Genomic DNA, 57,671 nt, shown 5'->3' with positions numbered 1-57,671 from the left:
CAGTGCATCAGTGGTCAAGAGCAGGATCTGCGGCAGCGACTCGACGAGATGCCGGACGCCGCGGCCCCCTTGATCGCGTGATCGCCGATGAGGGTCACCGCTCCCGTCGATATGGGTCCCTGTACGGCTCCATGGACTGGCGGACCTCGTCCCGGACTGGGTCCATGAGGGGTCCGGGGGCGTAGTAGCGGGCGCGTGCCTGTCCATGGGGGACGAGCCAGCCGCGGGCCACGAGCTCCCGGATATCGCGGATGGCTTGCTGGTCGCTGAGGTCGGCGTCCTGCTGGTAGACGGTGCGGCGGACCTTCGCGTCCGAGAACGCGGGCAGCAGGGCGTAGACGACCCGCTCGTCCATGCCAGCGGCCTCGACACCTTCGACCAGGCGGGTCCAGGCCCGCGACATGACATCGAAGCGGCGCTGGGCCTGCTGGGCCTGGCGGTGGTGGGCGGTCAGGCAGAACCGGATCCAGGGGCGGGTATCCCGCTCGGGGCTCCAGTGCGGTCCGCCGACCTCCTCCAGGATCTGGTAGTAGGCGTAGGTGTTCTGTCCCCGGCCGAGCCATTCCTCGATGGAGGAGAATTCGGGCGGCATCAGAGCCTCGCGGGAGAACACCAGAGTGGACAGGGCGCGAGACATGCGCCCGTTGCCGTCTTTCCACGGATGGATCTTGACGAGGTTGAGGTGGGCCATGGAGGCGCGGACGTGGACGGGTGCGTCGAGGTCGCCCCCGTTGAGCCAATCGATGAACTCCGTCATCAGGGCGGGGACGTCTGTCTGGTCCGGTGCGGTGTAGGCGGGGACCAAGGGGTCGTCGGGGCTGGTGACGTAGACGGGTCCGTCGCGCCAGCGGCCGGGGCGTTTGTCGAGGTGGTGGCCCTGGAGCATGAAGTGCAGGCCGTTGAGCAGGCCGGCGTCGTAGCGGAAGTCGTCTCCGGCATCGGCGAGGGCTTGGATGTAGGTCATGCCGCGCTGGTAGCCCTCCAATTCGGCACGAGTCTTCTCCCCGGTCTCCAGGGGTTCTTCACCCGACATGAGGGCTTCCACGTCATCGACCGTCGCCGCGTACCCCTCGATGGTGTTCGATCCGGCGATTGCACGGGCGGTGAGGTTGCGGCGCAGCTGACGGGTCCAGCGAGGGGTGGCGCGGAGCATGTGGCGCAGGGAGCGGCGCATGCTCTCGATCTCGTCGAGGGCTCGGCGGTCGTCGGCGTTCAGGGAGGGCGTTACGTACAGCATGACTTCATGACATGATAATTGTGTCACGGAGTCAACCTGGCGCTGATGTGAGTCTTTGCCCTGGCCTGCAGCTCCGTCGCTGCTGTGGCTTCTGGTTGTGGCGTGCAGCCTCCCCTTCTCCTGCGGTGCAGGTGGTGGATGCAGGTATTAGTCCGGCCGCCCCGGTCGTGAAGGTCTTGCCCATGAGCGGACCGGACGTGCATCCGGCCCCATCGGGTGCCGGAAGGGGCGCAGTGGGTCGACCTCGGTCCAGGGGGTGAGTGCAGCTGCCGGGTCGCCGCGTTCGGGGAGCCAGGCGGCGAGCCGCCGCCAGACCTCGCCGGCGTGGGCCGGGCGGTCGTTCGGTGCCTTTGAGAGGAGTTCGAGCACGAGGGTTTCCAGGTCCGAGGGGGTATCGGGACGCAGGTCGCGCAGAGGGATCGGCGGGTGGTCGAGGATCAGGCCGGGGATCATCAGTTCCGAGCGATGCTCGAAGACGGGTTCGCCGGTGAGCATCTTATGGAGCAGGCAGCCGAGCGCGTACAGGTCCGTGCGGTGGTCGACGGGTTTGCCCAGGATCTGTTCGGGTGCCATGCATTCCAGGCTGCCCGGCCGTTCGCCCGTAGTGGTCAGCTTGGCGGTGCCGGGTTCCAGGAAAGCGGCGACGCCGAAGTCGAGGACCTTGACCACGCCGTCGGTGCGGATGATGACGTTGCGGCCCTTGAGGTCGCGGTGGACCACGTCGCGAGCGTGTACGGAGCCGAGGACGGAGGCGATCTGCACCCCAACTGAAGCGGCTTCCTCGATGCTCAGTCGCTCCTGCTCGGCGATCCGGTCCTCAAGGTCGATGCCGGTCACGTACTGCATGACCAGAAAACGTGTGTCGCGTTCCTCGCCGAGGTCGTAGACGGTCGCGATACCCGTGTGGTCGAGGCGCGCGGCGGCGCGGGCCTCGCGTCGGAAGCGTTCGGCGTCCCGGGCGCGCTGGTCCTGAGTCAGGCCAGGGAGAGTGTTCATGGTCTTGAGTGCGACGTCGCGGCCGAGGTGTTCATCGTGGGCGAGCCAGACGACCCCCATCCCGCCGGAGCCGATCTCCCGCTTGATCCGGTAGCGCTTGGCGATCACAGGTCCGATGTCCATGTGCGGGGCGACTCCGTCCGCGTCCGTCTTCGAGGCTCGACGTGCCTGCGCAGGCGGGCGCGTCGGACAGAGTGTGGCATGGGTGCATCGTTTCGTGAGCCGACATCTTCGTGATAAATATTCATTGACTAAGTTCACAGTTGCATGTTGTGATGTGCGACGTACGATTCAGGGGAGTGTGGCGCACTGCGGCTGGCGGGTGGCTACCGTTGCTCCGTACCGCCTCGGGAACAAGTGGGGAATACGTGGACGTCTTCAAGGTGCACCAGCGGCTCATCCGGGACTACAAGGAGTACACATCCGGATCGGTGGTGATCGACGACGCCCGCATCGACGCCCAGGTGGCGAAGTCGCTCGCCGACGGAGACCAGTGGCCCGACCCTTATCTCTCCCTCAACCCGAGCTTCGCATCTGGTGGTTCGGTCGAGGATCTCGCGCGGCCGGGGGGGCTGCTGCACCCCGCGTGCGCGGACATCTTCCGTACGGGCAAGGACGAGCGGGGCGCCTCTGTCCGTCCGATCCGCTTCCACCAGCACCAGCTCGAGGCGATCAAGGCGGCCGGCTCCAGGGAGTCGTACGTCCTGACCACCGGTACCGGCTCCGGTAAGAGCCTCGGCTACATCGTGCCGATCGTCGATCGGGTGCTGCGCGAGAAGGAGGCCGGCGCCGCGCCCGGCATCAAGGCGATCATCGTCTACCCGATGAACGCCCTCGCCAATAGCCAGGAGCGTGAGCTGGCGAAGTTCCTCACCGCCGGATACGGCGAGGGTAACGAGCCGGTCACCTATGCCCGCTACACCGGTCAGGAGAGGGAGGACGAGAAGGAGGCCATCCGCGAGTCCAAGCCGGACATTCTGCTCACCAACTACGTGATGCTGGAGCTGATGCTCACCCGGCCCAAGGAGCGCGAGAAGCTCATCGGGGCTGCCAAGGGCCTGCGCTTCCTCGTCCTCGACGAGCTGCACACCTACCGGGGGCGGCAGGGCGCCGACGTCGCCGTGCTGGTGCGGCGCGTACGCGAGGCATGCGAGTCACCCAGCATGCAGTGCGTGGGCACGTCCGCGACGATGGCCACCGAGGGCACCCCCACCGCGCGCCGCAGCGAGGCGGCCCGTGTCGCCTCCAGTCTCTTCGACACGGAGATCTCCCCGAATAGGGTGATCGGTGAGACCCTAGTGCGGGCGACTGGCGACGCCGTGCCCACGCCATCCGAACTCTCCGCCCGGGTGAGGGAGAACAACCCTCCGGCTGAGTACGGGCGGCTGGCCGCCGATCCGCTGGCCCGCTGGATCGAGACCGCCTTTGGCCTGGTTGAGACAGAGGACGAGGACGGCAGCACGCTTCTGGTCCGTGCCGAACCGCTCACCGTGGAGGCCGCTGCGGTGCGTCTGCGCTCCGAGGCGTTCGGTATCGAGGAGGCCGACCCAGAGGAACGTTGGTACGCGGCGTGCGCTGAGGCCATTCGGGCCACCCTCCAGGCGGGAGTGGCCGCCCGCGGAGCTGAGGATAACCGCCCCCTGTTCGCCTTCAGGCTGCACCAGTTCCTGTCCAAGGGCGGGTCGGTCTACGTCTCCCTGGAGGGAGAGGCCGACCGCCACATCACCCGTACCTATCAGCAGCGCGTCCCGAACGCTCCTGAGAAGCTCCTGCTGCCGCTGTCCTTCTGCCGTGAATGTGGGCAGGAGTACCTGATGGTCGCCCGCGACGAGCGGGACGACGGTTCTGTCGCCTTTCGCACGCGCGAGGACGAGGACGAGGAGCAGGGGTATCTGTACATCTCGGCCGTCAACCCGTGGCCGGAGCAGGTCGGCGACGCCATCGAGCAGCGGCGCTTCCCCGACAGCTGGCTCACCTTCGACGAGCGCAAGGGCGCCCCGGTGCTCACCGCGAGCCGTAGGAAGCGGGCGCCGCAGCCAGTGTGGGTGCGCCCGGACGGCACCGGGGGGGGAAGGGCGAACGGTGGCATCTACGCGGCTTACCTGCCTGCTCCGTTCCTCTTCTGCCTGGAGTGCGGCGTCGGCTATGAGCAGGTCAAGGAGCGGGACTTCGCCAAGCTGATGACCCTCGACCAGGAGGGTCGCTCGACCGCAACCTCCGTCATCAGTGCCTCGATCGTGCGTCACCTCAAGAGTATTCCCGAGGGTGAACTCGGTAAGGATGCACGGAAGTTGCTGACCTTCGTCGACAACCGGCAGGACGCGAGTCTGCAGTCGGGCCACTTCAACGACTTCGTCATGGTCACGCAGCTGCGCGGTGCCCTGTACCGGGCGATGGTCGCCGCCGGTGACAAGGGTCTGCGCTGGAAGCGGCTCGGCGAGGACGTGGTGGCGGTGATGGGGCTCTCCCCGCACGAGTATGCGGCCAAGCCCACCGAGATCGAGGAGCTGGCCGAGAGCACGCTGGAGGCACTGTCTGCGGTCGCCGAGTACCGTCTCTTCCTCGACCTGGAACGCGGCTGGCGCGTCACCATGCCCAACCTGGAACAGACCGGGCTGCTTGGTCTGGAGTACGGGGGGCTCGACGCCATTGCCGGCGACGAGGACCGGTGGCGGGACACTGTAGGTCCGCTGTGCACGGCCACTCCCGAGGCACGCCACCGGCTGTCCAAGGTCCTCATGGACGAGCTGCGGCGCCAACGGGCCGTGGACACGCCCTACTTCACCGAGGCCAAGTTCGCCGAACTCCGCAAGGAGTCGGCGCGGCTCAACGACGCGTGGGGGATCGCCGACACGGAGGCAGCGCCGCCGCCGGCTAAGTTCGCCGTGGCCCGGCCCGGCCGTCCCGGCCGCACCGGGCGGGGCCGCAGCGAGCTGAACCTGACCGGCCGCACCGCGTTCGGCCGCCATGTCCGCAAGGACACCACCTTCCCCGACTGGGGACAGGGGCTCTCCCTCGACGAGGCCCAGGACGTCATCCGCGACCTGCTCCGTGTGCTGGCCGACGGCGGAGTCCTGACCGAGGTCTCCCAGGGGCGGGGCGAGGAGCCCGGCTACCGGATCAACCACACCGTCATCCGCTGGCACGCCCGCGACGACGACCACGGCGCCGTGGACCGCCTGCGCCGTACCTACCGTGACGAGCGCGGCCCCCGGGTCAACGCCTTCTTCAAGCGGCTCTACCAGGACATCGCCGCTACCTTCGCCGGTCTGCACGCCGCAGAGCACACTGCCCAGGTCCACCCCGACGTCCGCCAGGAGCGCGAGGACCTCTTCGGCGAGGGCACTCGGCTTCCACTCCTGTACTGCTCGCCGACGATGGAACTCGGCGTCGATATCAAGAACCTCAACGCCGTCAACCTGCGTAACGTGCCGCCGACCCCCGCCAACTACGCGCAGCGCTCCGGCCGCGCGGGCCGCAGCGGCCAGCCCGCGCTCGTGACCACGTACTGCGCGACCGGCAACAGCCACGACCAGTACTACTTCACCCGGCGCGAGCAGATGGTGGCCGGCCGGGTCGCCCCGCCCCGGCTGGACCTGGCCAACGAGGATCTGCTCGCCTCCCACGTGCACGCGATCTGGCTCGCCGAGACCCGGCTCGATCTCGGCACCAGTATGGCCCGGCTGATCGATGCCGACGGCGACCACCCCTCGCTGAGACTTGCGTCGTCGGTGGCCACGGCCATCGAGGAGCCCGCTGCCCGCCGCCGCGCCCTGGCACGCGCCCGTACCGTCCTGGACGGCTGTGGCGATCTGCTGCGCGCCACGTCCTGGTGGCACGCGCGGTGGCTTGAGCAGACGGTCGAGGCCGCGCCGGGCAGTTTCCGCAAGGCGTGCGGGCGCTGGAAGAACCTCTTCAGGCAAGCCCTCGAAGAGCGCGAGATCCAGCACCGCAACATTCTCAACCGCACTGCCACGGGCCGCTCCAAGGACCAGGCCAAGCGCCGCCGTGCGCAGGCCGAGAGTCAGCTCGCGCTGCTGCGCAACGATCAGGGCGGCGAGCGGACCGTGATGTCCGACTTCTTCCCGTACCGCTACTTCGCCTCTGAGGGCTTCCTGCCGGGCTACTCCTTCCCCAGGCTGCCGCTCGCCGCGTACATCCCGGGTACCGGCCGCACCAGCCGTGGCGGCTACGACGGCGACTACCTGCAGCGCTCCCGGTTCATCGCGATCCGCGAGTTCGGGCCCGGAGCACTCATCTACCACGAGGGCAGCCGCTACAAGGTGGACCGTGTGCAGCTGCCGCCGGACAGCGCGGGTGAGCTGACCACCGAGAGCGCGAAGGTGTGCGGGGCCTGCGGCTATCTGTCCCCGGAGGAGCAGCACGAGGACGTCTGCACGGGCTGCGGCAGCGGCCTCGGTGACGCGCGGACCGGTCTGCTGCATTTGCACACCGTCTTCACCCACCGCCGAGACCGGATCTCCTCCGACGAGGAGGAGCGCCAGCGCACCGGTTACAAGGTGGAGATTTCCTACCGCTTCAAGAAGCACGAGGACGGCCGCGACGGATCACTGCGTGCCATGGCACAGACCGCCTCCGGCCGCGCCCTCGCCGAGCTGGCCTACGGAGACAGCGCCACCATCCGGCTCACCAACCTCGGCTACCGTCGTTCCGTCGCCAAGGGCGAGATCGGCTTCTGGATGGACCCGGTGACGGGGGAGTGGCTCGCGGGCGGCGCGGCCAAGAAGGGTGGCAGGGAGACTCCCCAGGAGCAGGAAGGACTCGCGGACGCTGAGAAGGCCCACCGCAAGATGCCGGTGATCCCGTACGTGCAGGACACCCGGAACATTCTCGTCCTCCACTTGGCCGAGCCGGTCGACCGGGACACCGCCGTCACCCTTCAGTACGCCCTTGAGCGGGGCATCGAGGCCGAGTTCCAGTTGGAGGACTCCGAACTTGACACCGAGGAGCTGCCGCCGCACGACGGGCCGCGTGAACGCCTCCTGCTCATCGAGAGCGCGGAGGGCGGCGCGGGTGTGCTGCGGCGTCTGCAGGCCGAGCCCGGAGCTCTGGCCCACGCCGCGCGCAAGGCGCTGGAGATCGCCCACTTCGATCAACTGGGGCGTGACCGTGGCGACGAGAAGACCAACGGCGACCCATGTGAGAAGGGTTGCTACGACTGTCTGCTTTCCTTCGCCAACCAGCGTCACCACCGTGTTATCGACCGGCAGCTCGTGCGCGATCTGCTCCAGGCGTTCGCGGACGGCAGCGTCGGTGAGTCCACCCCGGGCCGTTCGCGCGACGAGCACGCCGACGTGCTGCGGCAGGGCGCCGACTCCACCCTGGAGGAGCGTTTCGTCGAGTACCTGAGGTCGCACGGCCACCGACTCCCGGACCACCAGCAGATCAAGGTGCGCGAGGCGCTGTCCAAGCCGGACTTCGTGTACGACACCGGGTTCGGCCCGATCGCGGTGTTCGTCGACGGCCCGCACCACGACCACGACGACATCGTGCTGCGCGACGAGGAGGCGGAGGAACGGCTGAAGGACTTCGGCTGGGAAGTGGTCCGCATCCGCTACGACGACGACTGGTCCAAGAAGGTTGCCGAGTACCCTCAGGTGTTCGGCGAACCCCGCCGCTGACCTGCGACCGGACGCCTCGCCCAGCAGCGTCGGCCGATGGCCGCTTCCTCCCCGTCCTGTACGTACGTCAAGCACGCCCGCACCCACCCGGAAGGCCCGTATGACCACCGCCGCCGCGCCGGCCCCGAAGTACGCCGTCGGCTCTCTCGTCCATGCCCGGGGCCGTGAATGGGTGGTGCTGCCGAACTCCACCGAGGAGCTCCTAGTGCTGCGCCCGCTGGGCGGCGCCGATGTCGACATCGCAGGGGTGCTGCCGGGCCTGGAGACCGTGGTGCCTGCCACGTTCGCCCCGCCCACGCCCGGTGACCTCGGCGACCAGCACACCGCCGGTCTGCTGCGCACCGCCCTCCGGATCGGGTTCCGGGCAGGGGCGGGCCCCTTCCGGTCGCTCGCCTCGATCGCCGTGGACCCACGCCCGTACCAGCTGGTGCCGCTGATGATGGCGCTGCGCCAGGACACGGTGCGGCTGCTGATCGCCGACGACGTGGGCATCGGCAAGACCGTCGAGGCTGGCCTCATTGCAGCAGAACTGCTTGCCCAGGGCGATGCCCGCGGCCTGGTCGTGCTGTGCTCCCCGGCACTTGCCGAACAGTGGCGGGCCGAGCTGCGCGGCAAGTTCGGTATCGACGCGCGGCTAGTACTGCCCGCAACGATTGGCCGCCTTGAGCGCGAGACGCCGTACGGGCATTCGGTGTTCCGCCCCGACGGCGCCTACGTGGTCTCCACAGACTTCATTAAGTCGCCCCGCTACCGCGAGGACTTCTTGAACAACTGCCCCGACTTGGTGATCGTCGACGAGGCGCACACCTGCGTCGCGGACTCCACGGCGCAGGTCTCGGCACGCACGTCGCAGCAGCGCTACGGACTGTTGCGTGCGCTCGCCGACGTCCCCGATCGCCACCTCCTGCTGGTCACCGCGACCCCGCACAGCGGCAAGGAGGAGCCCTTCCGAAGGCTGCTCGGGCTGCTTGATGCCCGCCTCGCCACCGTTGGCTTCGAATCCCGCGCGGGCCGTGAGCTGCTCGCCCAGTTCTTCGTGCAGCGCCGCCGCGCCGACATTCGTGAGGACTTCCAGGACGGCGCACACTTCCCCTCCAGCCGGGACACCGCCGAGGTCTCTTACACCCTGCACCGCGACTACCGCGCCCTGCTCGCCGAGGTCCTCGCATACGCCCGGGAGACGGTGCGCTCCGCCGACGGCGCGTTGCAGCAGCGGCAGCGCTGGTGGTCGACCCTGGCGCTGCTGCGCACCCTTTCCTCCTCGCCCGCCGCCGCTGTACGGTCGCTGAACACCAGGGCCGGTGTCCAGGAGGCGGACAGCCCTGACGAGGTGGACCGTACCGGGCAGGTGACCGTCTCGGACCCGGCGGACACCGACAGCGTCCAGTCCGCGGACGAGGTACCGGGCAGTCTGCTGCCCACCGCCACGTCCACGACCGAAGAGACCGGCTCCGACGATCTCGACGCCGAGGAGAAGGCCCGTCTAGTCGCCATGGCCGATGCCGCGGGCAAACTCGCCGGTCCCACCCGCGACACCAAGCTGAAGAAGCTGGTGGCGACGGTGACCGACCTCCTCGATTCCGGATACCGACCGATCGTGTTCTGCCGATACATCGCCACGTCCGACTACGTCGCCGACCACCTGAAGAAGGTGCTCAACAAGAGAGGCACCCAACACCCGGTAGCGGTGGCCTCCGTCACTGGCGAACTCTCGCCCGACATGCGCCTGAACCGCATCGCCGAACTCACCGGCGCGGACGAGCACGGAGAGCCTGCCCCCGAGCGGCGGGTCCTGGTGGCCACCGACTGCCTGTCCGAGGGCGTCAACCTCCAGGAGTCTTTCGACGCTGTCATCCACTATGACCTGGCCTGGAACCCGACCCGCCACGAGCAGCGCGAGGGTCGCGTCGACCGCTTCGGGCAGCGTACCGACACAGTGAAGGCGCTGACCCTGTACGGGGCGGATAACCCGGTCGACGACATCGTCCTGAAGGTGCTGCTGCGCAAGCATGAGCGCATTCGCCGCGCCATCGGCATCTCCGTCCCCGTGCCGCAGCAGGCGGAGAGCGCCATGCAAGCGGTATTCGAAGAGCTGATCCTGCGCAGCGACACCCCTTCCTTCGAGCAGGAGGGACTGTTTGAGCGAGAACAGCTGCCCGCCGCTGAGCAGTTGGAGCTCGCCTGGGAGTCCTCCGCTGAGCGCGAGAAGGCTTCCCGGTCCCTCTACGCCCAGAACCGGATCAAGAAGGAGGACGTGGCCACCGAGGTCGCCGAGATCCGTGCCGCACTCGGCACCGGCGAGGAGGTCAGGGAGTTCACCCGCCGCGCGCTCGGCGCACTGCGCGGGGTGCCCGCAGACCGTAAGCAGGGCGGATTCACCGCCCACACCGACGCGCTTCCACAGGGCCTGCGCGATGCCGTGACCGCGGCGCTCGGCCCCCGCCATCCGCGCCCGGTCGTCTTCCACGACGCGCCGAGCGCTCCGCGCGGCGAGGTGGCGCTGACCCGCACCGACCCGGTGGTGGCCGCGACGGCCCGCTTCGTTCTGGACACCGCCCTGGACGAGAAGTTCCCGGCCTGGCAGCGTCCGGCCCGCCGCTGCGGCGTGATCCGTACGAACGCCGTGGGACGGCCCACCACCATGCTTCTCGTACGCCACCGCTTCCAGCTCAGTTTGCCCACCCGCGACGGCGAAATCCGCCCCCAACTCGCCGAGGAGGCACGGGTGGTGGCCTTTCAGGGCAGGCCCGAAGCCCCGCAGTGGCTGCCGGACGAGGAGGCGCTGGCCCTCCTGGACGCCCGTGCCACCGGAAACTCCGACCCGGGCTTCGCCACCGACCACATCGCGTCGATCCTTGCCGCCTTGGACACCGGTCTCATGGACGAACTGCGACTGCGCTCCGAGGCGGCCGCGACGGAGCTGGAAGCCTCGCACCACCGGGTCCGCACCGCGGCTCGGGCCCGTCTCGCCGGCCTGAAGGCCGTCCCGCAGGGCGATCCGGACGTCCTCGGTGTCTTCCTCTACCGGCCAGCCGCCACGATCCAGCTGGGAGCCGACGCGTGAGCACCGCGAGAACCCTGGTCACCGACACCGTCGCCACCGTCGGCGGGCTGCTGCCCTACGACCTTCTCGTCCGTATCAAGGAGGGCAAGGAGCAGTCCGGCTCGAAGCCCGCCGACTACCGGCTGTTCGCCAAGGGCGAGTCCGTACGGGACGCCGCCGAGCGCTCCTGGGGATATCTCTGCGGCGTCTGGGCCGCCTACCAGGACGCTCTCGCCCGCGACGGAGCGGACGACGACACCGGTGTGCACGCGGTGGGGCTCACCACCGAACGCTGGCTGCTGCCCCTGTTCGAGCAGCTCGGCTTCGGCGCACTGTCCGCTGTGCCGGAGCCCGGCCTGCCCGCCCACGACGACACCAAGGACTTCCCGGTCAGTCACGCGTGGGCGCACGTGCCCGTGCACCTCACCGGCTGGAACGTCCCGCTGGACGTCCGCACCCCGCACGTGGCGCCGCAGGCCCCGCAGTCCATGGTGCAGGAGTACCTGAACCGCTCAGGTGACAAGGCTCTGTGGGGTGTCCTGTCCAACGGCCGCCAGCTGCGGCTGCTGCGCGAGTCCGCATCACTGACCGGTGCTGCGTTCATCGAGTTCGACCTCCAGGCGATTTTCGAGGGCAAGCGGTCCGACGACTTCGTCCTCCTGTGGCGCCTGCTGCACCGCACCCGCTTCGAGGGTGCCCCCGCCGCCTCCTGCCTGCTGGAGAAGTGGCGCACCGAGGCCATCGACTCCGGCACCCGCGCTCTCAAGGAGCTCCGCAAGGGCGTCGAGAAAGCCCTCACGGTGATCGGCGGCGGACTTATTGCCCACCCCGACAACGCGGAGCTGCGCGAGGCCCTGCACGCCCGCACGCTCACCGTCCGCGACCTGCATCCCGCCCTGCTGCGCCTCGTCTATCGGCTCCTCTTCCTCTTTGTCACCGAGGACCGCGGCCTGCTTCTGCACCCCGACGCGGACAAGGCCGCACGTGACCGCTACGAGAAGTACTTCTCCACCAGCCGCCTGCGCCGCCTCGCCCGCCGCACCGGCAGCCCTCACGGCGACCAGTGGGAGGCTCTCACCCTCGTCATCAAGGGCCTCGGCGAGCCCGGCGGGCGCCCCGAACTGGGTCTGCCCGCCCTCGGCGGCCTCTTCGAACCCACTACTGTGGACGAGCGGCTGGACGGTCTCGCCCTCACCAACGAGTCACTGTACGAGGCGGTGCGAGCCCTCGCCGTGATCTTCGACGCCAAGCTCGGTCGGCCCCGCAAGGTCGACTACCGGCACCTTGGCGCGGACGAACTCGGCTCGGTCTACGAGTCGCTCCTCGAACTCGAACCCCGCCAGGAAGAGGACGGCTCGTACGTTCTGGCGAAGCTGGACGGCAACGATCGCAAGACCTCAGGCTCGTACTACACACCCTCGCCCCTGATCGACTGCCTCCTGGACTCCACCCTCGACCCGGTCATCGAGCGGGCTGTACGCTCTGGCACGACGAAGCAGGAACGGAAGGCGGCGCTGCTCGCCCTGACCGTGTGCGACCCGGCCTGCGGAAGTGGCCACTTCCTGGTCGCGGCGGCCCGCCGCGTGGCCCGCCGGCTCGCCGAGATCGATACCGACGACCCAGAGCCGACCGCCGAGGCCGTACGGGACGCCCTACGCGAGGTCATCAGCCGCTGCGTGTACGGCGTCGATCTCAACCCGATGGCCGTGGAGCTGGCCAAGGTCTCCCTGTGGATTGAGGCCATGAAACCTGGCCGCCCGCTCACCTTCCTCGACGCGCACATCAAGCACGGCAACGGCCTGCTCGGCACGACACCGAAGCTCCTCGCGTCCGGTCTGCCCGACGAGGCGTTCAAGGTCCTGGAGGGCGACGAGTCCAAGGCAGTCAGGAACCTGAAGTCTCGCAACGCGAGCGAGCGCGAGCGGTGGCTGGCGGCGGTCCGTAAGGGCGTGGACCAGGGAGCTCTGTTCTCCAGGGAGTACGCCATCGCTGTGTCCAACGCACCTTTCGTTAAAGCCACCTCCGCGATCACAGATGCCCGGTCGATGGAACTAGAGGACGTTCAGGACCAGATTCGCGCTTACCACGAACTGACGACGTCCAAGGACTACATCAGGGCTCGCAGACTTGCCGACGCCTGGTGTGCGGCGTTCGTGTGGACGAAGGTCGAGACTGCTTCGCCGCCCGCCCTTACGACCGACTCCCTCCTCGCCCTGCACTCCGCCGAGGGCGACACGGACGCCAAGGTCGACACCGACGCGCACCTGCCCGGCGGCACCGCGCGCACCGTGCGGGAGCTGCGCCAGGAGTACCACTTTTTCCACTGGCATCTTGAGTTCCCGGAGGTGTTCCGGGTGCCGGCCGACCCGACGGCGCCGGACGTGGACGAGCGGACCGGGTGGAAGGGTGGGTTCAGCTGTGTGCTGGGGAACCCTCCGTGGGAGCGAGTCAAGCTCCAGGAGCAGGAGTTCTTCGCCACCCGTGACGCCTCGGTCGCGAAAGCCGCGAACAAGGCCGCCCGCGAGCGCCGGATCGCAGCGCTGGCCACCAGCGAAGAGGAGGCCGACCGGTCGCTGCACGCCGAGTTCATCGCGGCGCGCCGCCTCTCCGAGGGCGTCAGCCACCTGCTGCGCGACTCGGGCCGCTTCCCGCTGGCCGGGCGCGGCGACGTCAACACGTATGCGGTTTTCGCCGAGGCCGCCTCGCTCGGCATCGCTCCCGAGGGGCGCTTCGGCCTCGTCCTGCCGACCGGCATCGCCACCGACGCGACGACCGCGCCCTTCTTCTCCAACCTGGTGCGCAGCTCACGGCTCGCATCGTTCCTGGACTTCGAGAACGAGGCGTTCATCCTCAGCCGGGACGTGGACCATCGGGTCCGCTTCTCGCTGCTGACCGTCACCGGTCGGGGTGAGCGGGTGAATTCCGCGTCCTTCGCCTTCGGCACCCGCTACATGGCGGACCTCGACGAGCGGCGCTTCGCGATGCCGCCCGAGGAGATCCTCTTGGTCAACCCCAACACTGGCACGCTGCCGGTGTTCCGTACCCGCAGGGACGCGGAGATCACACTGGGGATCTACCGCCGGGTTCCGGTCCTCAGGAGGGAGCCGGGCGCGGACGGCAGGGGCGGTACGGACCCGTGGGGCCTGACCTTCATGCGCATGTTCGACATGTCCAACGACTCGCACCTGTTCCGTGGCAGGGCGGAACTGGAGGGCGAGGGCTGGAAGCTGAAGGGCAACATCTTCACGCACCCATCCGACGGGCACCGCTATCTGCCGCTGTACGAGGCGAAGATGCTGCACCACTTCGACCACCGGCTTGGCACGTACGAGAGGCAGACGCAAGCGCAGGCGAACGTGGGGACGCTGCCGAGGGCCACGGCGGAGCAGCATGATGATCCGGAGTTCGCGCCAATGCCCCGGTACTGGGTGCCGGAGTTCGACGTGGACTCGGGGAAGCGGGACAACAAGGGCAACCGGATCATGTGGCCGGGGGTGGCCTCGCGGCTCGCGGAGCGGGAATGGGAGAACGGGTGGTTGATGGGGTGGAGGGATGTTGCCCGCTCCACAGACACCAGGACGGTGATCAGCACGTCTCTTCCCGCATACGGCGTGGGTCACAAGTTTCCGCTGATGTTCGTCCGAGTCGGGGCGGCGGCCTTGAGCGGCATTCTGGCGTCGTACGTCTTCGACTACGTGGCACGGCAGAAAGTTGCCGGAACATCAATGACCTACGGCTACGTGATGCAGTTCCCTGTTCTGGCGCGGGAGGCTGCCTTGCCGTTTACTACAGCGGAGGAGGGGAGCTTCGCGGACTGGATCACCCCTCGTGTGCTGGAGCTGTCATACACGTCCAGGGACATGGCGCCCTTCGCCAGGAGTCACGGGGATGGAGGAGCCCCCTTCCGCTGGAAAGCGGACCGTCGTGAACTGCTGCGTGCCGAGCTGGACGCCGCCCTATTCCACGCATACGGGCTCAACCGCGATGACGTGGAATACGTGATGGAGACGTTTTCCACGGTCAAGAAGAGGGAGGAGGCCCTAGGCGGCACCTACCGCACCAAGGACCTCATCCTCGACCTCTACGACCGCATGGCGGAGGCCCGCGAAGCCGGTCGCGCGTACCGGACCGTTCTGGACCCGCCACCGGGCAAGGGTCCCCGCCACGAGGGCTGAACCAGGAAGTTGCTGACGGAGTCGGTCAGTTGAAGCGGCTCCATCCGGCCTCACGGCGTGCTCTCCGTACGCCACGCTGCCGAGGACCTGTTGGCGACGCACCTGTCGCCGGGCAGGACTCCCGAGAAGGCGGCCTGATCACCACGGCCACCGTGTTCATCGCCTAACTGACAGCGAACGCGGCCCTGCACGGCCGGGTACGCGGCCAGTAAACCCGCCTCGCCGTCCGCCTGGACGCGTGCGGAAGGCGCGCCGAGGTCACCGACGCCCGCGGCCTACTCCTCGCCGGTGACTGAGGTGTACGCCCGCACCACCCCGGTGGCAAGACGGTGTGGGCCGTGTGCCGCCGGTGAGCCGGTGGTCGCGGACCGTTCAGGCACGGGCGAGCTCGCTCAGCGAGTCGCGCAGGGCCGCACCACCGTCCGGTGCGGCTACCAGTACCTTCCGCAGGCTGTCTTTCGTCAAGTACCGGTAGCTTTGCGGTGGATGAAACGGCCCGGCAGCTCGCAGGGACGCCAGTGGCACCGGAGCATCGAAGGCCACGGGTGCTTCCAGCGAGAGCCCGCTCGCCTGGATCGCCCCGCTCATGTACTCGTCATACTCGCGTCGACTGATTCCGGCCTTCGTCCGACTGGCGGTCCAGACCTCGCGGGGAGAGGCCACCCGGACCGAGGCGATGCGCGCGAGGCCCACGATGGCCATGGTGGGGGCGGTCGCGTAGAGCAGGACCGGAGTTCCGGGCGGGGCGGCGACGCGCTGGCGGCGGACCTCCACCGTCTTCGTCCCGGCCAGGATCGCCGTGGCGAACCGGGGGTGGACGGACAGCAGCATCGTGCGCTCCGGATCGTTCACGGTGTTCGGTGCCCCTCTTCATAAACAGCCTGGAACAGCGCGTTGCTGATCTTCGACAGTGACGTCAGCGGCAACGGTAGCCGCAGCTTCCCGGCCAATGTGGTCAACCGGGTATGCGTCACATGTGCGGGAAAGAGCTCCGTGTCGGAGAACCTCAAGGCCATGGCCTTTCCCGAGCTGTCGGCTGTCGCGCGCACGTCGGCACGACCATATACGCCCAGGTGTTCGAATTTCGAGAAGAGGGTGTCGGGCTCGTCGACGATCACTTCGTCCAGGCGCGAGCAGCCGATCACCATCTTCCCCTGCTGCCTGGAGCCGCCCCCGCTGACGTACCAGAGGATCCGGGCGGGGACTGACTCCCCTCGGCCCCCTGGTGACCGGTAGTAGACGTGCTCGCGGCTGATGCCGAGCACGTCAGCCCGGGGAACGAGCATGGCCGGAACGTCGAACAGCTCCGTCGACCAACGCGGTCTGATGGGGGCGATGAAGGACGGCAGTGCCGAATCGATGAGCTTCACCGGCCACCACACCCGCTCGGCCACGCTCGCGATCTCCGGCGGCACCCGAGGATCCAGGGCAGGCATCACGCGCCCCAGGCGATTTCCGATCTCGGCGGCCGCCGCGGATACGGCGGCTGCGGGGCCGCACACATCGACGAGGACCGCAGTGAAGCCGCTCTCGTCGGCGATGAAGCCGTCGCTGCCAGCCGCGGCCTTGGCGGCCGCGGACATGTACGGATCCGCGATGCGGACCGCCTGTGCGCCTCTCTCCCGGGCGAGCTTCTTCAGCATGAAGAGCAATTGCCTCGCGAGTGTCTCCTCTAGAGGGTGCGAGGCCGTACGCAGGAAGGCGACGTTGAGTGTGCGGCCGTCCATCGCCCAGACGTTCAGAGCTACGGGGTGTCCCGCTCCGTCCCGCAGCAGTTCCCTGTGCCACAGCACACCGTCCCTGGCGAGGGATCTCAATCGCTCCGCGAAGGCGGAACCCCTTTCGCCGTCGGCTTGGTCGAAGAAGGCGACCAGCTCGCCTTCGGTGCCGGGTGTGACCGCCTCGGCGGAGAAGGCGGTACCCATGAGATCGGCCGGCCGGTACACCTGGGCCTGGTGCAGTTCGTCGACATGCAGGGTGACCACTGCGGGGGAGACGACCTTGACGCGCGCTACGCCCCAAGCGACATCAGCCAGGGCGGCGAGTCCGGGATCGCGAGTCACCAGTACCTGAAGGCCGGCGCAGGACGTCTCGGCCACATACTGCAGGCGGGCGCGCTGCCCAGCGGTGAGTGGTGCGTCGGGCGACTCTATTCCTCGTGTACCTGTCGCCTAGGGCGATGACCGGGGCCATCAGCTCCGACTCCTCCCCGGACACCGGCAGCACCTCGATCGCCATGTTCCCCCTCCGTGGTCACTTGTCCGGCCGGACAACGTCCCGAGTGAATCTTGCCAAGCGAAGCCAGCTACAGACCATGGATTGATCAAATGAGGCCGCACCCAATATGCATCATTGTAAACTCAGTCAATGCTTCATTTTGGGGCGGGGCTTGGCGAAGGAGGGCGAGGCGTGTATGCCGCAGATCGCGATCACCAACTCCTTCTGAGAGGGTGTGGACCGGCTCGACAAGCCGTCTCGCGCCCGCGTTCATGAGGCGATGGGGAAGTCCCAGTAGCTGCCGGGCACCGGTGCCGGGCTGCCCGTGGTGCGGGTCAAGGACAGGCGGTCCGATGATGTGGCCGGGGTGTGGGTGTCGAGCCTGTGCGGCATGAAGGGTCTTGAGTTCGGCTGCGTGGTCGTGGCAGGGGTGACCGCGTCGGCGTTCCCTTTCGCGGCGGCGGTGACATCCGCCGACGTCGACCCGTTGCAGAACGCGACCGATCTTGCGGCCGAAAGGTGCCTGCTGTTCGTCGCGAGCACCCGGGCGAGAGAGGCGTTGTACATGTCGTACAGCGGTCGGCCGGGCAACTTCCTCGACGGCGTGAGACAGCAGGAAGAGCGACGCCCCATTGCCCTGTGAACTCTGTCAATGCTTGCAGTGGGCGTAGTAGTCTGCGGGGCGCGCGGGAGGGAAAGAGTGGCTTGATCGCGCGCCTTTAGGTGGGGGAGCATCCGCATTCATCGAGAAGCATCCAGGGAGTTCAGATGTCCACACCGCGTGCCGTACCCGTGTCCCTGGCGGAAATCGCTCGTCTCGCGGGCGTCGGGCGGGCCGCCGTCAGCAACTGGCGGCGGCGTCATCCGTCGTTCCCCGTCCGGATCGCTGGCACGGACGTCAATCCCCAGTTCTCACTCACCGACATCGAGAACTGGCTGCGCGAGAACAAGAAGCTCAAGAAGTCCGTCGAGCGCGAATGGCTCTGGCCGCGCTTCGAGGCGATCGGCGGACGGGACGAGACAGGGGTGGCGGTCGCCGAGGTGGGCAGACGGCTCGCCGGGCGGGATGGGACGGGGCAGTCGGCGTACTCGAAAGAGACGGCGGCCCTCATCGAACGGGCCGTGGATCTCGGGCAGCGCGAAGGAGGCCCGGAGACCTTCGCCTTCCTGTTGCGCCGCTGGCTCGACGTCCACGTACGCCAGATCGCCACGACCCCCGAGCCGCTCGCCGCGCTCATGGTGGACATCGCTACCCGCGTCGCAGCCGTCGACGGCAGTATTACGGCGATGGACCCCGCCTGCGGCACTGGCCACCTCCTGACGGCTGCGGCCGAGGTGGCCGAGGAGCGGGGCGGTGGGGCGCCGACCCTGCTCGGCGGCGATCGCGACCCCATCCTCGCCGCGCTCGCCGAAGCACGCCTGAACCTTGTCGGGCAGGCACTGCGGACAGGGCCCGCCTCCATCGACGTACGCGCGGGGGACACTCTGCGAGACGACCCCTTCGCCGACGTCCCCGCCGACGTCGTGCTGTGCAATCCGCCGTTCAACGAACGGGACTGGGGGTACGAGGAGCTGGCCACGGACACCCGCTGGAGCCACGGGTTGCCGCCGCGTACTGAGCCCGAACTCGCCTGGGTCCAGCACTGTCTGGCGGGGCTGCGGCCGGGAGGTGCGGCCGTGCTGCTGCTGCCTCCCGCAGTGGCGGCGCGCAAGGCTGGGCGGCGCATCCGTGGGTCCCTGCTGCGCACCGGCCAGCTGAAGGCAGTCGTGGCGCTGCCGCCGGGGTGCGCCGCGCCGCACAGCGTCTCCCTGCACCTGTGGGTGCTACGGGCGCCCGCGGCGGGTGAGGAGCCACCCGTGGGCGGTCATCTGACGGTGGCCGACGGAGTGTCCCGCTTCCCCCGAGATCCGGGCCGTGAATGGGCCCCCGACTGGGCGGCGATCGGTGATTTCTTGCGCGAGGCCGTGGGGGGGAAGAACTCGACGGAAGGGTCTGCCTATGTGCGGTGCGTGCCCGTCATCGAGCTGCTCGACGACGAGGTCGACCTTACACCGGGACGCCACATCACCCCGTCCCCGGCGGACAGTGCGCCCCGACTGGCGGCTTCCTGGCGGGAGTTCAAAGACCTCACTGCCAAGGTGACCAAGTCCGCCCGGCTGCTCGCGGCGCTCGAACTCACCTCTGCGGCACACGACACACCCACGGCCACCACCGTCGCCGAACTGGCGCGGGCGGGGGCGCTCACCCTGCGCGGCGGCCAGCAGCCACCAGAGACGGCGGTCCGCACCGAGATGCCGTCCGCCGAGGACATTCCGCTCCTGACTGTTCCCGACCTCCTGTCGGGCGGCGCACCCAGGGGACACCTCGCCGGCGACGACCCGGCGCTGCGCGAAGCCGTGATCGCCCAACCCGGAGACATCGTCGTGGTGGGAGTGGCGCGGGCCTTCTCTGCCTGGGTCCACGAAGGAGTACCCACCGCCCTGGGAGCTCAGCTGCACGCCGTGCGCGTGCAGCCCGAGCAGTTGGACGCCTGGTTCCTCGCCGGTTCGCTGCGCTCCCCGGCCAACGTCCGGCAGGCCGGGACCCATGCGACGAGCTCCTCCCGCATCGATGTCCGCCGCCTCCAGGTCCGCCAGGTGCCGCTGCGCGAACAGCGGCGCTACGGTGAGGCGTTTCGTGAGCTCGCCGCCTTCGAACAGCTGGCGCGACGCACCGCCGAGCTCGGTGCGGACCTCGTCCACGACCTCGGTGACGAACTGGCAGCCGGGCGTCTCGCGGGCGGGGCGTAGCACGTCCGGCGGTGCGAGGAGGCGGTGCGTGTCACGGCGCCTCGCCGTCCGTCCGGACCTGCGAGGCGCCATGATCGTCCGCGTCCGCGAGCCGTGCTGAGAGCTGTGCGTCGACCTCACATCGTACGGACTCGACCTGTACGGCGTGCTCGTGAGGCAGGCCCGCAGCCGTGCGGCCCGCGGCGTCGACCGCGGCGACGGCGACCTCCAATTCACCGAAGACGAGTCGGCATTCGGCCAGCCGCAGCCGGATCACCGCGCGCTCCGTCCGCTCGGCCGGACCGTCGCCGTGCAGGAGCGCGTCGTCGATCCCTTCGTAGAGACGTGCCGCGGAGCCGAAGTCCCCGGCCAGGCGGAGCCCGTCCGCCGCTCCCCGCCACACGCGGCGCACCAGCGGGCGGCGCGCTCCCCACTCCCCGCGCACCCGTTCCGTCAGCGCACTCAGACGATCGATCGCGTCACCGGGTTCGCGGGTGGCGATCTCTGACTCGGCCCGCGCGCACAGCAGTTCCACCGAGCGGGCGTCCAGCCACTCCGCCTGGCCCTCCGCCAATGACGGGACAGGGGACGCGGCGGGAGCGCGGAGTGTGCGTACGGCCCGGTCAGCGGGCCGGCGAAGCGGCGCCGTGGCGTCGGGGTGGGTGCGCGGACGGGGCCCGGGGTCACCGGGCTGCGGACCGAGTGGTTCGAGGACCGCCAAGACCTCGTCCACAGGCGGTCGCTGTCCGGGCTGCTTGGCGAGCATGCGCAGCACGAGATCGTCGATTGCCTCGGGGATGCCCGCAGCGTACACACTCGGCGGCAGCGGCTCCTCGTAGAGATGCCTTTCGGTCAGTCCGGAGTCCGAGCCTCGCGGGAACGGTGGGCGCCCGGTGAGCAGTTCGTAGAAGACACAACCGAAGCAGTACACGTCCGTCCGCGCGGTGGGCTCGCGCTCCAGCAGCTGCTCGGGCGCAAGATAGCCGCGGGTGCCGAGGGTGGAACCGTGCGCCGTGTACCGGGTGGCGTCGGACCACAGCGGCTTGGCGATGCCGAAGTCGATCAGGACGACCGCCCCCTCATCGTCGATCATGATGTTGGCCGGCTTGAGGTCCCGGTGCACGACAGGCAGCGTGTGCGCGCAGGCCAGCGCTCTCGCCATCTGCACGGCGACCGCGATCGCTGTCGCCAGTGGCAGCGGTGTGTGCTCGTCGAGGAAGGTTCGCAGGCTCACCCCGGTCACCAGCCGCATGGCGATGTAGGGCACGCCCTGGTGCGTTCCGCTGCCGTACAGCTCCGTGATGCCCGGGTGGTCGAGTGTGCCCAGAAGTGTGGCCTCGCGCCGGAACCGGGCGTTTCTGACGGCGAGTTCGGCCTCCCTTTCCTCGGGGTCCAGGGCGTACAGGGCCTCAGAGTCGTGGCGTAGGAACTTCACCGCGACCTCGCGACCCGCTGACGTCGTGCGACCTTCGGAAGCCTCGTTGTCCGTGGAGATCTCGCGGGCCTGCCAGACGTGGGCCATCCCGCCCTTGCCGAGCGACTCCTTCAACTCGTAGCGCCCGTCGATCAGGTCACCCGTGCTGGGCCTGTACATCCCCGCGTACGAATCCACGTCCACGTTGCGCCGCCCCTTCGTCCTTCCGCACCATCCGGCACAACAGACTAGCGTGAAGTGGCTAACTTATTAGATCTTCATGGACTCAGTTCACAGATGTGTGGCATGCTGGATCGCGTCCAGGGTCCCGTTCGTAGCCTGCCAGGCCCCTTGATCCTGGACGTCCACTTTGCCCTTGCCGCCTTGCAACGGGGGTCATCATGCAAAACCCACCGGGTGTAGTCGGAGAGGACTGGCTGATCAAGGCGAGTCCCCGGATGGCCCGGCCCGACGCCGCGGCCTGCCCCACACACCGCCGCATCGCGATGCGGCCCCAGCTCGTCGCCGAACCGGCCGTGCCGTTCCTGCCCACGCCGTACGAGGAGTTCGGATTCGGCCCGCTTTTTGCGGCGCTCGATCGTGTGGAGCATGACGGCCGGTCCGTCGAGCAGGTGCGCGAGGAGCTGCGGAACACCCGCGGACCGTTCCGAGGCAGGGGTGCCCCGGTCCACCCTGTGCATCTCGCATGGACCGCGCACGCCCTGGAGCGGTACGTCGCGGCCCGCGCCCGGGAGCAGGCCGCCGCCGCGGAAGCAGGGCTGCCGCCCACCCTGGCGGTCAAGCAGCCGTGGACGTGGCGCACCCGCCGACTGCACGCACCCGACGCGCGCGGTGCCCGGCAGTACGAGCACACTCTGTGGGGCCGCATGTACGCCTCCGCCGACGGGACCGTGCGCGACCTCTGGCTGCCCTCGCTGGGCCGGGCCAAGACCAGCCGCCCCGCCGCCGAACTCGGAGCCGTGGCACAGGTGATGGCCCATGGGGCGCCGACGCCCCGGCGCAGGGTGCGGGACGAACCCCCGGCAGTGGCGTCCGACACCAGTCGGCCGCCTGCCCTGGTGCGCGTCTTCGACGTCGGGTGCGCCGACGGTGTGATGGAAGCGCTGCTCGGTGCGCCGCCTTTGTTCGGCGAGGGGCCCGCCGAGGTGAAGGAGCGGTTCGAGGACGACGCCGTGCCGGCCTTCCTCTCCGCCGCGACCGCGACCGGTGCCAGGCCCGGGGAGAATTGCGTCGACTGCAAGGCCATCGCCGGTTGCACGGACCTGAAGCGCGCCCCGAGTTTGTGGGGAGGGCGGCCCGCGTCTGTCGCGCGCAAGCGGCGTTCCGTCTCCGCCTGGGATCTGCGCCTGTACGCGGAATGCCCCGCCCAGTACCACCTGGTGCGGCGTCTGCGTCTCAACGACCTTTCCGGCGAGAACGAGGGGGCGCGGCGTGGCAGGTTCGTCGACTCCCGGCTGGACGCGCTCCACAGTGAAAAGCCGGTGCGCGGCTGCCGGGATCGTGCGGTCCCCGAGCCGGACGCGCTGCGATCCGAAAACGGTCTGGACGAGGCGTCCGCGCGTGCGGCCGCCGGAATGATGGCCGGGCACCGGCTGCTGTGCCCGCTCGACGGACTCGGCGCCGACGAGCGCGTCCTCGTGCAGCATCGGGTTACGGCCTACATTCCTGAACTCGATGTCGTCGTCCTCGCCGTACCCGATCTCGTGTACACCCATCGTGGCCGGTGGATCTGGCGCGAGACGAAGACATCCTCCCGCCCGCTGTGGGAGCGGGATTCACTGCTGCGTACGTATCCGCAACTGGCTCTCGGCGTACTGCTATTGCACGCGAGGGCCGTGGGCGACGACCCGCGCCGTTCCTGGATCGAGCTGGAGCACCTGCGCGAGGGTCGCGGGGATAGCAGGCTTGAACGCGTCGATCCCGGGCGCGCTGAGATCGTAAATGAAGCCCGGGATGTCATCGCTTCTCTCGCCCAGCCGCTCATCGAGGACACCACGTACGAACCGAGGACCGGGCGCCACTGCCACGGATGCCTGGCGCGCACCTGGTGCCGTCCCGGCAGCGCCTACGTCACCGATCATCTGTTGCCGTACCGCCCCGATGCGTCGTCTTCCGCCGACGAGTCCGAGCTTAGTGCCGACCTGGCGCCGAGAGGGGGCGTCGCTTCCGATGACTGACCAACAGGCTTCTCCGGACTGGATGTCCAACCGGGACGTCGTTCTGCTGAGGGACGTGGCCACCGCCGTCCTGCACCTGGCGACCGTCGACGACCTCGACGCCTTCGCCCTGCCCTATCCGGCCGGCGCGCAGCGTGCCCTCGACGCCCTGACCCTCCAGTGCCTGCGCAACGGAGCCACGCCTCCGACCGGCGTACCTGAGATGGTCCGCTGGGCCCGCGCCCGGCCGCTCAGCAGCTGGCCTCTCGATCAGCTGCCCGCAGACCTGTTCGACGCCGCGGACCGGCTGATCGACGAGGGCTCGGGAGAACCCTCCCAGCTCTGCCATGAACTTTCTGTGCGCGGACACGGTGACAGCACCGGGCGACAGTACGACCGCATGGTCATTTACGAGGCCCTGCGGGTCTGCCGTGCGATGTCGGCGCCCGAGTCGTACACGGCCTTCCGCCGCCTCTTGGTCACCCGACCCGTACTCACGGAGGACGACTGGGCCGAGATCAGCTGCGACCTCTTCCTAGACCCGGTCCGCTTCCTCGTCGAGGAGATCTACGCCCGCGTCCCCGCTGGGTTCCGGCGCGACGGTTCGTATTTGTGCTGTCACCGTTGCCTGACCCTGCTGCATCCGGTGTCCGACACCGAGTGGTGGTGCGAGCGGGATCAATGCCGCCACCGGGGCCCCGCGCCGCACGGCCGGGCGCTCGTTGCGGCTGAGACCGGAGAGTTGCGCCAACTGCGGAAACCGCTGCGGCTGTTCGTCACCGGGCCGGGGCAGGCGGAGACTTCCCTGGAGGGTGAGCTGCGGGCGCTGGGGCTCACCGTTGAGATGTGGCCCAACTTCGACTCGTACGACGTGAGAGTCATCTTCCCCGACGGTCATGTGTGGGCCGTGGACGTCAAGGACTGGGCGCATCCCGCCTTCCTCGGCCGCAGCGCGACCGCGGTGCGGGCCGAACCACCCTACGACGAGGCGTGCTGGGTCGTACCGGAGTTCAGGGTCCGCGCACGCCGCGACTATCTCGACAGCTACGCCAAGGAGCGGGGCGCTCAGGCGGATGGGCTCAGACTCCTGACAGATCGCCAATTCGTGCGGGCGGCCCGGCTGCGACTGGCTGGTGAGCAAGGGCCGGACGCCTCCATTTGTCCGCTCCGCGGTGGAGCGGACAAACCGCCGGGGCCCGGCCGAGGGGCCGCCGGACGCTGCCCCATGGACAACACGCTCCCGGCCGAGGATGCCGGGCAGGAGGACGGAGCGGACGATGCGTGACCGCAGCAGTTGGTACCAGCCGGTCGTGGCCGCGCTCGGGCCCTGGCCCGAGGAACACGCCAGGACCCGCCCCGCACTGCTCTGCCAGGTTGAGCTGGCCCTGCGTCTGATGGAGACCGTGGCGCCCGGCCACGCCGCCGACGGGGCATGGACACTGCTGGGCGGCTACGGCCTCGCCTTCGCACGTGCCGCGAAGCTGCCCGTGGGGGCCGCGGAGCAGGCCGCGCTGGCCGCCGCCCGACACCTGCTGTGGCCGATGCGCCGCGGCCGGATGTGGCGGCAGTCCCTGAACACGTACCTGGAACTGCCGGAACGGCTGCGGGCCTACCGCGTCCCGGCACAGGGGGAGGCGGCATACCGGGTTGCTCCCATGGTCGCCGCCGACCGCTTCGCCGTGTACGACGAGGCACTGGCGAGCCTGCCGGGCTTCGCCGTCAAACCGATGGATCAGGCGGAGGCGGGCGAGCATCGATTCATGGACCGCCGCCACCGGCGCACCTCCGTCACCATCCCGGCCGACCTCGTACGGGACCCGTTCCCGGGTCACCCTCTCACCGCAGGACGCCCGGCCACCGCAGGACCTCTGGACGTCCCACTCGACGAACTCGACGACGTGGCGCGGTGGATGGACGAGGAGGAACGGCGGCGCGGTCGCAAGGAGGGAAACTGGGCCCAGCGCCTCGACGACCTCGATCTCGACACCCGTAGCCCCGACGCGACCGCCTTTGCGCCGGCGTCCGCGCTGCCTCTGAACCGGCTCACCCACCTCGTTGGCATGGTCGGCGCAGGTAAATCAACCCTGATGACGCTGCTCGCCGTCTGGGCGCACCACCATGGCCTGCGCACCACACTCGTCGTCGGTGATGTGGCCGAACAGCTCACCCTGACCGAACTTTTCCGCGGACTCGGTCTGAGCGCCGCCTTGATCCAGGGCGGCACCACGCGTCCCCAGCACACCCAGCGGCTGCACCGCAGGCTCGCCGCGCGCGGAGCGCACTCACTACTCGCCCATACTGACGCGACCTTTAGACACCTCAGCACCGCCTGCCCCCTGGACGCGCTGCGCGCACTCGACACATCAGAGCCGCTGCGTTACAACGACGCACCGTGCGGCGGCCTGCACCCCGTGAGGAGGGCCGGAGCCGGCGAGGGTGGAGACGAGGTGGCGGCCGAGAACGCCCTGCGCGCACTCGAACGCGCCCGCGGCGCTGCCGACAGGCAGACTCCCGAAGACGGTGCCGAGGAAGAGGAGGAATGGGGCACTCCGCACGCTTGCCCGCTGTGGAGCGCCTGCCCCCGGCACTCTGCCGCGCGCGACCTCGTCGACGCGCTCATCTGGGTGGCGAACCCCGCCAGCCTCGTCCAGACGGCTGTTCCACGCCAGCTCAACGCCGAACGCCTGCGCTACCTGGAACTGGCCTGTCTGCGCAGTGACATCGTGATCGTCGACGAGGCCGACCGCGTACAGATGCAGCTGGACCAGATGTTCGCGCCGTCGGCCACCCTCGTCACCACCGGTGTCTCCGATTCCTGGCTCGACCAGTTGCAGACCCATGAGATCGCCGAACTCGCTCGGCAGGGACGACTGCCGCTCTCCGACCAGGACGTGGAGCGGTGGTCGGCCGCCCTTGACATCGTCGGTACCGCGGCGGACCGGTTGTACGCCATGCTCATCGACGACGAGGGGCTGCGGAACTGGGCACAGATCGACTACTTCAGCGCATGGACTCTTCAGGAGAAACTGCTGAACGCCTGGTATCCGCTGACGTCCGGCCGGTCCGTCCGACGTCCGGATGGCACGGAGACGGGGGACGTCGAGGACGAGACTGCGCTGTACGAGGACGAGGAGGACGGGGAAAGGGACGGCGTGGACGACCCGGGTGAGACGGATCTCCCTGAGTCGGAGGCGCCCTGGGCGCCCCGCCGCAGTGAGATCACCGGATTCTTCGACATGTTCCGGGACGATCCGCTCGGCGGGCGGGGTCCCTACCTGACGCCCGCCGACGAGCTCACCGCCCTCGCCCACGACGTTTTGCACACCCTCGACGAGAAGCGGACGCGAGCCCGGGTCCGCGCGCTCCTCGATTCCTTCCTCGTCGGAGCGCCGGGGCCCCCGCAGCGGTCGCCGTCCACCGTCCGTCAGGACAGGGACCCGGCGCGCGAGGAGGTGCCGCTTACCGAGGAATGGCGCGAACTGAACGCGCGGAGATTGGAGTTCACCCTTGTGCTCGCCGCGCTGCACCAGCGTCTGGACCGGGTGACCTTCCTGTGGCCCCAGGTGGAGGCGGCGCTGCGGCTCGACGCGGCGAGCCACGAACTGACCCGTCGGCCGCCGCTCGACTACGCGCCGCTCCTGCCCGAGGCGCCCATGGGCAACGTCCTCGGCTTCCAGTACCTCATCGACGAACGTGCGGCCGCCCGCGACAAGGACGGTCGTCGCACCGGAACCCTGCGCTTCTTCCGCTGCGCGGGGGTGGGCCGCGAACTGCTCCTCGGCCTTCCCCAGCTCGGCGCCGATCCCGCCCGGGGAGAGGCCGGCCCGCACGTTCTGCTGATGTCCGGCACCAGCTGGGCCGGCACGTCCACCCGCGCCCATGTCCTCGCTCCCGTCCGAGCGGTCCTGAAACCGCAGAGCAAGGCGCTGCGGTCCATCCGGGACACTGTGTTTCGCACCGAGTTCCTCTACGACGCGGCCGGGCAGCCGATCCGCCTCTCCGGGCAGGACCCTGACAAACGCGAGGACGTCCTTCGCCTCATGATCGACCGTCTGGCCCGTCCCCGCAGGGACGGAACCACCTCTCCGCTGCAGAGCGAACTTGCGCAAATCCCCGACCAGCGCCGCAGGCGCGCCCTGCTTCTGGTGGGCAGCTACGCAGAGGCCGGGGTGGCTGCCACGGCCCTGGACGAGATCCCGCGCTGGCGCGGCCGGGTACGTGTCCTGGCCGCCGACGACGCGGAGCTCGAAGCCGCGGTCGACGGCACGGCGCCAGGCGGGAGCCGGACACGGAGCACCGGAGCGGTGCGGCGCGGTGACCTCGCCTCTTTCGCTGAGGACCCGGACGCCGAACTGCTCGTCGCTCCTCTGCTCGCCGTCGAGCGCGGGCACAACATCCTCACCACCCCGCAGCGTCCCGGCGAGGAAAGGGTGGCAGCGTTCGGAACGGTGTTTTTCCTGGTCCGCCCCCACCCCCGCCCCGATGACCTGTCCCTGGCTGTGTTCGCCATCAACGACTGGGCGAGCCGGTTCGTGCGAGGGCAACTGCCCAGCGAGGGGGCGACGTTCGATGATCTGGTGGCGGAAGCCGACGGTCTCGACTCGGCAGGCGGCACCTTCCGCACCGTCGCCCGCCGCGTCTGGCGGCACGTCCTGTCCCGTCCCTACATCTACTCCTCGCTCTCCGAGGACGAGAAGGAGTCCTTCGTCTGGGACCAGCTCGTCACCATCTGGCAGGTCATCGGCCGCCTTGTCCGCGGTGGTGTGCCGGCCCGTGTCGTGTTCGTCGACGCCGCCTTCGCACCGCGGCTGGCCGCGGCACAGGCACCCGTCGCAGGCAGAAACAGGCGGTCCCGTACCAGTGACCCGGGACTGCTGGTTCGCCTCCGGGACGTTCTTGCCCCGTACTTCAGCAGCACCGAGAACACTGCCGGCGGGCCCGACCCCGCCGACATCGAACTCGTCAAGCTGCTCTACCGGCCGCTGTACGAAGCGCTGTGCGGCCTTGGCGCTCCGTCCGCGCCGGGCGGCACCGACTGACACACCGGGACGCCGCTGCTGCCAAGGCTGCCGAAGACATCCCGTGCCGCCGACCACGTACGACATCGCAGGGAGAACGGACATGTACCAGCACATCCGCCGATCCGCGTATTACCTCGCCGAGGGCAGCGAGCCCTGGACCGAGGACTACCACGCCCTCGCCTTTCCCGAACACTGGCACGCGGACCTTCTCGAACTGCACAACCACGGGCGCGACGAGGAGAAGAGGCAGCTGACCCTGCCCACGCGCCGGCTCGACGGCGTCCTGCAGACCCTCGCTCCCGACGTGATCGTGCGCCCTCGCCCCCGTGTCCCCGTCGAGCCGGGGCCGGAGCAGCGCTCCCCGACCGCCGAGGACTTCTGGATGTACGTCCCCGCTTCGGCGACCGACCCCCTCCCAGAGCGCTCCCTGCGGCAGCTCCTGGACTCATGGCTGCGCACACTCGGTCCCAAGTGCGCGGGGCAGGACCCCGCGTTCCGTTCACTGCTGCTTGCGAGCAGCGCCGACCTCAAGCAGAACCTGCCAAAGTGGCAGCCGGTCACCGGCGTCGACCTGCTCACCGGCCCCATCACCCTCGGCGGGACCGCCGCCCCCGACCCCCGGCAGTTCCAGCTCGCCACCGATGCGTTGGCCCGCCGCATCCTGTCCCTCGACCCCTACCGCTTCGAAGGAGGAGAGCTGCGCTTTCGGGCTGTACCTCGCGGGCCCCGCGACCAGGGGGCCGAACTCATGTCGCAGCCCCTGCTCCGGACGGTCAAACGTAAGGAGTGGTGGTTCTCCGTCGTACTTAACATCTCCCTGCACACCACGCCGTTCGATGCCAGGCCGCGTCTGCACCTGCACTGGGGCGTACGACGATGGGCGACGCATCCGCGGGTCACCACCAAACGCCTCAACCTCTCCTATCGGGAAGCCACCACGGTCTACTTGAGGCCCACCATCCCATGGCTCCCCGGAGCGCCGGCCACCGAGCGCTACGCGCTCGCCCGACTGCGCCGGGACCGGGCAGCCGACACCTTCACCTGGTCCGAGAACGACACGGCCGGCATCCTGCGCGGACTCAGTCTCGCCGGCAATTTCCCCGCCCCCGAACAACTCCTCGCCGAACCGGGCTCCTGGATCGGCGAGGGGGGAGGGGTCCGCGCCGCAGTGGTGCACAGCACCCGGATGGGAAAGCACGAGATCGGCACGGGTTTCATGCCCAACCAGCGCGCCCAGCTGACCGAATGGGCCGAACAGGCCCTTCCGGGACCGGTGGTGCGGGTACCGGATCTGAAGCGGGGGCGCGGCAAGGGCATCGGCGCACCGGAGAACAGGCGTCCCAAACCAAGGACCGACGAGGCCAAGAAGACCGAGCTGCTGCGCGAGACCCAGGCGCGCAGGGCGAACCTCGCGGCGCAGGCGCGAATCGCCAGCTCGGCCCCGCACCACAGTGGTCCACCGCTGGTCGAGATCCGGTTGCTGTGGCAGTCATCAGAAGTACGCAAGGAAGCAGTGGCTCAGTTCGCGCACGCCCTGGGTCTTGACGGTGACGGCGGCGCCTCCGCAGCCGCGATCACGGACCGGGACTTCGACGAAGCCCGGCCCGGGGCACCGGTCGTCCTCGAATGGCAGACGGAGGAACTCATCCTGCGGCTGCGGTGCCTGCCCCTGGCCGACGGACTCGGAGATCGGCTGGTGCCCGACCCAGCCGTCAAAGGCAAGGGAGCGGCCTTCTCCGCAGCCATCGTCGAGCGCCGCAAAGCCCTGGACTCATGGCTGCGCGCGGACGGCGCGGACCCCGACCGCCCTGAACTCGCCCTGGTGGAGATCGCTCACCGCAGCACCTTCCGCCCGTCGACGACGGACCCCAAGTTCGCCGTTCGACTGGGGTGCGCCGACGCAGGTGTACTGACCCAGTTCGTTGTGACCCCGTCCACCGACCGGCAGATCGACAATGCGGACAGCATCGGGCATCGCACCCACAGCTCCTGGCTCGATGGGCTGCGTCAGCTCGGCGTCCGCGTACTGCCGCAGCACACCCTCGGCGACGACCTGCCCGACCGGCTTCAGTACGCCGCGGTCTGGATGGTGAAGCGCCGCAAGGACGGCCCGACCCGGCTGCCCAAGCACCTGCCCGTGGCCGTCCTGGCCACCCCGCTGCCGCACGCCACAGGTCAGGCTGCCGTACGGGGCTGGGACGACGCCGCGGGGGAATGGGTGCCGTATCCGCGCTTCCTCCTTGGCCTGGTGAAACAGGCCGAGATCGATCCCGAGGCATGTGCGGAGCCCGACCCGCAAGGCGACGGCCCGCAATCTGGTGCACCTCGGGTGACCGGCCAACAATGGCGTGCCAACCTCGCCCAGCAGCGCAAGGAGACAGCGGCATTTCTCCAGCGCGTACTGCACTCACTCCGTGGTCAGTCCACCGTGCTGATCACTCACGCACAGAACAGCAGGTTGCACTGGCCGTGGCTGCAGGACGGCCGGATCGAGCGGGATCTGATTCGGACGGGCCACGCCCCCAAGGGGCGGCTCGACGACGAACTCCGCCTTGTGCGCGTCCGAGGATGTGGGGGGCGGGAGTCCGCGCAGTGGTGGGGCCTGGCGGACCCCGGTAAGCCGCACGGCCAGCCGGCCGGCTTCTGGGCCCAGACCACCCCGTCGCAGGGCGGGGCCCCAGCAACTGAGCGGATCTTCTACAGCACCACGGAACGCCCGGGTACCCATGCCGTGTCGCCCGCCCTCGACCGCCTGACCACCAGGGTCAACGCCGCGGGCAACCTCACCTCGCAGGCGGGCACCAGTGCCTGGAACCCGACCTTGCTCGAGATTGCGGTGCTCGGCTGTCACGCGGACGACTCCCCGGGCGCCGTCGCCCTGGGGAAGCCGGACGATGCCGAGGCTCTGGCCCTCGCCGTACACCAATTGCGCCAGGCACCTGACTATGCGGCGGCGCTGTCCCTGCCGCTCCCGCTTCACCTGGCCGGGCTGGCGCAGGCATACGTTCTCCCGATGCTCGTGGAGAGTGATGAGAATTCAGCAGAAGTGACGGCGGGGCCAACTGCGGAGCAGGAGCAGGGGGGTACGGCGGACAACGATTCGGACCCGGACCTCATGGACGCGGCGGGGCTGACCACGGAACCCGAAGGGGAAGATGACGAGGGGTGAGTCTCGTCTCTTGCGGGGCCTTGGGCTATGGCACGAAGCGCTTCTCCGGGGGAGCGGCCGATGCACAGCCGCAGGCTCCCTGACTTGCGTGGTTCGGCGGTGGCGTCACGTCGGGTAGTTGGCGCCGAGGTGGAGCAGCTTGAGTCAGCGATCACGGACAGAGCAGGTGCCGCTTCGACGCCCGCCCTGTGTGTCCCCGATGGGCCGTCAGAATCGCCCTGACCAGGCATTACTTGCCCGTCGATGGTGCCGCACCGTGGGAAGACTCCTGATCTGGGGGGCGTATGTGGGACGGAGGGGCGAAAACGAGGTAAGAAATTGGGGTGAAACGCCCTTCTGGGCAACGAAAAAGCCCTCCGCAAGTGATCTTGCGGAGGGCTGAAAATGGCCTCTGACCTGCATAAATGTGCGCCCCCGGCAGGACTCGAACCTGCGGCCAAGTGCTTAGAAGGCACCTGCTCTATCCACTGAGCTACGGGGGCCGGGTGGTGGCTGCGGTGGTCTGGAGCCCCGGAACCCGGGCGGTCCGTGACCTTGACGGGACAAGGATAGGGCTCCGAATGGCTCGACCCGGTTGCTTCACCTGCGTGGCACGATGTGGAGGTTCGGTGAAGCGAAACGATAATCGCAGGTAGGTGCGAGTCACGCACCGCTTTTGACGCCCCACGCCCCGGGTGTTGTGCACTCGTTATGCCTGCGTCCCACTCATCCCCTCTGTCCGGACGGAGGAACCGGCGCGCAGAGGTGGCTATACGCTTCAAAAAGGCGCCAAAATTGGGCATTCTTCGCATGTGGTGACCTTGGACGTACGGCCTCAGCTCATCGACGCACTTTCCGCCCTGCGCGACCGTGTCGCTGCCGTGCGTCTCCCACTTCCGCTCCCGGGGGCCCCCCGCGCCAGGCAGACCCGCATCGAGCTGCTCGCCCAGCTCGACGACTACCTGCTGCCCAGACTGAAGGACCCCGAGGCGCCCCTGCTGGCCGTCATCGGCGGATCGACCGGCGCCGGCAAGTCGACGCTCGTCAACTCCCTCGTGGGGCGCCGGGTCAGCGAGGCGGGGGTGCTGCGCCCGACCACGCGTACGCCCGTCCTGGTCTGCCACCCGGACGACCAGCACTGGTTCGCAGGCGTACGGGTGCTGCCGCAGCTCACCCGGGTCTGGCTGCCGCCCGAGGAGTACGCCGACCCCGGCCAGTGCGACGACCTCGACGGCCTCGACGGGAACGCGGACGAGGAAGGCACCGCGCTGCGCGTCGAGACGGCCACCGGGCTGCCGCGCGGCCTCGCCCTGCTGGACGCCCCCGACATCGACTCCCTCGTCGTGCGCAACCGGGTCCTGGCCGCCGAACTGATCTGCGCGGCCGACATCTGGGTCATGGTCACCACCGCCTCCCGGTACGCCGACGCCGTGCCCTGGCATCTGCTGCGTACGGCCAAGGAGTACAACGCCTCGCTCGTCACCGTCCTGGACCGGGTTCCGCACCAGGTGATCGCCGAGGTCTCCCGGCAGTACGGCGCCCTGCTCACCAAGGCCGGTCTCGGCGAGGTGCCGCGCTTCACCATCCCCGAACTGCCCGAATCGGCGGGCGGCGGCAGCGGACTGCTGCCCACCACCGCCGTCGCCCCGCTGCGCGCCTGGCTCACCCACCGCGCCCAGGACCCGGCGGCCCGGCAGCAGGCGGTCGGCCGGACCGCCACCGGGGTCATCGACTCCCTGGACGTCCGGATGCCCGCGCTCGCCGGGGCCGTCGCGGCGCAGTACGCGGCCGCCGTGCGGCTGACGGGCGTGGTCGAGGACGCGTACGGGAAGGAGGGCGCCCGGGTACGGCGCAGGCTGAAGAACGGCGGCGCGCTCGCCGGTGACGCCCGGACCCGGTGGCGCGGCTACCCGCTGTACAGCACCCCCGAGGAAGTGCTCGACGCGCTCGTGGAGAGCCTGGCCGCGCTCCTGGAGTGCGCCGTCGCCGCCGCCGACGAGCAGATCCGCACCACCTGGCGGCGGGAGCCGGCCGCGGCGGTGTTCGCCTTCGAGGCGGCGGGCCGCGAGGAGGGCGGCTGGGGACCGGCCGAGGACATCCGGGGCCGGATCGCGATGACCGTACGACGGTGGCGCCGGATTCTGGAGGAGCTGGCCGAGGAGGAGCTGCGCCTGATGGAGCGCAACACCGCCCCGGACCCCGAGACCGTCGCCGCCCTGCTGGCCGCCGCCCTGCTCGGCGGGCGCCGGGCCCGTACCGCCGGCGAACAGCTCGCCGAACGGATCGGGGCGCAGGGCGCGCTGCGGCTGCGCGACAAGGGCGGCGCGCTGCTCACCAACTGTCTCGACCATGTGCTGAACGGCGAACGCGACCGGCGGCTCGCACCCTTGGACGCCCTCGACGTGGCCCCCGAACCGCAGGCCGAACTGATCGCCGCACTGTCCCTACTGCAGAAGGAGAGGTGGCAGCGATGACTGCCGTCACTGACGAAAATCCGGGACAGGGCCGGGGCAGGAACCGCAGCCGCGGCCGCCGCTCCGAAGCGGCGCGGCACCCGCGGGAGGCAACCGGACCCGACGCGGGCCGTGGCGCCGACACGGGCTGTGACGCCGACGCGGGCTGGGACGACGGGCTCATCGCCCGCCGGGCCCGGGCCACCCGCGAGGAGGCCGTCCTCGAGGACGCCACGGAAGCAGTGGAGGACGACGGGCGCCCCCAGGTCGAGGCGTACGTCCCCACGGGCAGCCCGCTCCGGCCCCGCCTGGACGCCCTGCGCGAACTCGTCGGACTCTCCAGGGCCCGCCTCGAACGGGCCGCCCTCGCCGAGGCGGGCCGGGTGCTGGACGAGGCGGCCGCCCGGGAGCGGCTGTCCTCGCGGCACACCGTCGTCGCCATCGCCGGAGCGAGCGGCAGCGGCAAGTCGACCCTCTTCAACGCGCTGGCCGGCGCCCAGCTCTCCGAGACCGGCCTGCGCAGGCCCACCACCGCCCAGCCCCTGGCCTGCTCCTGGACGGACGGGGCCGCCGGGCTGCTCGACCGGCTGGCCGTTCCCGGGCGGCTGAGGCGCAGGCCGCAGCCGGGCGGCGCGGCGGCCGACGAGGCGCTTCAGGGCCTGGTCCTGGTCGACCTGCCCGACCACGACTCGGCGGCGAGGGGCCACCGCGACCAGGTGGACCGGGTACTGGCGCTGGTCGACGCGGTGATCTGGGTGGTGGACCCGGAGAAGTACGCGGACGCGGCCCTGCACGAGCGCTACCTGCGGCCGCTCGCCGGCCACGCCGAGGTCACCTTCGTCGTCCTCAACCAGATCGACCGGCTGCCGGGCGAGGCCGCCGACCAGGTCCTGGACGACCTGCGCCGGCTGCTGGACGAGGACGGCATGGCCGTCGGCGAACACGGCGATCCGGGGGCGACCGTGCTGTCCCTGTCCGCGCTGACCGGCGACGGGGTGGGCGAACTGCGCGAACTGCTCGGCCGGTTCGTCCAGGACCGCACGGCGGCCACCCGGCGGCTCTCCGCCGACGTGGACGCGGCGGCGGCCAGGCTCCGCCCGGTGTACGTCGCCGAGGGGCGGCCGGGACTCGGGGAGCGGGCCCGTGAGGAGTTCGCCGACCGGCTCGCGGAGGCCGTGGGCGCGGCGGCGGCGGGACAGGCGGCCGAGCGCGAGTGGCGCCGCAACGCCGGACGGGCCTGCGGCACGCCGTGGCTGCGGCTGTGGCGCTGGTACGAGGCAGCCCGGCAGCCCGGCAGCCGGGACCGCGCGCCCCTCGCCGCCCCGCCCGAGGAACGGCTCACCGCACGTCAGAGGGTCGAGCAGGCCGTGCGCACGGTGGCCGACGACGCCGCCGCCGGGCTGCCCGGACCCTGGGCGCAGGCGGTGCGCGAGGCGGCGGTGCACGGGGCACGGGGACTGCCCGACGCGCTGGACGAACTGGCCGGGCGGGCCGGGGCGGCGGAGGGCCGGGACGCGGACGGGGCCGGAGCCGAGGCCCTGGGCAGCGAGGCCGATGGGGCGCCGGGGGCGCGCGGTGGGGCCGAGGCGCGCGGTGGGGCCGAGGCGCGCGGTGGGCGCGGGGCCGGGAAGCCGCCGCGTCCCGCCTGGTGGCCGGCGGCCGTGCTGGCGCAGGTGGCGATGACGCTGCTGCAGATCTTCGGCGGCCTGTGGCTGGCCGGTCAGATCATCGGGGTGCTGGAGCCGGGACTGCTGACGCCCGCTCTGGTGATGCTGGCGGGAATCATCGGCGGCCCGCTGGTGGAGTGGTCGTGCGCGGCGGCGGCCAGGGGGCCCGCGCGGCGGTACGGCCAGGAGGCCGAGCGGCGGCTGCGGGAGGCGGCGGCGGCCTGCGGGCGGGCCCGGGTGCTAGACCCGGTCTCGGCCGAGCTGGTGCGCTACCGCGAAGTGCGCGAGCGCTATGTGGCGGTGACGGAGTTTTCCACAACGGGCCGTTAGTCCACAGCCCCCAGCGGGACTTCCGCCTCCCCTCCAGCATGGGATCAGTGACCGACGCACGGTGCGGTCACGGAGACCGGGCGAAGGGGAGGCGGAGTCATGAACGAGACCTTGGTGACGCTGGTGGGCAATGCGGCGACGGCAGTGGAGTTCCGGGACACGGCGACCGGGGGGATGGCCCGGTTCAGGTTCGCGGTGACGCCGCGGCGGTGGGACCGGGTGAAGGAGGTCTGGGCCGACGGACACACCAGCTTCTACACCGTGTGGGCGTGGCGCACCCTGGCGGCGAACCTGTCGGGTTCGGTCGCGGTGGGGGAGCCCCTGGTGGTGCACGGCAGGCTGAAGGTGCGTGAGGAGGAAAAGGACGGTCAGCGCCGGACGTTCGTGGACATCGAGGCGGTGGCGGTGGGGCACGACCTGACGCGGGGTACGGCGGCGTTCCGCCGGGTGGTCAGGGCCGAGCCGGCGCCCGCCTCACGGTCCGGCCCGGCTCCGGCAGCCCCGGGGGCCGATCCGTGGGCGGTGCGGGAGGCGCCGGAGGAGCGGGGCGGGGCCGAGGAGCCGGTGGCGGGCGCGGAGCCGGGTTTGCCCGAGGAGCGGCCGGCGGTGGAGCCGGGGGAGCGGTCGGCCGCGCGTCCGGCGGCGCGGCGGCGGACGGTGCGTCAGAAGGGCGGCGCGGCGCCCCGGAGGGCCGCATCCGACCTGGTGAGCGCGCCATGACGAGGTGTGCGGGACGGACGGTGCCCCTCCGGGGGCCGGGAGTTACCGGGGATAACGATTCCGAGTCGGAATGGTTGTCCGACGGTACGACGGGGGACTGTGCAAGGCTCGCTCCATAGGATCTCCCCGTACTCACACGGCACTTGAGTAGGCAGGCGGGACATTCCCCACACGCGTACCGGGCGCGAGGGTCTCGCCCGGAGGGGAAATCTGTGTTTTCTGCTTCTTCAGCGACTGTCTCGTCGGCCACGGCGACGGCCCACTCCGGACGGGGTCGGCGCATAGTCCGGCTGACCGCTTCGGTGGTGGCGTCCGGCCTGGCCGTGGCCGGGGTACTCGTCGGCGCGGGCGGTGCGGCGGCCGACGAGGCGCCCCCGCACCAGGGCGGGGCGACCGCCGTGCTGGACGGGCTGAAGACCTACGACACCGCCGTCCTGCACACGGATGGCAAGAAGCAGACCCTGCCCGCCGGGCTGTTCGAGATGACCGTCGACGGCGGCGGCAAGCTCAAGACGTACTGCATCGACATCCACAACCCCACCCAGGACCAGGCGAAGTACCTGGAGACCCCCTGGAACCAGACCTCGCTCGGCAGTAACAAGGACGCCGGCCGGATTCGCTGGATTCTGGAGCACTCCTACCCCCAGGTCGACGACCTCTCGGACCTCGCCGAGAAGGCCGGCACCGGGGCGCTCACCGAGAAGACCGCGGCGGCCGGCACCCAGGTCGCCATCTGGCGCTTCTCCGACAAGGCGGAGGTGACCGCCTCCGACAAGCAGGCGGAGAAGCTCGCCGACTGGCTGGAGAAGACCGCCACCGACACCGCCGAGCCCAAGGCGTCCCTCGCGCTCGACCCGGTCGCGGTCTCCGGGCGCTCCGGCGAGCGGATCGGCCCGGTCACCGTCCGCACCAACGCCGGCCAGGTCTCGGTGGCCCCGCCCGCCGACTCGGCCAGCGGCGTCGGGATCACCGACAAGAAGGGCAAGCCCGTCACCACGGCCGCCGACGGCGACCAGCTCTACTTCGACGTGCCGGCCGACTCCCCGGACGGCTCCGCCGCGCTGACCGTCCAGGCCACCACGTCCGTCCCGGTCGGCCGGGCCTTCGCCGGGGTCACCAGGAGCCAGACCCAGATCCTGGCCGGCTCCAGCGAGTCCACGGTCTCCGCGGACGCCGCCGCGTCCTGGGCCGAGAAGGGCGCGGCCCCGGCGGCCACCGCCAGGAAGAACTGCGACAAGAGCGGCGTCGACATCACCGTCGGCAACAAGGGCGACGAGGCGTACACCTTCGAACTCGACGGCACCGAGCACACCGTCGAGGCCGGCGAGTCCGTGACCGTCACCGTGCCCGTCGCCGAGGACCAGGCGTACGACGTCACGGTCACCGGGCCCGGCGGGTTCGCCAAGACGTTCAAGGGCGTCCTGGACTGCCGGACCAGCGGCAGCACCACCGGCGGCGTCGACACCCAGACCCTCGACCAGCCCGCCCCGACCACCGCCACGGCCGGCGGCGGCACGGCGGGCCCCGAGGGCAACCTCGCCGAGACCGGCAGCTCCAACGCCACCCCGGTCATCGCGGGCATCGCCATCGGCCTCGTCGTCATCGGCGGCGGCGCGGTCTTCTTCCTCCGCCGGCGCAAGGGGCAGTCCACCGCTGAGTGAGCGGCGGTAGCACACCGTCACACGCGCTGATGACGGCCCCGGCGAGGCTCAGGCCCGCCGGGGCCTTCGCGTACCGCGGACCAGGACCGCGCGTACCGCGGGCGGGGGTTGCGCGTACCGGGGGCCGGGATTGCGCGTATCGCGCACCGGACCGGTTTCCGTCAAGAGGCGGCCGTCAGGCAAGATGGGGTGTATCTGCCCACACATCGATTGCCGGACGGTTTCTCTTGGCTGAGTTCATCTACACCATGCGCAAGACGCGCAAGGCGCACGGCGACAAGGTGATTCTCGATGACGTCACCCTGAACTTCCTGCCCGGCGCGAAGATCGGTGTCGTGGGGCCCAACGGCGCCGGTAAGTCCACGGTGCTGAAGATCATGGCGGGGCTGGAGCAGCCGTCCAACGGTGACGCGTTCCTGTCGCCCGGCTTCAGCGTCGGCATCCTCATGCAGGAGCCGAAGCTCGACGAGTCGAAGACGGTCCTGGAGAACGTGCAGGACGGCGCCGCCGAGACCATGGGCAAGCTCAAGCGCTTCAACGAGGTCGCCGAGCTCATGGCGACCGACTACTCCGACGCGCTCATGGACGAGATGGGCAAGCTCCAGGAGGACCTGGACCACGCCAACGCGTGGGACCTGGACGCCCAGCTGGAGCAGGCCATGGACGCCCTGGGCTGCCCGCCCGGCGACTGGCCCGTCACCAACCTCTCCGGTGGTGAGAAGCGCCGCGTCGCGCTCTGCAAGCTCCTCATCGAGGCCCCCGACCTCCTGCTGCTCGACGAGCCCACCAACCACCTCGACGCCGAGTCGGTGAACTGGCTGGAGCAGCACCTCTCGAAGTACGCGGGCGCCGTGGTCGCCGTCACCCACGACCGCTACTTCCTGAACAACGTCGCCGAGTGGATTCTCGAACTGGACCGCGGCCGCGCGCTCCCCTACGAGGGCAACTACTCCACGTACCTCGACAAGAAGGCCGCCCGCCTCAAGGTCGAGGGCCGCAAGGACGAGAAGCGCCAGAAGCGGCTCAAGGAAGAGCTGGAGTGGGTCCGCTCCAACGCCAAGGGCCGGCAGACCAAGTCCAAGGCACGTCTCGCCCGGTACGAGGAGATGGCGGCCGAGGCGGACAAGATGCGGAAGCTGGACTTCGAGGAGATCCAGATCCCGCCGGGGCCGCGGCTCGGTTCCATCGTCGTCGAGGTCGAGAACCTTTCGAAGGCCTTCGGCGACAAGGTCCTCATCGACGGCCTGTCGTTCACGCTGCCGCGCAACGGCATCGTCGGCGTCATCGGTCCGAACGGTGCGGGCAAGACCACGCTGTTCAAGATGATCCAGGGCCTGGAGACGCCGGACAGCGGCTCCATCAAGGTCGGCGACACGGTCAAGATCTCCTACGTCGACCAGTCCCGCGCCAACATCGACCCGAAGAAGACCCTCTGGGCCGTCGTCTCGGACGAGCTGGACTACATCAACGTCGGCCAGGTCGAGATGCCTTCGCGGGCGTACGTCTCCGCCTTCGGCTTCAAGGGCCCGGACCAGCAGAAGCCGGCCGGGGTCCTCTCCGGTGGTGAGCGCAACCGCCTCAACCTGGCGCTGACGCTCAAGGAGGGCGGCAACCTGCTGCTCCTCGACGAGCCCACCAACGACCTCGACGTCGAGACCCTGTCCTCGCTGGAGAACGCCCTCCTGGAGTTCCCGGGCGCGGCCGTGGTCATCTCCCACGACCGGTGGTTCCTGGACCGCGTCGCCACGCACATCCTGGCGTACGAGGGCGACTCCAAGTGGTACTGGTTCGAGGGCAACTTCGAGTCGTACGAGAAGAACAAGATCGACCGCCTCGGCGCCGACGCGGCCCGCCCGCACCGCGCCACGTACAAGAAGCTCACGCGAGGCTGATCGTCTTGGCTCGTCACATCTACAGCTGCCCGCTGCGCTGGTCGGACATGGACGCCTTCGGCCACGTCAACAACGTGGTCTTCCTCCGCTACCTGGAGGAGGCGCGCATCGACTTCATGTTCCGGCTGGCGCCGGGGGACGGCTCGCCGTCCTTCGCGGGCGGCTCCGTCGTGGCGCGGCACGAGATCGACTACGTGCGGCCCCTGGTCCACCGGCACCGGCCGGTGACCGTCGAGTCCTGGGTCACGAAGATTGGCGCCGCGTCGCTGACGATCGCCTACGAGATCAAGGACCCGGACCAGGTCTACGTGCGTGCCTCGACCGTCGTCGTGCCGTACGACCTGGCCGAGGAGCGCCCCCGGCGGATCTCCGCGGAGGAGAAGCTGTTCCTCCAGGAGTACCTGGCCGAGGAGCCCGCCGCGGTATGACCGTGTCCGTACAGTCGCTGCGTTTCGCCGACGCGAGGGAGGCCGCGGATCTCGCGGCCTTCCTCGGGCGGCTGCTCCACTACGACCGGGCCGCGGCCGTGCGCCTCCAGGCGGGCCGCGGCGCGCTCGCCGTGTTCGGCAGGCCGCCGTCGTTCGACGTGCTGGCGATCCGGGCGGTGCGGCTGGCGGACGCGCACGACTTCGACGTCACGGTGTCGGCCGGTGAACTCCTGGAGACCCTGTCCGCCGAGGGGCCGGACGCCGACACCGGCACCCTGCCCCCGCCGGTGACCGGGCCGCCCTGGGCCGGCGTCCTCCCGCCACGCGGCGGCTGGCGCGAACGGCCGGGGCTGCCCGACCCCGCCTCCCTGCGCGCCGCGCTGACCGCGGCCGTCACGGAGTTCAGGGCCCGCGACGAGGCCCTGCCCGAGGACCGGCGCACCCGGGCCGAGCGGGACCGCATCGGCCACGACATCTGGACGCGCACCGTCGACACCACGGAACTCCCGCTGCGCGCCGTGCACGCCGCGCAGGCCCTCGGCTTCCTGCGCGCCGCGCCCGACTTCCCGGTGGCCCTGCTGGCGGCCGGCGGCTGGCTCCGGCTGCGCACCCCGTACGGTTCCGTCGCGCTGCGCCGGGCGGGCGCGGGCGGTGGGCTGGGGAACCTCGCGGTCTCCGTACGCGGCTGAACGACCCGCCCCGGTCACCAGCGCATGTGCACGTCCTCCGCCCAGCCCAGCAGACGGTCCACGGCGATCTCCGTGCCGTCGTCGGTGCGGATGCGGCCGTCGTAGTGGCCGAAGCACTGGTCGGTGCGGTTGGCGATCAGACCGGCCTCCGTACGGGCCCTGCGGTTGTGGAACGGGGTGAACGTCAGGTCCACCTGGCCGGTCAGCGGGGTGCGGATCGTCCACGGGGCGAGCGGGTCGGCCGGTGACCAGCGCCAGGCCAGCTCCTCGCCGATCTTGCTGAGCCGGCCGTCCACGCAGAGCCCGTTCTCCGTGGAGCCGGTGCCCAGGGTCCAGCGCCCGCCGAACTGGAGGCCCACGGTGTGCCCGTCGGTGCGACCGGAGGCGGCGCCCCAGTTCCAGTCGACCGTACGCGGCCAGCGGCCCCGGCCGTGGTCCAGGACGGCCCAGGTGTCGTCCCCGTCGAACTCCAGGAACTCGCTGCCGATCCTGACCCGGCCGGACGCGGGCAGCGCGGTGTGCTTCGAGGTGTACTGGAAGCGCCGGCTGTTCCAGGGCACGACCACGGAGAGCGATTCGTGGTCCGCCGGCCGGGCGACCAGGAGGTCCACCTCCAGCGGCAGCCGCTCCTGGGTCAGGCAGCGCGCCCGCAGCCGGGTGCCGCCGGGCTCGTCGCGGATCTCGACGCGCACCTTGCCGCCCGTGGGACGCGCGGGGCCGGTCACGACGTCCGGGGAGCCGGGGGCGCCGGCCACCGTGTCGGGGAGCTGGACGCCGCGGCCCGCCGGGATGATCGCGGTGCGCTCCAACTCCAGGCCGCCCGGCGCGTATTCGAGCAGGTAGACGGTGTTCAGGGCGAGGAAGTCCAGGTCGCTGACGGTCAGCGCCACCAGGTGGGTGGGCGTCGTCACGCACCAGTACTCCCAGCGCTTCGTCCGGCCCCAGCCGCGCAGATTGGCGCGGTGCAGCGGCACCCGTGACCAGCCGACCGCCGCCGGATCGAGACTGCCGTCGGGCAGACACAGGTCGACCGGCTCGGTGATCTCGCGCTCGAACGTCGTCATGGCCGGATACTAACGGCCGGTCCCCGGCCGCCACCGCCCACGGTCACCCCGGCGACGGTCACTCCGGCGAGGGGCCGCCCTCCGCCTCCGGGCCCTCCGGCTTCGGGCCGTCCGCCTTCGGGCCGTCCGCCTTCGGGCCGTCCGGCTTGGGGCCGTCCGGCTTCGGGCCGTCCGGCTTCGGGCCGTCCGCCTCCGGGCCCTCCGGCTTGGGGCCGTCCGGCTTGGGGCCGTCCGGCTTGGGGCCGTCCGGCTTCGGGCCGTCCGGCCATACGCCGATGTGGTCCTGCTCCAGTTCCAGCATCACGCGGTGCTCCATGCCCAGCGCCTCGGTGTAGTCGGCGGGCAGTTGCAGCCGGCCCGCGCGGTCCAGCATCGCGTACTCGCGGGCCACCTGGGACTCCTGGCCGGTCGCCGCGTCGACCTCGGTGCGGCGCAGCACCTCGAAGGACGTGCGGCCGTCCCGGATGGCGACCGTACGGCTCACCTCGTCGGCTACCGCCTGGTCGTGGGTGACGATCACGATCGTCGTGCCCAGCTCCTCGTTGGCGCGGCGGAACGCGGCGAAGACCTGCTCGCCGGTGGCCGAGTCGAGTTCGCCGGTCGGCTCGTCGGCGAGCAGTACGGAGGGGGAGTTGGCGAGCGAGACGGCGATGGCCACCCGCTGCTGCTGACCGCCGGACATCTGCTGCGGGCGGCGGTCGCGGCAGTCCTCGACCTCCAGCATCCGCAGCAACGCCTCGGCGCGCGCGGCCCGTTCGCGGCTGCGGCCACGGCCGCGCAGCTGCATGGGCAGCGTGATGTTCTGGATCGCCGTCAGATACGGCAGGAGGTTGCGGGCGGTCTGCTGCCAGACGAAGCCGACGACGTCCCGGCGGTAGCGGAGCCGTTCCTTCTGCCCCATGGACAGCAGGTCGCAGCCCGCCACCTTCGCCGCCCCGGCCGTGGGCTCGTCCAGGCCCGCCAGGATGTTCATCAGCGTCGACTTGCCGCTGCCGGACGCGCCGACCAGCGCCAGCAGCTCGCCCTCGTTCACCAGCAGATCGAGCCCCTGGAGGGCCTGCACCTCCACCCCGTCCGTGGTGAAGATCCGCACCAGACGGTCGCAGGCGATCAGCGCGTCGTGCCCGTAGGAGGGCCGGTCGCGCCGGGCGGTGGCCCGCTGTTCGAGCTCCGCCAGCGTGGAATCGGTCGACGGCGTCGTCATCGGGAGTCTCCTGCCCTGAGTTCGGTGATCGATCCGCGGCGGCCGGTCCACCAGGCCTGCACACCGGCCACCGCGGCGGCCAGGACGATCACGCCCAGCGCCGGCAGGACCAGGGACCACGGATCGGTCCGCAGCGGTGCGGTGTCCAGCAGGCCGGAGCCGGGACCGGTCGAGAGCGCGAGGTGCACCAGGTCGATGCCCGGCGCGAGCAGCGCGATGGTGGCACGGCCGACGAGCAGCCCGCCCACGGCGGCGAGCAGGGCCTGCGGCATGGCCTCGAAACCGAGGAGGCGCCCGCCCTGCCGGGAGGTGAGGCCCATGGTGCGCAGCCGGGCCAGCAGCGTGGTGCGTTCCGGGGCGGTCCGGAGCAGCGAGAGGAGCACGGCGAGCAGGGCGTACCCGGCGCCGGCCGCGATGGCCGCCTGGTAGATCCGTTCGGCGCCGTTCTGCATCGGGGTGTCGACGTAGGAGGCGCGCGCCTCGGAGCGCAGCTGTACGGAGAAGCCCTTGCCCGCGTCGGCGGCGGCCTTGTGCAGCGCGTCGGCGTCCAGACGGTCGCCGGTGAGCAGCAGCGCGGTGGTCTGGCGGTGGGTGAGGGCGGAGGCGTCGACGACCATGAAGGAGGTGTCGGTGACGGCGGGCGTGTGCGTCACCGTGCCCGCCACCCGCACCTTGAAGTCCCCGGCAGACGTCTGCAGATCGCGCGCCCCGTCCCCGAGCCGCGCGGCGACGGACGGCGAGGCGAGCACGGGCAGGACCCGGTCCTCGGAGGCGGGCTGCCCCTTCGCCGGCCGGGCGCCGGTGGCCTTCAGCCGGTCGGCCGGGAAGGAGCCGAGGCCGACGGTACGGGCCAGCCGGGCGTACGCGTCCGGGTCGACGCCGATCAGGGTGGCGCCCTTCGCGTCCTCGGAGCCGCCGGCCGCCGGCGGCAGCGAGACCCCGTACTCGATCTGGGCCCGCACCACCTCGCGTACACCGTCCGCCTTCCCGGCCGCGCGGATCAGGGCGGCGGGCAGTGGTACGGAGTCGCCCTGGCCGCTGATCCGGGCGTCGGCCCCGGTGGCGAGCACGGCCGCGTCGTCCCGGGCGTCCGCGACCCCCGCGAGCACCGAGCCGCCGAACGCCGCCGTCGTCAGGGCGACCAGCAGCGCGAGCAGCGGCAGGGTGCCTGACGCCGACGAGCGGCCGGCCCGCGCCAGCGACAGGAAGCCGACCGCGCCGCGCAGCCGGGCCACGGAGCGCAGCGCGAGGCGCAGCGGCAGCGGGTAGAGCCGGACCAGGACCACGGCCGCGATCAGGGCGACCAGCACCGGCGCGGCGCTGACCAGGAGGTCGGTGCCGCCCGCGCTGTCCGTGCCGCGCCGGCGCAGCGCCGCGACGGCGCCGGCGGCCAGCACCAGCAGGGTGAGCTCGGCGACGGTACGTTGACGGGACGGGCGGGCGGTCGCCAGGTCGTCGCGGGGGCCGTGCAGTTGGTGCTTGCGGTGCAGCAGGGCCGTGTGCAGCGGGAGCGCGGCGCAGACCAGGACGACGACCGCGCCGGCGCCCACCGCGGCCGGCCACAGCCGGGCCTCGCCCACGGTGAGGACCGCGAGCAGCAGCCCCAGCGCACCGGCGGGCACGGCCGTCACCGCGGTCTCGGCGAGCAGCCGGCCCCCGATGCCGGCCAGGGACCCGCCGCGGGCCCGCAGCAGTCCCAGTTCGGCGTGCCGGCGGCCGGCGATCAGGCCGCCCGTCATCAGCAGGACGACGGCGGCGACGGCCCCGATGCCGACGGCGGCGACCGTCACGACCGGCTCGATCGCGGCGCGCATGCCGTCGTACGCGGCCAGGATCTCGTCCAGGTCGGTGGTGACGGTGACCGTGTCCCCGACCAGCTGACGCATCGTGAGCAGTCCGGGGCCGCCCTCCAGCGAGGCGACCGCCGTGCGCAGCCGGGGCACGTCGCGCGCGTTCAGGCGGGAGCTGTCGGGCGCGAGCCGCCAGTAGAGCTCGGGCTGCCCCGTCGTGGCGAGCAGGGCCGGGGCGGCGTCCGGCGGCAGCAGCAGCGCGGCCGTCCAGTAGTAGCGCGGGGTCTCCTTGCTGGGGGTGGGGACCAGCGAAGGGGTGCGCAGCAGTTGCTCGGCCGACCAGTAGGAGGCCTCCGGCTGCTTCGGGGCGACGATGCCGGTGACGCGTACCGTGATCTTCCCGCCGCCCCGGGTCGGGACGGCGACGGTCGCACCGGCCTCGATCCGCAGCGCCTTCGCGGTCGCCTCGGTGACGGCCGCCTCGACCTCGCGGGTCCGCATCGTCACCTCGCCGCGCACCTTCGGCCACGCCCCGGTGCGCAGGGTGGCGTGGTCGGGGAGGGCGGACTGGGTGACGTAGGTCAGGGCCGGGTCGAGGCCGTACGGGCGGGGGAACCACGGCTCCTTCGCCGTGATCGGGTTCGAGGTGCGGACCCCGTACGCGGACTGGCCGGTGTCGGCCCGGACCGGGTCGGGCAGCGCGTCCAGAATCCGGTGCTGCGCGGCGGTCATCGTGGCCCCGCGCACCGCCTCCTCGCGGGCCGTGACGGGCAGTTCGAGGCCGGGCTGGGGTCCGCTCACCTCCAGGACGCCGCGCCTCGGTTCGGCGACGCCGAGGTCATGACGCAGCCCCTGGCCCTCGTAGCGGTCGACGGACCGGGGGAAGGCGGCGGCGAGGAACGCCGTCACCAGTACCAGCAGGAAGAACGCGCAGGCGGCGCCGGGCGCGGTCCGCAGCCGGGTGCGTACCCAGGGGGCACTGGCGGCTGCCGCGCGCGGGGTTTTCGAACGCGGGCTCATGTCAGTGGTCCCCCTGGTGGCGCAGCGATATCGCGGGGTCGGCGCGGCGCAGGGCGAGGGCCGCGACGATGAGCAGCGGCAGCGCGGCCACCCCGGCCAGCAGCAGGGCGACCTGACCGGCCGGCAGCCGCACCAGCACCGAGGGCACCGGCTGGGCGGCCTGCCCGGTCAGCACGATCAGCGGCACCACCGCCCGGGTGAGCAACGCCCCAAGCGCGCCCCCGACCAGCAGCGCGATGGCGATCAGGACGCCCTGCTCGGCCGCGGTCATCCGGGCCAGCTGGCGGCGCGGGGTGCCCAGCGCCCGCAGTACGGCGAACTCGGCGGAACGTTCCCGCTGCGAGCCGACCGCCGCCACCGCGAAGCCGACCGCGGCCAGGGCCGCGGCGACGACCGCCACCGCGAGCAGCGCGGACTGCGGGCCCGCCCCCAGCGGATCGCTGACCAGCTCGTCGGCGACCTCGTCGCGGACCAGCACCTGGGCGGGGTCGGTGTCGGGCAGGGCGCGCAGCGCGGCGGCGACGTCGGCGGTGCGGCCCGGTGCGGTGCTCAGCCACCACTCGGTGGCGGTGAGCCGGGCCCCGGGGCGTTCCGCGAGGACCTGGCCCAGGGACCTGAGGTCGAGCAGCAGCGCCCCGCCGTCCCTGGCCCGGCGGTACTCCGTGGTCGTCTCGGCGGAGCCGCCAGGGCCGGTCGTCGGCAGCCGGTGCACGGTCCGGACGATCTTCACCCGGACCCGTTCGCCGGCCAGCGTGACGTCGACGGCCTGCCCGGTCCTCGCCCCGGTGGCCTTGAGGTAGGCGTCCGTGGCGACCGCCTGGAGCATGGCCGGGGCCTCGGGCCGCGCGGCGGTGATCCGCACGTTGAGGGCCGGGACCGCGTACACCGCGTCCTCGGCGCTGACCGAGCCGGTGGGGTAGTCGAGGCCCAGCGGGGTGGTGGCGGACGCGGTCGGGGAGACGGCCGCGCCGGGCTGCACGTCGCCCAACGAGTCGGCGCTCACGGCCGCCTGCCAGCGGAAGCCGGCGGGTACCGGGACCGGTTGCTCGGTGCCCTCCTCGGTGACCGTGCGCAGGTGGGTCACCGCGAGCCGGTGGGACTCGCCGTGGCCGACGGGCTGCTTGTCGTCCAGCTCGAACCCGGTGACGGCCAGCCCGCCGGCGGCGGCCACCTTGATCTCGAAGGGGCGCGCCTTCCCGTCGGCGGGCACGGCACCGGCGGCCACCTGGTACGGGAGGCCGTAGCGGTCCTCCAACAGCACGGTGAGCTGCGGCGCCATGCCGGAGGGCGAGGTCGTGCGGGTCGCGGCCGGGACGGAGATCCCCAGGTCGAACCGGAGCCGGGTGCTCTTCCCGGGGAGAGGCAGCCCGGGGCGCGCGGCCTTCTCCGGGGCGAGCGAGTCGAACAGCCGGGCGGTGGAGCCGCCGCCGAGGTCGTCGCGCATCAGCATCCGCTCGTCGGCGTGCGCGGTGTCCAGGGCGAGGATGTCGGCGGTGCGCTCGTCGGAGAGGTCCACGGTCGTACGGAAGGCGGGTGCCACCTCCCGTACGCCCGGCAGATCCGCGTACGCGCCGGACTTGGCCGGGTCCGCGTTGACACCGCCGATCACGCGGACCGGGGCGCCGGACCTGAAGTCGGCCTGGTCGTTCTGCGAACGGTTCCACGACGCGCTCTGCCCGACCGCCAGCATCCCCATCGCCACCGAGAGGACCAGCAGCAGCACGGGCCCGGCACCCCGCAGCGGGCGGCGGCTGAACTGCCAGCCCGCCAGGGCGGTCGCGAGCCCTCGCCCGCCCGCCGCCCGGCGTTCCGCGAGGCGCGCCGCGGGCGGCAGCAGCCGCAGGGTCAGTACGGTGCCGGCGAGCAGGGCGAGCGCGGGCGCGGCCACCAGCAGCGGATCGATCCCGAGCCCGCCCGAGCGGTCGCCGCTGAGCGCGCCGCCCCCCGAGCCCCTGGTCTGCCGGTCCAGTTGCCAGTACGCCACCGCCGCGACCAGCAGCAGCGCCAGGTCCGCGCCCGCCCGCACCGGTGCGGGCAGCGCGGCGGAACGGGTGGAGCGCCGGCCCCCGGAACTGGCGGCCAGGGCGGGCGCCACGACGGCGAGCGCGCAGGCCAGCGCGGTGACGGCGGCGATCAGCCACACCTGGCCGGTGACACCGGTGTCCAGGCGCAGCCCGATCCGGGACAGTTCGCTGCGGTCCGCGAGGAGCCGGGTCAGCGGCCCGGCGAGCAGCGGCGCGACGACGGCCGCGGGCAGGGCGAGCAGCAGCGCCTCGACGGCCGCGAGCGAGGTGATCCGGGCGCGCGATCCGCCGCGCGCCCGCAGCAGTTCGGTCTCGCCGGCGCGTTCGCTGCTGAGCAGCCGGGCCACCAGCAGCAGGGCGTACCCGGCGAGCAGGACCAGTTGCACGGCCACGATCGTCAGCGTCGAGCGGGAGACCAGCAGCGCGCGGTCGATCTGGTCGAGCACGGTGGGCAGCGACGTCTGCGCGCTCGCCCCGTCCTTGAACTCGGGCGCGGCCAGCAGCGCCTTCGGGCCGGTGGTCGCCGCGTCGTGCAGGGCCTTCATCCGGTCCGTGGTGACGGTCCGGAAGTCGGCGGACGCCAGCCAGGACACCTCGCCCGAGCTGATCCGCCCCGAGCCGAGCACGGCCGGGTCGGTGAGCAGCGGGCCGTACGTCGTGAAGACGACCTTGCGGATGCCGCGCCCGCCGAGCGCGTCCAGCTGCCAGTACGGGTCGGCCTGGTCGGCGGCCTTGTAGAGCCCGGTGACCACGATCCGCACCGGTTCGCCGCCCAGCCGGTCGGTGACCTTCAGCCGGGCGCCCGGCTTCAGCGACAGGGCCTCGGCGGCGGTCGCGGGAAGGGCGACCTCGACGGGGCCGCCGCTCTTCCCCGCCCCGGCGACGGGCATGCGGCCGGCAGTGAGGCGGACGCGGCTGCGGTCCAGCGAGGCGAAGTGGGTGAGGTCGGGGTCGCCGCGCCGGGCGGCCGGGGCCTGGAGGCTGCGCGGCAGCGCGTACGGGCCGGAGGTCTCCAGGTTCCGTACGGTCACCGGCAGCCCGTCGAACGTGTCCCGGGCGGCCTTGCGCGCCGCCGAGTCGGCGGACTCCCGCTCGGCGGGCTCCAGCTGGGCGGACACCAGGAGCGCGGCGGGGACGGCCGAGCGGTGGGTGAGGGTGTGGCGCAGCGCGGCGTCGCCGATGGAACCGGAGAACGCGGTGAGCGCGGCCAGCACCGAGGTGGTCAGGAGCACGGCCAGCACGGCCGCGGCGAGAAGGAGCCGGTGCGCCCTCACCCGCAGAAAGACGAACCCCGTCACCTGGCCCCCTAGTCACCACTCACGCAACGCCCGCCCCCGGCGTTGCCTGGATGCTGTCAGACGGCCGCTGCTCGTGGAAACCGCTTACGGGTACAACTTGATGGGATTGTGACCGGTATCCGGTCGCGGAGTACCGGATACCGCACGTCTTCGCTCGCCCTGTGACCGCTTCTCAGTCATCGGTGTTCACCATCGAGGCGGCCGCATAGGTGAGATAGTCCCACAGCTGGCGCTCGTGCTCGGGCGCCAGGCCCAGTTCGTCGAGGGCCACGCGCATGTGGCTCAGCCAGGCGTCGTGCGCGGCGCGGTCCACCCGGAACGGCGCGTGCCGCATCCGCAGCCGGGGGTGCCCGCGCCGGTCGCTGTAGGTGCGCGGACCGCCCCAGTACTGCATGAGGAAGAGCGCGAACCGCTCCTCGGCCGGCCCGAGATCCTCCTCCGGATACATCGGCCGCAGCAGCGGGTCGTCGGCAACGCCCTGGTAGAAGCGGTGGACCAGGCGCCTGAAGGTCTCCTCGCCGCCGACCTGCTCGTAGAAGGTCAGCTCCTGCAGCGTGTCGCGCGGATTCTCAGTCACCCGTCCATGGTCGCAGACGCACCGGCCGCCCGGAGGGGCCCCGGGCGATTCCGCCGGGGCGACGGCGTGAGCGCTTTACAGTTCGTGACGCGAACCATTATGTTCGTTTGGCGAACTACATTATGTGCGCACTTATGCGTGCTCATTCAGGGATGGGAATCGGCATGGACAACGGAACGGCCCGTCGCACCGTCGTGGTCATCGGCGGCGGATATGGCGGCGCGGCGGTCGCCAAGGCGCTCGACGAGGAAACCGATGTAGTGCTCATCGACCCCAAGGACGCATTCGTCCACGCGGCGGGATCACTGCGGGCACTGGTCCGCCCCGACTGGGCGGAGAACATCTTCTTCCCGTACGACACCCTGCTGAAGCGCGGCACCGTCCGCCGCGAACGGGCCGTCGCCGCGGACCCGGGCGGCGTCACCCTGGCCTCCGGCGAGCGGATCGCCGCCGACTACCTGGTGCTCGCCACCGGCTCCGACTACCCGTTCCCCGCCAAGACGGACACCGACCTCTCCGGCGAGGCGCTGGCCCGGATACGCGACGCCCACGCCGAACTCGCCGCCGCCGGACGGGTGCTGATCGCCGGCGCCGGACCGGTCGGGCTCGAACTGTCCGGCGAGATCAAGGCGGTCTGGCCCGAGAAGCACGTGGTCGTCACCGACCCGGCCGAGGAGCTGATGCCGGGCTTCCTGCCGGAGCTCCGCGAGGAACTGCTGCGCCAGCTGGACGGGCTCGGCGTGGAACTGCGGCTCGGTACCGCGCTCGCCGCCGAGCCGCCGGCCGAACCGGCGCGCCTGAAGCCGTTCACGGTGACCACCACCGGCGGCGACACGATCGAGGCCGACCTCTGGTTCCGCTGCTACGGCGTGCGCTCCAACGGCGACTACCTCGCCGACGGTCGGGTCACCGACCGCGACGCGCAGGGCCGTGTCCCGGTCACCGAAAGGCTCAACGTCGTGGGGCACGACCACATCTACGCCCTCGGCGACCTCACCGACCTGGCCGAGGCCAAGATGGCCGGGTACGCCATGAAGCACGCGGAGGTGGTGGCGGGCAACGTCCTCGCCCAGGTGCGCGGCGAGGCCCCGACGGGCGCCTACCGGCCGTCGCCGCCCTCGATGCTGCTGCCGCTCGGACCCGGCGGCGGCGTGGGGCAGCTGTCCACGCCGGACGGCCCGGCCGTGCTGCCGGCGGCGCAGGTCAGCGCGTACAAGGGCAAGGACCTGTTCACCGGCCGCTTCGCCGAACTCTTCGGAATCACCCGCGACCAGGACAGGGCCTAGCAGCCCGGGGCGTTCTCGCAGGACTCGCGGAAGACCACCGGCACCTTGTTCTCCAGCACCAGGCGGCCGAGGAGGGCGGCCAGCAGCTCGCGGTCGGGGGCGTCGACACCGTCCGTCAGCGCCTCCACCCGCCGGCGGGTCTCGGCGTAGAACACCTCGGCCAGCTCGCTCCCCGCCCCGGTCAGTGCGACCCGCACCGCGCGCCCGTCCTCCGGGTCGGCCTCCCGGCACACCAGGCCGCGCTGCACGCTCCGGTCCACCAGGCCGGTGAGGCTGGACTTCGCCAGACCCAGCACGGTGCCCAGCTCCCGCATGCCGTACGGCTTCAGCATCAGGACGCAGAGCAGCTGGCCCTGCTGGGCGGTGATTCCGTGCTCGCGGCCGGAATCGGCGTACACGGCATTCACCAGGAATGCGGAGCGCACCAATGCGGTGGCGATCCCCATCTGCCCGTTTTCATCCTTTCGCATTCGCCCAGAATACGGCAGGCGGAGGCGGACCGGGCCCGCCCGGAACGGACATTCGCGGTACGAACTAACCGCACAGCACAGCGGCCGGCGAGGGGCGAAAAGCCCCTCGCCGGCCGCTTGGCGCGCCTGCGGGTCTCAGTCCCGGCGGATCGTGATCGTCGTCCACGCCCCGACGTGCACCTGGTCGCCGTCCTGGAGCGGGACGGGGACGTAGGGCTGGATCGGCTCCTCGGCACCGTTGACCGTGGTGCCGTTGGTGGAGTTCTGGTCGACCACGGCCCAACTGCTGTCGGGCTGCTGGACGAGCACCGCGTGCTGGTGCGAGACGCCCGGGTCCTCCGGCGGCACCGACAGGTCGATGTCCGGGGACTCGCCCGTGCTGTGCCGGCGGCGGCCGATCGTGATCTGGCTGCCGGTGAGCGCGAGCTGCTGCTCCGGGGAGTACGCGGGCAGGTTGAGCCCGGTCGCCTCGGGGCCGCTGCGCTGCATCATCGCGAGGAAGTACTCACGGTCCGGGGCGATGAACGCCGTCCAGTTGTTGGACAGCGGGGCCTGGACCGGGGCCTGGACCGGGCCCTGGCCGGGACCGTGCTGCTGCCCCGGTCCCTGCTGCCCCGGCCCCTGCTGCCCCGGGAAGGGCGGCTGCTGCATCGGCGACTGCGGGCCCTGGGCGGCCTGCGACGGCGGGGAGAGCAGCCAGTCGTCACCGTCGGAGTGCGGCGGGGCCGGCGGGGGAGCCGTCTGCTGGAAGGCGTGCGGCGCACCCTGCTGCTGGTACGGCGGGGGCGCCCCCTGCGGGCCGCCCTGCGGTCCCTGCTGGTACGGGGGCGGAGGCGGCGGCCCCTGCCGGCCCTGGCCCTGGGGGCCGGGCTGTCCGGGGTGTCCGGGCTGCCCCTGCTGGTACGGCGGCGTGCCCTGCGGGCCCTGCCCGAACGGTCCGGGCTGGCCCGGCCCCGTGGACAGGGGCTCGGCCGAGCGGTTCATCTGCGAGGGCCGGGAGCCCTGGTAGTCGAACGGGTCGCGCTGCTGCTGCGGCGGCTGCTGGGCGGGGAAGCCCGGCGGCGGATGGTGGCCGGGGCCGGGGCCACCGGGGCCGGGGCCGCCGTGCTGCGGGGCCAGCGGGGTGTACGAGGTCGCGGTGTTCGTGAGGAAGTTCCAGCGGCACTCCTCGCAGTACGGCGCCATCGGTTCCCTCGGCGTGCGGCACTGCGGGCACAGCTCGGCCTGGGCCGTCGCGTCCGGGTCGTGGGGCTGCGGGTATCCGTAACCGCGCGCGGGCGGCGGAGGAGGCGGGGGGACCGCACCCGCAGGCGCGCCCGGCCCGGTCATGCGGTGGCCGCAGACCTCGCACCAGTCCTCGGAACCCGACTGGTGTCCGTTCGGGCAGGTCGGCATGTCGGCGCTTCCCCCTCTCCTTCTCCGGCCCGCAGGCCGTTATTCGTCATGCTCCGCCGCCCGGCGGACCTGAACCGGCGGGCGGCTGATCGATGCGGACATGTGGTTATTTCTTGACGCGAACCGTCTTCGTGGAGCGGGTTTCGAGGGTCATCTCGTCCGCTTCCGCGACCTTCGCCTTCAGTCGCACAGTACCCGTCGCCGCGTCGACGACGTCTACCACCTTCGAAAGCAGTTTCGCAGTGTCCTCGTTCCCGGACGCCGACGCCAACTGCACCGCACGGCCCAGTTTGGCCGTGGCGCCGTCGAAGTCTCCCGACTTGCGGGCATCAAGACCCTGCTGGATGACTTGCGCCAGTTCGGCCTGACCCGTGTAGTGCGCGACCTGCGGATTGATCGAGGTCGACGCCACCATGTCGTCCGTCCACACCGCCCGCACCAGGCCCTGCGACAGGGTCTGCGGCGCCCCGCCCGCCGGGTCGGGGAGGACCAGCGAGACCCGGGCCGCGAGCATCTCCTGACCGATTCCGGCCTCCGGCACCCGGACGCACACGTGGTAGTCGCGGGACTCGTCGCCCCAGGAACCCGTGGGGTAGTCCCCGGCTCTGGGGCCCGCCTCGGTGCGGCGGTCGGTCAGGTCGGCGACCGTCGGCGCGACCTGCTTCACGAACTTGATCTCCACGCCGACCGGGGTCCACAGCCGCAGCGCGACGTCCGCGACCTCCTTGCCCATGGCGTTCTCCATCATGTGCGTGAAGTCCGCCGCGAGCCCCGCCGGGTCGGCGACGATGTCGGCCGTGCCGAGCAGCGCCGAGGCGATGGCTGTGACTTCTTTCACTTCCCAGTCGGTGCCGACCCCGCGGGCGTCACAGGTGAACCGCCCCGCGCAGGCGTCCAGCGCCGCGCGCAGGTCCTGCGGCGACTCGTGCTCGTTGCGCCCGTCCGTCAGCACGATGCCGTGCCGGATGTCCACGTCGGCGGCGCCGAGCAGCCGGTCCGCCAGCCGCAGCCAGGTCCCGATCGCCGTACCGCCGCCCGCGCTCAGCCGGCGCAGCGCCTCCTTGGCCTGGGCCCGGGTTTGCGCATCGGCGACGGCGAGCCGGCCGTTGCCCGGGTAGACCTCCTTGGCCACATGCGTACCGGCGACCACGGCGAACGAGGTGCCGTCGCGCAGGGTGTCCACGGCCGCCGCCGTCGCGTCGCGGGCGTTGCGCATCTTCGTAGGCGGGTAGTCCATCGAACCGGAGCAGTCCACCATGATCACCACGGCGGCGCCGGTGGCCCGCCCCGGCGCGTGCGCCCCCGCCAGCGGCACACCCCCGGTGGTGCCGCCCCCGGTCGAGGTGACCGTGATGATGCCGTTGACCTCACGGCCGCCCTCGGGCAGGAATTCGTTCTGGTACACCTCGACGGAGAACTGCGGCACGTTCGACTTGGAGAAGTTGGCCATCTGATCGGCTCCTTGAGGCTCCATGTGTCAGATGAAGACAGATGTACGGACAAAGGCGTCGAAGGTGGGAAGGGGTAAACCGCCTGTTTCAGGCGGAGCCTGCCTTTTGCGGTGATACGGCGAACGGCAGCAGGGCCACTGTCACGTTGTCGTGGCCCCCGCCGTCCAGGGCGTGCCCCACCAGCACCTGGGCGGCGTGCAGCGGCCGTTGGTACGCGTCCTCGGGCATCGCGGCGGCCATGTCGGACGCGGACTCCGCGTAGTTCCACAGCCCGTCCGTGCAGACCACCACGAGGCCCGGCCGGTCCGGTTTGAACGAGGCCGTGTGCGGCTCCAGTTCGTAGGCGTCGGCGCCGAGCCACCCCGTGATGGCGTGGGCGCGCTCGTCCGCGTACGCCTCCGCCTCGTTCATCAGGCCCGTCGCGACCATCTGCGCGGCCCAGGAGTCGTCCTCGGTCAGCCGGGCGGGCGCGGCGGAGCGGTCCTCGGGCACCCAGTACACGCGGCTGTCGCCGACCCAGCCGACGACCAGCAGGCCACTCGCCATCACCGCGCCGACCAACGTGCACGCCGGGGCGTTCTGGTGGCGGTGCGGCTCGTGCTCCCGGCCCGGGTCCTGGGCCAGCCGGTTGACCGACTCCGAGGCCGCCACGATCGCCTCGTGCATCGCCTGCTGCGGATGCGTGCCGCGCGGCAGCGTGTCGAGCAGGGACTCGTTGGCCGCGCTCGCCGCCGCCGCCGAGGCCTCGTCGGGCCGGCTGGCCGACGACACCCCGTCGCACACGATCGCCACGACGGCCGCCGAGCCGTCCGGCAGGGCGGTCGTCGACACCGCGAACGAGTCCTCGTTGCGGTGGTGGCGCAGGCCCCGGTCGCTGACCGCGGCGACCGAACCGAGCTCCTGCTCCATGTGGTCGCGCTCGCGCGGCTGCGCGTGGCCGCAGTTCTCGCAGTAGCCGTCGCCGTCGACCCGCCCGGCCCGGCAGGCCACACACACCTTGCCCCCGGCCGCCGGGGCCGGTGCCGCGACCGGCGCAGGCTTCGGGGACATACGCGGATCGGGCGCGGCCCCCGGGGCGGCCAGCTCGAAGTCCCCGGAGCCGGCGGGCCCCTCGGAACGGGCCCCGGACGGGGCGGCCGCACCCGGCGCACCGGCGCCCGGCGTGACGATGGCGACCGTCGGGCGGTCCTGCGGCGGCTCGGGCACGGCCGACAGGTCGTACCCGCACGCACCGCAGAACAGGTCGCCCTGCTCCAACGGCTCCTCGCAGCCGGGACACCTCGGCAAGGCCGTCTCCTGGTGGTTCTGCGACATGTTCACACCCACGTTCGGGGGCGGAAGCGGTTGGCCCGCTCCACCAGTTCGATCCTCTCGGCGCCGGGCTCCGCGAGCCGGGCGAGCATCCGGTACGCGCGCTCCAGACCGAAACGCAGTCCGCGCTCGTCCAGCTCGCTGCCGAGCAGCGTCCCCGGGCCGTGCGGTCCGGCGTTGACGGCCGGCTGCGGGCCCGAAGGGCTACCGGAGAGTACCCAGTCGAGCGCGGTGCCCAGCACCTCGGTCGACAACTGCTCCCGCCGCACCGCGTCGAGCCCCAGCCCCGCGAGCCCCGACACCTGCGCCGACGCGGCCATCAGGTCCGTCAGCAGCGGCTCGTCCGGGCCCCGTTCACGCAGCCGGGCCCGGACCGCGGCCACCCGGGCCGCGGTGAAGTGGATCGACGCCTCGGGCACCGACTCCAGCGTCCGGACCGCCGCGGTGCGGTCCCCGGCCGCGATCTGCACCCGGGCCAGGCCGAACGCCGCGCTCACGAAGCTGGGATCGGTCATCCACACCAGCCGGTAGTACTCGGCGGCGTTGTCCAGCTGACCCAGCACCTCCGCGCAGATGCCGAGGGCCAGCTTGGGCGCCGGCTCCCCGGGAAACGCGTCGTACACCGCGTCGAACGACAGCGCCGCGTTCTCCCTGTCGCCGGTCACCAGGGAGGTGAGGCCCCGGTACCAGACCACCCGCCAGTCGTCCGGGTGCTGTCCTGCCAGCGCCGTCAGGGTCTTGACGGCCGCGCCGAGGTCGCCCATCTCCAGGTACGCCCGCAGTTCGCGCAGCCGGGTCTCCAGCGAGGCGGCCGGAACCGCCTGCAACGCGGCGATCAGTTCGGCGGGCGCCGACGCCATCACCCCGGCCAGGAACCCCGCGTTGGGGTCGCTCGCGTCGACCCGGGGCACCGGCAGCGCGAGCGAGGTCCCGCGCACGTCGAGCCCGGCCGGCCGGGGCACCCGCGCGCCGGGCGGCACCTGTGGGGCGCCGGGCGCGGGCACCGGACTGCGGGGCGCGACGTGCGCGGGACCTCGCTCGCGCTGCCGGTGCCCCGGGTCGACGCGAGCGACCCCAACGCGGGGTTCCTGGCCGGGGTGAT

33 protein-coding genes and 1 tRNA gene (1 of these 34 running past the window's edge) are annotated in these 57,671 nt (G+C 71.2%); 18 read left to right on the top strand and 16 right to left on the bottom strand.

The window, feature by feature from the left end:
- A protein-coding gene (locus E6P78_RS02365; RefSeq protein WP_136201805.1) for a tyrosine-type recombinase/integrase crosses the window boundary here: on the top strand, window positions 1-81 show its 3' end. Its footprint begins 1,302 nt before the window's first position; only the last 81 of its 1,383 coding nucleotides appear in the window; the start codon falls outside the window, past its left edge; the stop codon is at window positions 79-81.
- 13 nt (window positions 82-94) lie between these two features.
- Here the strand turns inward: E6P78_RS02365 and E6P78_RS02360 are convergent, their stop codons facing one another.
- On the bottom strand, window positions 95-1,237 hold the full coding sequence (locus tag E6P78_RS02360; protein WP_168712540.1) for a Fic family protein: 1,143 nt from the start codon (window positions 1,235-1,237) through the stop codon (window positions 95-97).
- A gap of 147 nt (window positions 1,238-1,384) precedes the next feature.
- Entirely contained in the window at window positions 1,385-2,356 is a 972-nt protein-coding gene (locus E6P78_RS02355) for a serine/threonine-protein kinase (RefSeq protein WP_136201804.1), read from the bottom strand.
- 245 nt (window positions 2,357-2,601) lie between these two features.
- Here E6P78_RS02355 and E6P78_RS02350 point away from each other — a divergent pair, with 245 nt between their 5' ends.
- The 3 genes from E6P78_RS02350 (at window position 2,602) to E6P78_RS02340 (ending at window position 15,093) form a co-directional block, all read left to right on the top strand.
- Complete coding sequence (locus tag E6P78_RS02350; RefSeq protein WP_136201803.1) at window positions 2,602-7,875, top strand: DEAD/DEAH box helicase; 5,274 nt, start codon at window positions 2,602-2,604, stop codon at window positions 7,873-7,875.
- Between the two features lie 100 nt (window positions 7,876-7,975).
- A complete protein-coding gene (locus tag E6P78_RS02345; RefSeq protein ID WP_136201802.1) occupies window positions 7,976-10,939 on the top strand; it encodes a helicase-related protein in 2,964 nt (987 codons plus the stop codon).
- Window positions 10,936-15,093 (top strand): DNA methyltransferase, encoded by a 4,158-nt coding sequence (locus E6P78_RS02340; RefSeq protein ID WP_136201801.1) that lies wholly within the window; start codon window positions 10,936-10,938, stop codon window positions 15,091-15,093. The genes E6P78_RS02345 and E6P78_RS02340 overlap by 4 nt, the downstream gene beginning before the upstream one ends.
- Before the next feature lie 372 nt (window positions 15,094-15,465).
- Here the strand turns inward: E6P78_RS02340 and E6P78_RS02335 are convergent, their stop codons facing one another.
- Both E6P78_RS02335 and E6P78_RS02330 read right to left on the bottom strand, forming a co-directional pair.
- Complete coding sequence (locus E6P78_RS02335) at window positions 15,466-15,945, bottom strand: ASCH domain-containing protein (RefSeq protein WP_240799012.1); 480 nt, start codon at window positions 15,943-15,945, stop codon at window positions 15,466-15,468.
- Window positions 15,942-17,192 carry an N-acetyltransferase gene (locus E6P78_RS02330; protein WP_206307701.1) on the bottom strand — a complete coding sequence of 417 codons (1,251 nt, stop codon included), beginning with the start codon at window positions 17,190-17,192 and terminating at the stop codon, window positions 15,942-15,944. The genes E6P78_RS02335 and E6P78_RS02330 overlap by 4 nt, the downstream gene beginning before the upstream one ends.
- A gap of 443 nt (window positions 17,193-17,635) precedes the next feature.
- Between E6P78_RS02330 and E6P78_RS02325 the strand changes: the two genes are divergently transcribed.
- Both E6P78_RS02325 and E6P78_RS02320 read left to right on the top strand, forming a co-directional pair.
- Window positions 17,636-17,953 (top strand): 3'-5' exonuclease, encoded by a 318-nt coding sequence (locus tag E6P78_RS02325; protein ID WP_240799011.1) that lies wholly within the window; start codon window positions 17,636-17,638, stop codon window positions 17,951-17,953.
- A 125-nt stretch (window positions 17,954-18,078) separates the two neighbouring features.
- Window positions 18,079-20,100: an N-6 DNA methylase gene (locus E6P78_RS02320; protein WP_136201800.1), complete on the top strand. Its 2,022-nt coding sequence runs from the start codon at window positions 18,079-18,081 to the stop codon at window positions 20,098-20,100.
- A gap of 31 nt (window positions 20,101-20,131) precedes the next feature.
- Here E6P78_RS02320 and E6P78_RS02315 read toward each other — a convergent pair whose 3' ends face one another.
- Entirely contained in the window at window positions 20,132-21,697 is a 1,566-nt protein-coding gene (locus E6P78_RS02315; protein WP_240799010.1) for a serine/threonine-protein kinase, read from the bottom strand.
- Between the two features lie 197 nt (window positions 21,698-21,894).
- Here E6P78_RS02315 and E6P78_RS02310 point away from each other — a divergent pair, with 197 nt between their 5' ends.
- The 4 genes from E6P78_RS02310 (at window position 21,895) to E6P78_RS02295 (ending at window position 31,860) form a co-directional block, all read left to right on the top strand.
- Window positions 21,895-23,691 (top strand): PD-(D/E)XK nuclease family protein, encoded by a 1,797-nt coding sequence (locus tag E6P78_RS02310; protein ID WP_240799009.1) that lies wholly within the window; start codon window positions 21,895-21,897, stop codon window positions 23,689-23,691.
- Window positions 23,684-24,955 (top strand): hypothetical protein, encoded by a 1,272-nt coding sequence (locus E6P78_RS02305; protein WP_168712539.1) that lies wholly within the window; start codon window positions 23,684-23,686, stop codon window positions 24,953-24,955. The genes E6P78_RS02310 and E6P78_RS02305 overlap by 8 nt, the downstream gene beginning before the upstream one ends.
- On the top strand, window positions 24,948-28,709 hold the full coding sequence (locus E6P78_RS32620; protein WP_168712538.1) for a ParA family protein: 3,762 nt from the start codon (window positions 24,948-24,950) through the stop codon (window positions 28,707-28,709). Before E6P78_RS02305 ends, E6P78_RS32620 begins: the two co-directional genes overlap by 8 nt.
- A gap of 82 nt (window positions 28,710-28,791) precedes the next feature.
- Entirely contained in the window at window positions 28,792-31,860 is a 3,069-nt protein-coding gene (locus tag E6P78_RS02295) for a DUF3962 domain-containing protein (RefSeq protein WP_136201799.1), read from the top strand.
- Window positions 31,861-32,269: 409 nt separating this feature from the next.
- Here E6P78_RS02295 and E6P78_RS02290 read toward each other — a convergent pair.
- A tRNA-Arg gene (locus E6P78_RS02290) sits at window positions 32,270-32,342 on the bottom strand.
- Between the two features lie 318 nt (window positions 32,343-32,660).
- Here E6P78_RS02290 and E6P78_RS02285 point away from each other — a divergent pair.
- The 7 genes from E6P78_RS02285 (at window position 32,661) to E6P78_RS02255 (ending at window position 41,679) form a co-directional block, all read left to right on the top strand.
- Window positions 32,661-34,313: a dynamin family protein gene (locus E6P78_RS02285; RefSeq protein ID WP_136202031.1), complete on the top strand. Its 1,653-nt coding sequence runs from the start codon at window positions 32,661-32,663 to the stop codon at window positions 34,311-34,313.
- Window positions 34,310-36,289 (top strand): GTPase, encoded by a 1,980-nt coding sequence (locus E6P78_RS02280; protein ID WP_136201798.1) that lies wholly within the window; start codon window positions 34,310-34,312, stop codon window positions 36,287-36,289. Before E6P78_RS02285 ends, E6P78_RS02280 begins: the two co-directional genes overlap by 4 nt.
- A gap of 99 nt (window positions 36,290-36,388) precedes the next feature.
- Entirely contained in the window at window positions 36,389-37,009 is a 621-nt protein-coding gene (locus tag E6P78_RS02275) for a single-stranded DNA-binding protein (RefSeq protein ID WP_136201797.1), read from the top strand.
- A gap of 212 nt (window positions 37,010-37,221) precedes the next feature.
- Window positions 37,222-38,670: an LAETG motif-containing sortase-dependent surface protein gene (locus E6P78_RS02270; RefSeq protein WP_168712537.1), complete on the top strand. Its 1,449-nt coding sequence runs from the start codon at window positions 37,222-37,224 to the stop codon at window positions 38,668-38,670.
- 227 nt (window positions 38,671-38,897) lie between these two features.
- Complete coding sequence (gene ettA / locus E6P78_RS02265) at window positions 38,898-40,562, top strand: energy-dependent translational throttle protein EttA (protein ID WP_136201795.1); 1,665 nt, start codon at window positions 38,898-38,900, stop codon at window positions 40,560-40,562.
- Window positions 40,563-40,567: 5 nt separating this feature from the next.
- Window positions 40,568-40,990, top strand: a complete 423-nt coding sequence (locus tag E6P78_RS02260) for a thioesterase family protein (RefSeq protein ID WP_168712448.1) — start codon at window positions 40,568-40,570, stop codon at window positions 40,988-40,990.
- Window positions 40,987-41,679, top strand: a complete 693-nt coding sequence (locus E6P78_RS02255) for a hypothetical protein (RefSeq protein ID WP_136201794.1) — start codon at window positions 40,987-40,989, stop codon at window positions 41,677-41,679. Before E6P78_RS02260 ends, E6P78_RS02255 begins: the two co-directional genes overlap by 4 nt.
- Window positions 41,680-41,693: 14 nt before the next feature.
- On the opposite strand, the gene E6P78_RS02250 is transcribed toward E6P78_RS02255, so the two are convergent.
- The 5 genes from E6P78_RS02250 to E6P78_RS02230 form a co-directional block, all read right to left on the bottom strand.
- Complete coding sequence (locus E6P78_RS02250) at window positions 41,694-42,743, bottom strand: DUF2804 domain-containing protein (RefSeq protein WP_136201793.1); 1,050 nt, start codon at window positions 42,741-42,743, stop codon at window positions 41,694-41,696.
- A 58-nt stretch (window positions 42,744-42,801) separates the two neighbouring features.
- The gene (locus E6P78_RS02245) at window positions 42,802-43,947 is read right to left on the bottom strand and encodes an ATP-binding cassette domain-containing protein (protein ID WP_346765547.1); all 1,146 of its coding nucleotides are present in this window, start codon (window positions 43,945-43,947) and stop codon (window positions 42,802-42,804) included.
- The gene (locus E6P78_RS02240; RefSeq protein WP_136201792.1) at window positions 43,944-46,757 is read right to left on the bottom strand and encodes an FtsX-like permease family protein; all 2,814 of its coding nucleotides are present in this window, start codon (window positions 46,755-46,757) and stop codon (window positions 43,944-43,946) included. The genes E6P78_RS02245 and E6P78_RS02240 overlap by 4 nt, the downstream gene beginning before the upstream one ends.
- 1 nt (window position 46,758) lies before the next feature.
- A complete protein-coding gene (locus E6P78_RS02235) occupies window positions 46,759-50,079 on the bottom strand; it encodes an ABC transporter permease (RefSeq protein ID WP_136201791.1) in 3,321 nt (1,106 codons plus the stop codon).
- Window positions 50,080-50,251: 172 nt separating this feature from the next.
- The gene (locus E6P78_RS02230) at window positions 50,252-50,656 is read right to left on the bottom strand and encodes a globin (protein WP_136201790.1); all 405 of its coding nucleotides are present in this window, start codon (window positions 50,654-50,656) and stop codon (window positions 50,252-50,254) included.
- Window positions 50,657-50,820: 164 nt separating this feature from the next.
- Between E6P78_RS02230 and E6P78_RS02225 the strand changes: the two genes are divergently transcribed.
- On the top strand, window positions 50,821-51,942 hold the full coding sequence (locus E6P78_RS02225; protein ID WP_136201789.1) for an FAD-dependent oxidoreductase: 1,122 nt from the start codon (window positions 50,821-50,823) through the stop codon (window positions 51,940-51,942).
- On the opposite strand, the gene E6P78_RS02220 is transcribed toward E6P78_RS02225, so the two are convergent.
- The 5 genes from E6P78_RS02220 to E6P78_RS02200 form a co-directional block, all read right to left on the bottom strand.
- Entirely contained in the window at window positions 51,939-52,388 is a 450-nt protein-coding gene (locus tag E6P78_RS02220; RefSeq protein ID WP_136202029.1) for a MarR family transcriptional regulator, read from the bottom strand. The two genes, E6P78_RS02225 and E6P78_RS02220, sit on opposite strands and share 4 nt — an antisense overlap.
- Window positions 52,389-52,547: 159 nt before the next feature.
- Window positions 52,548-53,807, bottom strand: coding sequence for an FHA domain-containing protein (locus E6P78_RS02215; RefSeq protein WP_136201788.1), 1,260 nt, complete (start codon window positions 53,805-53,807; stop codon window positions 52,548-52,550).
- Between the two features lie 106 nt (window positions 53,808-53,913).
- The gene (locus E6P78_RS02210) at window positions 53,914-55,257 is read right to left on the bottom strand and encodes a VWA domain-containing protein (RefSeq protein ID WP_136201787.1); all 1,344 of its coding nucleotides are present in this window, start codon (window positions 55,255-55,257) and stop codon (window positions 53,914-53,916) included.
- Window positions 55,258-55,345: 88 nt separating this feature from the next.
- Complete coding sequence (locus E6P78_RS02205; protein ID WP_206307700.1) at window positions 55,346-56,572, bottom strand: PP2C family serine/threonine-protein phosphatase; 1,227 nt, start codon at window positions 56,570-56,572, stop codon at window positions 55,346-55,348.
- 2 nt (window positions 56,573-56,574) lie between these two features.
- On the bottom strand, window positions 56,575-57,671 hold a 1,097-nt coding region (locus E6P78_RS02200; protein ID WP_240799008.1), incomplete at its 5' end, for a tetratricopeptide repeat protein.

Source organism: Streptomyces sp. A0958 (assembly GCF_004795035.1).
Taxonomy (GTDB): domain Bacteria; phylum Actinomycetota; class Actinomycetes; order Streptomycetales; family Streptomycetaceae; genus Streptomyces.
This window is presented reverse-complemented; position numbering and strand designations above follow the sequence as displayed.

What these genes read in the sequence shown, in the direction of transcription:
- E6P78_RS02360 (WP_168712540.1), bottom strand. Translation starts at nt 1,237, where the DNA reads ATGCTGTACGTAACGCCCTCCCTGAACGCCGACGACCGCCGAGCCCTC.
- E6P78_RS02355 (WP_136201804.1), bottom strand. Translation starts at nt 2,356, where the DNA reads ATGGACATCGGACCTGTGATCGCCAAGCGCTACCGGATCAAGCGGGAG.
- E6P78_RS02345 (WP_136201802.1), top strand. Translation starts at nt 7,976, where the DNA reads ATGACCACCGCCGCCGCGCCGGCCCCGAAGTACGCCGTCGGCTCTCTC.
- E6P78_RS02320 (WP_136201800.1), top strand. Translation starts at nt 18,079, where the DNA reads ATGTCCACACCGCGTGCCGTACCCGTGTCCCTGGCGGAAATCGCTCGT.
- E6P78_RS02310 (WP_240799009.1), top strand. Translation starts at nt 21,895, where the DNA reads ATGCAAAACCCACCGGGTGTAGTCGGAGAGGACTGGCTGATCAAGGCG.
- E6P78_RS02305 (WP_168712539.1), top strand. Translation starts at nt 23,684, where the DNA reads ATGACTGACCAACAGGCTTCTCCGGACTGGATGTCCAACCGGGACGTC.
- E6P78_RS32620 (WP_168712538.1), top strand. Translation starts at nt 24,948, where the DNA reads ATGCGTGACCGCAGCAGTTGGTACCAGCCGGTCGTGGCCGCGCTCGGG.
- E6P78_RS02295 (WP_136201799.1), top strand. Translation starts at nt 28,792, where the DNA reads ATGTACCAGCACATCCGCCGATCCGCGTATTACCTCGCCGAGGGCAGC.
- E6P78_RS02280 (WP_136201798.1), top strand. Translation starts at nt 34,310, where the DNA reads ATGACTGCCGTCACTGACGAAAATCCGGGACAGGGCCGGGGCAGGAAC.
- E6P78_RS02275 (WP_136201797.1), top strand. Translation starts at nt 36,389, where the DNA reads ATGAACGAGACCTTGGTGACGCTGGTGGGCAATGCGGCGACGGCAGTG.
- E6P78_RS02255 (WP_136201794.1), top strand. Translation starts at nt 40,987, where the DNA reads ATGACCGTGTCCGTACAGTCGCTGCGTTTCGCCGACGCGAGGGAGGCC.
- E6P78_RS02250 (WP_136201793.1), bottom strand. Translation starts at nt 42,743, where the DNA reads ATGACGACGTTCGAGCGCGAGATCACCGAGCCGGTCGACCTGTGTCTG.
- E6P78_RS02245 (WP_346765547.1), bottom strand. Translation starts at nt 43,947, where the DNA reads ATGACGACGCCGTCGACCGATTCCACGCTGGCGGAGCTCGAACAGCGG.
- E6P78_RS02240 (WP_136201792.1), bottom strand. Translation starts at nt 46,757, where the DNA reads ATGAGCCCGCGTTCGAAAACCCCGCGCGCGGCAGCCGCCAGTGCCCCC.
- E6P78_RS02225 (WP_136201789.1), top strand. Translation starts at nt 50,821, where the DNA reads ATGGACAACGGAACGGCCCGTCGCACCGTCGTGGTCATCGGCGGCGGA.
- E6P78_RS02220 (WP_136202029.1), bottom strand. Translation starts at nt 52,388, where the DNA reads ATGGGGATCGCCACCGCATTGGTGCGCTCCGCATTCCTGGTGAATGCC.
- E6P78_RS02215 (WP_136201788.1), bottom strand. Translation starts at nt 53,807, where the DNA reads ATGCCGACCTGCCCGAACGGACACCAGTCGGGTTCCGAGGACTGGTGC.
- E6P78_RS02210 (WP_136201787.1), bottom strand. Translation starts at nt 55,257, where the DNA reads ATGGCCAACTTCTCCAAGTCGAACGTGCCGCAGTTCTCCGTCGAGGTG.
- E6P78_RS02205 (WP_206307700.1), bottom strand. Translation starts at nt 56,572, where the DNA reads ATGTCGCAGAACCACCAGGAGACGGCCTTGCCGAGGTGTCCCGGCTGC.